The following is a 57,671-nucleotide window of genomic DNA, read 5'->3' on the forward strand; positions in this document are numbered from 1 at the left end:
AATTGACTACTATCTCTCGATAACATCGGTGAATTAGTAGTTTTATTAAGTTCTGGAGTTATTTGACTGAGAATTTCCTGAAATTCTTTTTCATTCTCTGGATAAGATATATATTTGTTAAGTACAGTATCAGCTTCGCTTAATTTGTCTGCTTTATAAAAAGCTTTTCCTAATAAAAAATCAGTATCTTTAGGTTTAGATGTATATAGAGCTGCTTGTCGTAATGAAGCTACTGCCTTAAGGTAAAGGTCTGTTTGTTCAACATTATTATAATACTCTCCCCAACACAAGTAAGTGATGCCTTCATAATAATAGATATGTAGAAAACCTTTATATTGTTTAATTAAGGTAAATATATTAAGTGCTTCTTTATATTCATTTTTACTTAAAAGTTCTCTTCCTTTAGAGATTAATTGGTTTACGATCTCTTTCATATTCTAATCTATTATTAGTTAATTGTTTAAATCATATTATGGTCGCCGTTTAGAAATAGTCTTACCTGTTATAAACCGGCATTTTCATCAACTAAAAATGCCACGGCTCTAGCTATTTATTCCGGCTGTCCTAGTCTTTTTTTTGTGGGATACTATTAACGATTTTAACAAGCACGTCTTCGGGTACTGTTCCTACCATTTCGGTTGCAATATACCCTGGAGCTATACAGTTAACGGTGGTATTTTTAGGAGCAGTTTCACGAGCAATGGCCTTAGTAAAGCCGATAATTCCGGCTTTAGCAGCGTCGTAATTGCTGAAAAAATTAGCAACTACCGTAAGACCCTTATTTTTTAATTCTAAAGCGGTAGCTTTACCTATTCCTCTAGTACCGCCTGTTACAATTGCAAGTTCTGACATTATTTCTCCATACCTATATTTTGACTTTTATTAAATTTAACCGGTGTGGTTATACTTGGTTTAAGCTGTGACACCGATTTAGTTAACGGTTTAACAACTTTCCTATCACTGCGTATTGAGATAGATTCTCTAGGGTGATTTTTTCATATTCTGCATCTATCTTTTTATCCATCTTTTTTTTGTCTTCAATTTTATTAGTTTTAGCAGTTAATGCCATTATAGCAGCAAGTGTTTCTTTTCTACTTTTTGGAATGACTCTTTTATTTTCTTTTTTAGTGCCGCAACAACCTATTGTTGCACCGCCTGCATAAATACTACCTGATTGCTGAGCAATATGACAGTTTTTAAGTAATTGTTTATCGATGTCTTTTATACCGGTATATTTTTTTGATACTGCTTGAGATATTTTATTGTGTTCATTAAGCCCTTCTCTATCTTTACCGCTAGCACACATTGTTAATATTTCTTCCTGAGGTAAATTTATTAAACTAGTGGTTTTAGTTTCTTGTTTATTTTGTCTTATTTGCGCTGTTAAATTACTTAAGACATCTGATATATTTAGATTAATATTTTCTTTATCAAAAGATATAAAAGGAAGTTTTGTCTTGAAGGATACTCTAAAAGGAATATCTGCTTGCTCAATATTTTTCTTTTTTAATATTTCTTTTTCCTGATCCGTTAAATTTGCATTGTTAATTATTTCTGCTGCATTTCCTTTAGGTTTATTTATCCTAAAAAAACGTTCAAATTTGCTTCTAGGTTTAATATGTGCTTTTAATTCATCAATTCCTTTTTCAGTCGGTAAATTTTCTGCTATTTTGTTTAAAGTATCACTCACTCCTGCAAAGTTATTTGTTACTCCTATCCTATAAGCCTAAATAAATTAAAAGGAGTATTAGTATTTTACCCACCGACATTTTCCATAGATTTTTTTGTCTGATCAACAATTGTGGGATCATTGCCAGCTCCTATAGGACCTGAGTTTAATGTATTAGTATGAAGAGTAACGCCGTCTTCAAGCCATTCTTGGGCTTGGCGTGCATTTAAGTCGGTAATTTTTTGTCTAGAATCTATATCATTTGAAATCAAGGCTAATGTACCTGCATGTTTATATGTAAGAAATGTTTCAAAATTTTTACCGTCTTTATTGGTTATTGCCCCAATTTTCTCAAAGGCGTTTTTCATGCCAACAATTTGTCGTAACTGGGTTGGGATAACATGCCTACCGTTTTAAATTGTATCAGTATACTGATCAACTTATCATTGATGACTTTTGACAAAGTTACTATCATCATTGAAATTTTGAAAATCTTTAGCAACATTTAATTTTTTATGAGTATTTTTAATACCACTTTTCCCTAGCAATTCAAACAACACTTTCAATTTCAGCTTGCATATTTTTGAGATATTTTCTTGTGATTTTTCCATATTCAAAGCATTAAAACTATTAATAAATTTTACTGCTTCTTTATTTAATTTCAGCACAAGCTCAGGTTTATTTTCGCCCTTTGCTATGTCTATCGCTCCTCTGATAGCATTTAAATATTACATTTCAAAAGCTTTAGTGCCTAAAACAATTTTTTCATTGGGATTGTTACGACCGTTACGTATTAATATTGGAGTTTCACCGTTTTTCCCTTCAATTTTAGCTCTATTTGTTTCTAAAGGAACGCCTACTCCGGGTGTGGTTAAAAATTCTTTTGTATGATTTAATAAAAACTCCTTATCGTTGTTATCAAATTGTTTTTTTAATGATGAAAGCATTATAAAATTCTATATGTAGTTGTACATCTCTTGTTATTTTAATTAAAAATTATTATATAAAAATAGTCTAGTTAAAAATATTTAACTTTATTAATTAAAATATGTTATTTATATGAATATTGATAAATTTACTGCACATGCTAAATCAGTGATAGCTAGTAGCCAATCACTTGCTGCTAAAAATGATCATCAGCAAATATTACCTTTGCATTTATTATCTAGCCTTTTAAGTGAAGAAACAGGTATAATTCAAACCCTTATTAATAATACCGGCGGTAATATAAACTTACTAAAAGATCAAGTTCAGCTAGAACTAAATAAAATCCCAAAAATTCAGGTTGAGGGAGGGGGACAAGTTTATTCTTCTGCTGAAGCTCTTAAAGTTCTAGAAAAAGCTAGTAGTATTGCTAAAGACAGTGGGGATAGCTTTGTAACCATAGAGCGTATATTTGAAGCATTAACTTATGATAATACTATAGCCGGTAAAATTTTAACGAATAATGTAATTAATAATAAAAAAATAGCAGCAGCTATTTTACAGCTTCGTAAAGGCAAAAAAGCAGATACCGAATCGGCAGAAAATAGTTACGATGCTCTAAAGAAATACGGCAGAGACGTAATAGAGCTTGCCGAAAGCGGTAAGCTTGACCCGATAATCGGGCGTGATGAAGAAATAAGAAGAACGGTGCAGGTACTATCACGACGTATGAAAAATAATCCTGTATTGATCGGCGAACCTGGAGTTGGTAAAACTGCTATAATAGAGGGGCTTGCACAACGAATATTTACTAAGGATGTACCTGAATCGCTTATTAATTGCCGTATTATTGAGTTGGATATAGGAGCTTTAATAGCGGGAGCTAAATATCGAGGTGAATTTGAAGAGCGTCTTAAAGCAGTGCTTAACGAAATCAAAGAATCAAGCGGTGAAATTATTTTATTTATCGATGAATTGCATCTATTAGTCGGTACAGGAAAAACCGACGGTGCTATGGATGCCTCGAATTTACTAAAGCCGATGCTTGCTCGTGGTGAGCTGCATTGTATCGGTGCTACTACTCTAGATGAATATCGTAAATATATTGAGAAAGATGCGGCGCTTGCTCGTCGTTTTCAGCCTGTTTACGTGAGTGAGCCGACGGTTGAGGATACTATATCAATACTTAGAGGAATTAAAGAAAAATATGAGCTGCATCATGCAGTGCGAATTTCCGATAGTGCAATAGTTGCAGCAGCGACGTTATCAAACCGTTATATTACCGATCGTTATTTACCTGATAAAGCTATTGATTTGATTGATGAAGCTTGTAGCCGTATGAAAATAGAGCTATCAAGTAAACCAGAAGAGCTTGATGAGCTGGACCGTCGTATTATTCAGATAAAAATAGAGCTTGCAGCACTTAAAAAAGAAAATGATGAGCATTCTAAGAAGAAAATAGAGCATTTAACTACAGAATTAGAAAAATTAGAGTCTAAATCCTATGATATGGGAGCTAAATGGCAAGCTGAAAAGTCTAAACTACAGCAAACACAAAAGCTCAAAGAAGAACTAGACCGTAGCCGAAACGAGCTTGAACGTGCTGAACGTGATGCTAATCTCGCTAAAGCTAGTGAGCTAAAATACGGAATTATACCTGAGATTATGAAAAAGATTCAGGAAGCCGAAAGTATGGATAATAAAGGACTGTTAAAAGAAATTGTATCGGAAAGCGATATAGCAAGTGTTATCTCTCGTATTACTGGTATTCCAATTGATACGATGCTATCAAGTGAACGTGAGCGTCTGCTTGTGATGGAGCAGAAATTACGAGAATCGGTAATAGGGCAGGATGAGGCAATTAAAGGTGTTAGTGATGCGGTAAGAAGATCACGTGCAGGGATTCAAGATATTAACCGCCCGCTTGGTTCGTTCTTATTCTTAGGACCGACCGGAGTCGGTAAAACCGAGCTTACCAAAGCTTTAGCTGGTTTTCTTTTTGATGACCGTAGTGCAATACTTCGTATAGATATGTCGGAATATATGGAGAAGCACGCTATTTCTCGCCTGATAGGAGCTCCTCCCGGCTATATCGGATATGATCAAGGCGGGGTGTTGACGGAGGCAGTAAGACGCCGTCCTTATCAGGTAATATTATTTGATGAGGTTGAAAAAGCCCATCCCGACATATTTAATATTATGCTGCAAATACTTGATGAGGGAAGATTAACAGATAGTCAAGGTATAACGGTTGATTTTAAGAATACTATAATAGTTTTAACGTCTAATTTAGGTGCTGAGATACTCGTTAATCAGAAAGAGGACGAAGATACATATAAAGTAAAGGATGAGGTTATGGAATATGTAAAAGCAGTATTTAAACCTGAGTTTTTAAACAGACTAGACGAGATTATATTATTCCATCGCCTAAATCGTAATAATATTCATGATATAGTTAAGATACAGCTTGAAAGCTTAAAGAAAATTTTACTAGCACAAAATATTATTCTTGCATTTGATGAATCTGCCTTAAATTATTTAGTCGAAAAAGGTTATGATCCAAGTTTTGGAGCAAGACCCTTGAAACGCCTTATCCAGAGGGAAATACAAAATAATTTAGCCAAAATGATTTTAGCAGGCGAAATAAGTAGCGGTAAAACGGTTAAAATAAATGCAAAGGATAAAGAATTGAAGGTAACAATGAGTTGATTAATTTTTTCTAAATAACGCATTATCGCATAATCCACTATTCTTGTTAAAGGCACTGTCTAATAATTATTGATTTTGTCATTGCAGGCTATTAAAAGATTTGTTGCATGGCTCAAAAACGCGTTTGATGTCATTCCCACGGAAGCGGGAATGACACAAAACGAGCAATGCAACAAGACCACAACGAAAAGGAGTATGGTCATCTAGAAATAGTATTAATAACATTCAATTTCAGCTAATGTTATACTTTCAGTACCTGATAATTTATAATAATCACTACTAGTAGAGTTAGGAATTTGTAAGTCAAATAATAGTGCTTTTTCTTCTTTATACGGATCAACTAAGTAAGAATTTGTAATATCTGTAACTATTGGCGATAAATAGGTTGTTGTTTCAATAAGCTTATCAATAGCATTCTGTACGTCTTTTAATATTTTATCGACTAGTTTTTTATCTTTATAAAAAGTATTTACGGCCCCTATTAAGGTTGTTGATATCTCATATATAATAACACCGTTTTTAATTATATTGGTTATATTAGAGTCTAATTTTGCTGTTTTAGAAAAAATTAAAGAAATAACAGTAGGGTATTTATTAAATATATTAGGTAGTTCTAAAAAAGTATTTGCAGCTGAATAGGCAGAATTGGCTGCTTCTGAAAAACAATTAAATGCTTTGTATATGTTTTCATAATTGCTATTACTCATAAACTTACCTCTTTTTTATATATGTAATTGCCATGTTTCATGGTAATTACATATCATAGTACTAAATTAAGAAGTGTCAATATTAAAAAATTATATTTCTTCTTAGAGGATATCAGTAAATAAATTTTAATTACTAATATCCTCTAAACTCCACCTAGCTTTTGGACAGAAATTCAAAGGAGTAAATAACTTATTATTATAACGCTCAAGTCCTGCATATGCAATCATTGCAGCATTATCGGTGCATAAGTGGATAGGTGGATAAATAAGCCGATAACCATATGTTTTAGCACAACTACTTAATATTTCTTGTAAATATTTATTAGCAGCGACACCGCCGGCAATAACTATATTCTTCTTATCAAAATTATTTGTTATTTGTTCATATGCTCTAATAGCATCTTGTACCTTACTACTTAGAATTTCTCCTATAGTAAATTGAAAACTTGCCGCTATATCATTGATTACAGTGTTATTAATTTCCTTTAAATTCATTATTAAAGTACGCACGGCAGTTTTAAGCCCTGAAAAGGACATATTGCAATTACCGCTGTTAATTATAGGTTTTGGAAATTTATATTTATGAGGATTGCCAAGTTTTGCTCTTTTCTCAATTTTAGGTCCTCCGGGAAAAGCTAAGTTTAGCATTTTGGCTACCTTGTCAAAGGCTTCGCCTACGGCATCATCTATAGTAGATCCTAGTATTTTATATTTTCCGAGACCTAAAACTGCTACAAATTGGCAATGTCCGCCCGAAGCTAACAAGAGTAAATAAGGATAAGGAACATTATCGGTTAGTCTTGCGGTTAAGGCATGACCTTCTAAATGATTAATTGCAATAAAGGGTTTTTTTAAAGCACTGCTTAGCGATCTTGCAAACATTGAGCCAACTATAACACCGCCGATTAAACCTGGACCGGAAGTTGCGGCAATTGTACTAATGTCCGTTAATTTAGTGTTGCTTTCTTTTAAAACATTTTTTAATGCTTTATCTAGATGCGATAAGTGAGAACGTGCAGCAATTTCAGGTACTACCCCTCCAAAAACTGCATGTTCTGTATTTTGTGAAATGATTATATTAGATAAGATTTCGCGATTTTCGGTGATTATAGAAACAGCTGTATCATCACAGCTTGATTCTATACCTAAAATTTTTATCATTCAAATTGAAACTAATTAGAGGCGTTGTTAAGTAAAAAATGATAGTTTACGTCATTGTGAGAAGGTGTTGCCCACGTGGATGCAGATGTCATTCCCGCGTAAGCGGGAATGACATAACGGGATCCATGCGACAACACCAACACCCACTTGCAATCACCATATCTATCTTTTATTTAATAATGCCTAATTAGATACCTTTGAGGTATTTAATTGATTATACAGCTTATAAATAGATTGTTCGGCATTAATAATTTTGTTATTAACTATTTTTAATAGTTTTTCGGAAGGTTTTTCTGTTATTTGTGTTGCAGAACTTACTTGCTCCGCTAAATTTTTAAGTGATTCTTGTATTTCTACAAAAGATTTTTTAAATTGTTCTTTAATAGTAATAGATGATTCTTCAAGCTCTTTAATTTTTAAGCATAGATTTTCTAATAAATGATCTATTTTAGTTTGCATTAAAGTCAATTTTTGCTTTTGTTTTTCACTAAGATAGCTTAAAGTTTCTTGCATTTTTGCCTGTATACGTACTTTTGTAGTACGTTCAAGTTCTGAAGCTAAACCGATTTTACTCATTAAAAATATTATCCATTTGTGAACGTCAAAATGATACCATTTTGCACCGTTACGATAATCTGAAGGAAAAGCGTGATGGTAATTATGCCAATTTTCACCGAGTAAGAATAATGCCATCCACCAAATATCTCCGGCAGTGCCTTTGTAATATTTTTTACTACCGGCAAAGTGGCATAAAGAATTAACGCAGAAGGTTGCTTGCTGCTGTAGGAATCTACCGAGCCCCATAAATAAAAATCCTGCATATGCCGATTGTATAGTACCGCCGACTAAGTAACCGATAAATAAAGGCACGACAATATTCATAAAGGCTGCTATTTGCCAATAATATTTTAGCTGCCATTTTAATAAATTGTTTTTCCCGTGCTTAGCCCAAGTAATGCGATCAATAGACTTATAGCTACCGCTTCCGACTAGCATCCATCCTATATGAGACCACATAAAACCTAAAAATTTATTATCAAATTTTAAAGGAGTATGCGGATCTTGGTCTTGATCCGTATATCTATGATGTTTATAATGGTTCGATGCCCAAGATAAAGCTGGTCCTTGTAATGTTCCTGCAGACAGCATAATTAAGACAAATTCAGCATATTTATTTATTTTATAGGCATTATGAGACCATAACCTATGCAAACCGATCCCAACGGTAATATTATTAATATAATAACTAGCAATTATAAAAATAACTTCAGTTAGCCCTATTCCATAATCAAACGAATATTTAACTACAAGAGATATAATAAAAATAGGATAAAATATTAAAGCAAATAAAGCGGGCTTATTTAGTTTACTTAACATAAAATTTACAGTTTTTAGTTATAAAATATATAAATCGGTAACGAATAAAATCTTAATTATATTATACATAAATATTAATGGATATTAATAATATACTTAATGCATTAATACAAAGAAAATTTTGACAATAAAATCCTAGTTATCCTTATTTAGACAATAACCGATAAAACGAAAGGTTGTAATAATTAAATTGTCTTTCCCTAAGGCCTCTCTAAATTTATATGAACATCTATGAGACGTTCATTAAAGTTCTCTTCACTTTCCCATAAATATTTTATTATTTCTTGACGCGAAAATACTTCATTTGGAACCTGAAAAAAAGTCGTAAAATTTTAAACTCAGTAGGACCTAGATGAATATTCAGTCCGTCTTTGTACACTTTTTCAGTATTTAAGTCAATATTTAGATTCTTAAATTTAATAATATTATCTTGTACAACTGACTTGGAACGTCTCAATAAGCTCTTTAAACTACTATTTGCTCAGATAAGAAGGGCTTATAACGTTATCGTCTATTTCTGTTAAATTTAATTGTTTGTTTGATAATCAAAATATTATAGGCGTTTTAGAAAATTTATTAATTTTTCTAACGTTATTTATTGTTATTAAAGGATTTTCTTGTAATTCTGCACTAATAATCATGATAGCAAGCGGCTGACTAAAAAATAAGTTAATGCTTTTTCTAGAGTTGAAGCCCTCATTATATTAAATCCCGCTCTCTCTATATCATTACTTAAAGAAATATTAACACTTTTTTTATTTTTTTCTTCTATAATTAAAACTTCAGGTAATAGCTTATCAAACACTGAATTAATCTTCATTAATATTTAGTAAATAATTAAAAATTTTTGTAATAATTTTCTAATTTATTAGGGTTTATAGCAAACTTTTTATAAAAAGAAACAAAGAAATAATAATTTTTTAAAGATAATACTTGAATTTAATCGTTTTAGTTGCTATAAATAGCTTTAAAGTTTGTTTGTTGGAGATTCTTATATATCATGAGCTTTTATGAATCAGTTTTTATTATACGCCAAGACGTATCATTAAACGATATAGATAAAATCGTTGATGATTTCGCTGAAATTGTTAAAGATAATAATGGCACTATCATCAAAAAAGAATATTGGGGGTTAAGAACTTTAGCTTACAAAATCGGTAATAACAAAAAAGGACATTATTATTTTTTAGGTCTAGATATTACTGGTAATGTAAAAGAAGAACTAGAAAGAAAAATGAAGCTTAACGAAAATATCATTAGATTTTTTACAATTCAAGCAGATTCAATTAGTAGTGAACCTTCACCGATATTAAAAAATCAGAGTACAGAGAATACTCCGGTAATTAACGTAACGATTAATAATTAAATTTGTAAGAATTAAGGTTAAAGAATGTTAAAAAGTAATAATGCTAGTGAAACAGCTGCTCGCAAGGTAGGAGATAAAACTGCTAAAAAAGTATTTTTTAGAAGACGTAAAGGATGCCCTCTTTCTGTGCCTAATGCACCTGTTATTGATTATAAAAATCCTGAGCTTTTAATAAAATTTGTCTCTGAAGGCGGTAGAATGTTACCAAGCAGGATCACAAATGTTTGTGCAAAGAAACAAAGAAAGCTAAGTAATGCTATTAAAATTGCAAGAATTTTAGCGTTATTACCTTTTGTATTTCAAGCTAAATAAAGGCATAATACATGGAAATTATATTAATAAAACCCGTAAGAAAATTAGGTAAAATTGGCGACATACTCAAAGTAGCAGACGGGTTTGGTCGTAATTATCTTTTACCGCAAAAGTTAGCTATTAGAGCTACTGAGCCTAATAAAGAGCTAATAGTTAAACAAAAACATGAATTTGAAGCCAAAGATAAGCAAATAAGAGAAGAAGTAGAAAAAATTAATGCTCTTATTAAAGATCAAAAATTAGTTTTTATCCGTCAGACATCAGATGACGGTAAACTTTTCGGTTCGGTTACTAATAAAGAAATAGCCGATAAATTATCTGAAAATGTATCTTATAATATTTCTCATTCAAATATTATTCTTGATAAACAAATTAAATCTACTGGAATTTATACAGTTGAAATAAGACTTCATGCAGAGCTTAATACTATAGTTACGGTTATTGTTGCAAGATCAGAATCAGAAGCACAAGATTATTTACGCGAACAAAAGACTGAAACTTCAGAAGATTTAGCTGAGTCAGCATAAATTTTCTTTATCATCTAATTGTGTGGTTTTTTGTTACCATTGCAAAAGCAGAGTATTGTTGTATGGATTGAGAAACTTGCTCGATGTCATTCCCGCGTAGGCTGGCATCCAGCATAAAGCGAGATAAATCGAGCTTTTAATTTCAAAAATTTGCTGTATTTATACTTTTTTTCTGGATTCCTACTTTCGCAAGGAATGACATAAGAGCCATGCAACAACGTCCCACCTACGCGGAAATGACATACTACTACGTTTGACCACAATATCTAAACACTTTACAATACTAACATTTTTCAACCATGCTATATGAAAAATTTGAGTATAATATCAATAATCTAATAGGTAATTTTGGCTTATCTAAAATATCGATTGCAGTATCTGGTGGGAGCGATTCAGTAGCACTTCTTTATCTTGCTAATATTTGGGCAGAAAAAAATAATATAGAATTATTTGTTATATCGGTTGATCATAACTTACGGGAACAGTCGAAGCAAGAGACCCATTATATCCAAAATATCAGTAATAGTCTAAATCGCAAGCATTATAGTTTATCTTTTGACCATCAAAATAATTTTTCCAATTTACAAGAAAGAGCAAGAGAAGGACGCTATGATTTGATGACAAATCTATGTCTAGAACTCGATATATTAGTACTTTTAACTGCTCACCATGAAGATGATTACGTAGAAAATTTTTGTTTAAGATTAGAGCGTAATAGCGGTATATTTGGACTTAGTAGCAGTAATATCAATTGGTATAATAATATACAAATAATTAGACCGCTATATAATATTCCAAAAAGTGAATTAGTAGAATATTTAGTCAGTCATAATATAAAATGGTTTGAAGATGAGTCAAATTCATCTGATAAATATAGACGAAATGTTATTAGGCAAAAATTAGCTAAAGGCGCAGATTATATTAGACATCGTTCCAAACCAGCTTATAGAGAGGAATTTAAAGGAGACACGGAACGCAGCACCGCAGCGTACACAAGCGTAGGTGAGGAGGTATTGTTGCGTGGACCGGTAAAACTCACTGTGTCACCCCGTGGCTTGACAGAGGTAAAATTGATCCACGCAACAATGCCACGTGAGGATACGAGTACCGGAACGGCGTCTAAATTACCTCTAGAAGCGAAGTTTGGAACGATGTCTAAAGCCGCAATAATCTCACAACAACTTAAAACCAACAAACTTATAGAAAACGAGTTTAAGCCTGAATTAATATCGGCAATAGCTGAAGCTGTCAAGATTTTTGAATATGGCTTTGCTTTTCTTGATTTAGTTAAATTTGATAAGTTTTCAAATGAGGTGAAAGTACAAATAATTAATTTTTTACTGATGATAATTAGTGGACAATCTAGAGCAGCTCGTTTTTATTCGGTGGAACCTATTTTGAAATTAATTACTCAAGATGTAAACTTTAAGAATACACTTCATGGTTGTATAATTAAGCGTATACAAAACGAGTTACTTATATACAGGGAATTTGGCAAAAAATTACCTGAGAGTAAAATATTACTAGATAAGTCGGTTATTTGGGATAATAGATTTTGTATCACAAAAAATCAAGAAACTCCAAATTGTTTTGTAACTCATCTATCGTTAGAAGATTATAAAATAATAAAGAAACAATTAGATTTAGAACCTTTGAAAAATCTATCCTGCAAAAACCACAATGCAGTTTTATTGACCTTACCTATCATTAAAATACTTGAAAAAGTTATAGCAATACCACATATATCATATTATGATAACGACATGTGGAACTTTGAAGTATCTTTTGCTCCAAATTTTGTATCTCGTTTCACCCATTTTTGCTAACACCGGTATTTAAGAGGTAACTAATAATTAAAATTTATTTACAGACCTCTTATACCAATAAAAATTTTTATTAGGTTTTATATCGATGAATAATCAAGGTAGAAGTATTTTAGCTTGGGCAGCACTTTTTATTTTTGTAATATTACTTTTTAATGTGTTCCAATCTGATGGTTTACTTGGCGGAACAAATAATATAACTTTCTCGGATTTTTTAACACGAGTTGATGAAAAGACCGTTAATTCGGTAAAAATTCAGGGTAGAGTAATTGAAGGCACTTCAAATGACGGCTCTACTTTTAACACTTATGCTCCTGATTATCCTGATTTAGTAAATCGTCTTATTAGCAATGACGTTAATATTGAAGTAGTACCTCTTGAAACAAGAATGAATACCTTTTTAGGCTTTTTAATTTCTTGGTTTCCTATGCTTTTATTGATAGGTGTTTGGGTTTTTTTCATGCGTCAAATGCATGGGGGCGGAAAAGCTATGGGGTTTGGAAAATCTAAAGCTAGGTTGCTATCAGATAAAGGACCAAAAATTACCTTTAAAGATGTAGCAGGTATCGATGAAGCAAAAGAAGAATTAACTGAAATAGTAGATTTTTTAAGAGATCCAAGCAAATTCCAAAAGCTTGGAGGAAAAATACCGAAAGGCTGCTTACTTATAGGTCCTCCCGGAACCGGTAAGACACTTCTTGCTAAAGCAATTGCAGGTGAGGCTAATGTTCCGTTTTTTAGCATATCCGGCTCTGATTTTGTTGAAATGTTTGTAGGTGTCGGTGCAAGCCGTGTGCGTGACATGTTTGAACAGGGTAAACGTAATGCTCCTTGTATTATCTTTATCGATGAAATTGATGCGGTAGGTCGCCATAGAGGTATCGGTATGGGTGGCGGTAATGATGAACGTGAGCAAACCTTAAACCAAATGTTAGTCGAAATGGATGGATTTGAAGCAAACGAGGGAGTTGTGATCATTGCAGCTACAAACCGTCCTGACGTTCTTGATCGTGCATTACTGCGTCCCGGTAGGTTTGATCGTCAAATTGCCGTTGCAAACCCTGATATAAACGGTCGTGAGCAAATTCTAAAAGTACATTTAAATAAAATTAAATATAATAGTACGGTACTAGCACGAATTATTGCTCGTGGTACCCCGGGCTTTTCTGGTGCTGAACTTGCTAACTTAGTTAATGAAGCTGCTCTTATTGCTGCAAGGCTTGGTAAGAAAGAAGTAGATATGCACGACATGGAAGAGGCAAAAGATAAGGTGCTGATGGGAGTTGCACGTCGCTCTATTGCAATGTCGGAGAAAGAAAAAAGGTTGACTGCATATCATGAAGGCGGACATGCATTAGTAGGACTTTATTGTCCTGCAGCATCACCTATTCATAAGGCTACGATTATACCGCGTGGTAATGCTCTTGGGATGGTGCAAAGACTTCCTGAAACTGATGAATATTCTCAGAATCGTGAACAGATGGAATCATCTATAGCAGTTTATATGGCAGGAAGAGTAGCGGAGGAAATTATTTTCGGTAGAAATAAAGTTACCTCAGGAGCTTCGTCGGATATAAAAGGTGCAACTAATATTGCAAGAGCGATGGTTACAAAAGCAGGTTTAAGTGATTTAATAGGACCGATATTTCACGGTTCAAGTGGTGACGATATGTATGGTAGACAACCTAATAATGAAACCTCGGAAGCTACTGCAGAGTTAATTGATGCTGAAGTTAAAAGAATTATTACACAAGGATATGAATTTGCAAAAGATATTTTAACAAAACATATAGATCAACTTCATACCTTAGCAAATGCTTTAATTGAATATGAGACATTGTCCGGTCAGCAAATTAAAAATTTACTTAGTGGTAGAGCTTTAGATTCAGAAGAGGAGAATAAATTTCCTTTTAATGATTCATCTACTATAAAAATAGATAAAGAAAAATCACCTGAGAAAACAAAAACAACTAAAGCTAAAAAAGAAAATTCCGCTTCCTAAGTTTAATAGTATAATTTATAGATTTATTTTGTGGTATCGGTGGTTTTAGAAAAGCCTTGGAAATAAAGGGTCTTGAATGTGTTTTTTCTTCTGATATAGACAAAGACGTACAAGAAGCATATAAAAGAAATTTCGGTGATAAGCCATACGGTGATATTACGGAAATATCAGAAACCAAAATCCCTAAACATGATATTTTATGTGCCGGTTTTCCTTGCCAATCTTTTAGTATTTTAGGTAAGAGGCTTGGTATAGGAGATGTAGACTTTTGTATGAAATAATTAGAATATTACAAACCATATATATTATTACTTAATAATATATATAAGAATGTTAAAAATATTCTGAATATTAATAATGGCAGTGTAATTGAAACTATAGACCAAAAATTAGATGAGATTGGCTATAAAGTATATAGAAATGTGTTAAATGCTGCATTATTTATTTGGAGTACCGCAAACAAAGAGAAAGAGTTTATTTTGTTTGTTTACAAAAAGATTTTAGCAGTGAATATACACTCAAATATGTAAAACCGGAAGAGTATTATGAAAGGATTTTTTTTAATGATATTTTAGAACAGGATGTTGATAAAAACTTATATATTAATAGGGATGATGTTATTTTAGATAAAGCACCGGTTGAAAAGCAATTAAAAGCCAATTAGGATTGGTCAAGTTAATAAAGGCGGTCAAGGTGAAAGGATTTACAGCCCTTTCGGTCATTCACTTTATCAGCTTTTGGTTGCGGTATCGGTGCTAGAACCGATCTTTATTATATAAATGATAAGATAAGAAGACTAGCAATCAATGAATGTAAATATTTAATGGGTTTCCCTCAAGATCATTATGTTGCAGATGGATTAAAGGGTTATAGGCAATTCAGTAATTCCACAAATAATAGCAAATATATATGACTCAATAAGAGCAGTTTAATGGATAATGGAATATACTCGATCAACTTCAAAAATTGGCTACGTCGTTCTACAAGTACTGCGGTACTCACGTATTAAGTATACGCTGCGTTCCTCGTCTTGTGAACTCCTGGCTCTTTTTGAAGTTGATCTTCGTATATGGATTGCTAACTATAAATATCGTCATTGTGGGTAGGCATTGTTGCGTGGACCAGTAAATGCTCTTGATGTCATTCCCGCAGAAGCAGGAATGACATCGGCATCCACGCTGGCAATACCTTGTGAGTAACTGTAAGTAGCATGGCAACCTAGAGACATTAATGTCATCCACGTAACAGGTATGAAAGATTGTGAATTAGCTAATTATTTTGTATGGTTCTAAAAACAAATTTTAAGAGAGTATTTAAATGGCAGAGTTAAGGTTACCGCCAAATTCAGTAGTAAAAAAAGGTAGAGAGCATAAAGAACAAGAGGCAATGCTTAAACCTAGAAAGATAAAAATTTATAGGTATGACCCTGATCTTGATGAGAATCCTACTATCGATAGTTTTGAGATAGATTTAAGCAAAACCGGACCGATGGTTTTAGATGCTTTAATTAAAATCAAAAACGAAATCGATTCTACTTTAACTTTTAGGCGTTCTTGTCGGGAAGGAATTTGCGGTAGTTGTGCAATGAATATTGATGGTACAAATACTTTAGCATGCATAAAACCAATAGAAGATATATCAGGCGATATCAAAATCTATCCGCTTCCTCATATGAAAGTAGTGAAAGATTTAGTACCTGATATGTCGCATTTTTATGCACAATACGAATCTATAGAACCTTGGCTCAAAACCGATAGCCCTACCCCTTCAAACTCTGAAAGGTTACAGTCGATTAAAGACCGAGAAAAGCTTGACGGTTTATATGAGTGTATATTATGTGCTTGCTGTTCTACTTCTTGTCCTAGCTATTGGTGGAACGGTGATAAATATTTGGGTCCTGCGATTTTACTACAAGCATATAGATGGATTGCCGATTCAAGGGATGATAATACCGGTGAACGTCTTGAAGCTTTAGAAGACCCATTTAAGCTTTACCGTTGTCATACGATTATGAACTGTACTAAGACCTGCCCGAAAGGCTTAAATCCTGCTAAAGCTATCGGTAAAATAAAAAGTTTAATTGCAGAACGTCACGGTGTGTGATTCTTAATTAATTATTTTTAAAAATGATAAAATAATGAAAAAAGCAATTATTTTCTGTTGGCTATTTCTTAGTTCGATATCTTGTGCTTTTGCTGTTGATTGTAATAATGCCATGACACAAGGTGACATGAATTATTGTGTCGTTGCAGAATATAAGAAAGTTGATAAGAAACTAAATCAAATATACCAAGAAATATTAAAACATATTTCAGACAAACAAGAACAAGTTAATTTACTTAAAAAATCCCAAAATTAAATCTTTTTAGAAATGTCCACAAAACCTAAATTAATTCATAATTTGTAATACTTTAAATAATTCTCCCATTTGTTTCGGTGATATTAGTCTTTCTACCTGTCTTTCTATTATTTGTGCCTGCTCAGACATCGTTCCAAACTCTACTTCTAGAGGTAATTTATACGTCGTCGATCCGATACTCGCATCCTCACGTACTAAAGTGTACGCTGCGGTGCTGCGTTTCGTGTCTCCTTTAAATTCCTCTCTATAAGCGAATTTGGAACGATGTTTATCATTAAGCTTGTCTTGCAATGTTTGTTTGCGTAATAAGATTCCGTTTTCTATTAAAAAATCTCGTTGCGATATTGTATCTATTACGTTTATTTTGCTGTTTTTAGCTACTGTCTTTAATGCATAAAAATCCACATGTGCTGATAAATCAGCTTCTCCAAGATTTTCAAGGATGGGGCAATATTTATGGTTTTTAACCGCTTGTAATGTTTGATTATATTGATATCTAGTTCTACCATTTGGAGCTATATCATAGCCGTAATCTATTATTAAGCCACTGCCGCTTAGTTTTTTTAGATGCTGCGCTATAAATTTTATAATTTCTATCGATTTATAAGATTCTTCAAGTACTGCTCCGTCTTTTGCTTCAATATGAGTACGCAGCAGATATTCTTGTAATTGCTTATTAACGCTTATTTTATCGTATTTAATTCTTTCGTATACCGGCTGCACTACAAATATTCTTTCATACCATAATTCCTTGACTTTAATATATTGCTTTATCGGTATAGCATCAAAGAATTCGTTAGCTATTATTATAGTAGGTTTTTTGGGGATATCTTCTACAAATGATTGATGACTAATCGGTAAATTAATATCTTGTAAATTAGCCTTTTGATGAGCAATAAAATTTTTATTAATTTCTATTAGTGCAATTGATAAAGCTTTATAAAATTCCGGTACTAATTTTGCAGTACGTAGTAAATCACGCATTAATAGACCTCGACCAGGACCAAGCTCTACTAAACTAAGACTTTTTGGGCAGCCAATTCTTTGCCACTCTCTGATACACCATAAGCCGATAATTTCACCGAATAGCTGTGAAATTTCAGGAGCCGTAACAAAGTCACCTTCGCTAGCCAATGATTTTACTTGCTTATAATAGGAAGTAGGATTTAAGTTTAAGACCTCCTGCATGAGGACATCGCAAGTAATATAACTGTTTTGATCAATTAATTGTCTTATTTTGGATTCGATTGACATATTAAATAACTTCCTAAAAGTAACATAGGTACAGATAAAATTTGTCCCATAGTTAAGCTATCTAAAATAAACCCGATTTGTATGTCGGGTTCTCTAAATATTTCAATAGTGATTCGGAAAAGACCGTAAAATGCTAAAAATATTCCTGAGTTTAAACCGCAATTTTTAAGAGTTTTGTGCTTAAATGTTGCATATGCTAAGATACTGAATAATACTAAACCTTCAAAAAAAGCTTCATATAATTGACTAGGATGTCTTGGCATCAAATCGCTATTCGGAAAAATCATACCAAAAGAAGAATTTGTAATACGTCCGTATAGTTCGCCGTTAATAAAATTAGCGATTCTACCTAAAAATAATCCGACAGGTACTACAGAGGCTATTATATCCGTGAGACTTAAAAAATTAATTTTATATTTTCGGCAAAACAAATAAGCAGCAATAATCACCCCTAAAGCTCCGCCATGGAAAGACATCCCGCCTTCATAAGTTTTTAAGATATCTATTGGATTTGAAAAATATCTAGAAGGGTTATATAATAAAACAAACCCTAGTCTGCCTCCGACTATTACGCCTATAACGGCATAAGTAATGAAATCTTCTAGATTTTTTTTGGTAATTTGAGACTTAAATTTTTCTATAATTTTATTTGCATAGAACCAGCCTAGCAAAATTCCTATTACATATGAAAGAGAATACCAAGAGATAGCAAGTGGACCTATAGAGAAAATAATTGGATTGATATTAGGAAATGTCATAGATAAATAAGTTATTTAATTCATTTAACGTCTGAGTTAATTCAGTTTTTTATTATTTTTATGTGTTGCCGCAGCTGCTTCGTGGCTTCGCAATGACAGTATCTATATTTGCTTAGCAATACCAAATTCTTTTGAGTTAAAATTATTGATAAAAATAAAATTCTTAGTAATAATAAAAAAGATTTATATTTATAATAGTAATGATAGGTAAAATATGCAATATTTAATGGGTCTATATCATACCTTAAGTACTGAGTTAGTATTATTGTTTGTTATGTTAGTATCTCTTATACCGGTGATATTTCTAATTAAAAGATTAATTTTTATTCCTATAAAAAATTATTTAACTAGACATCATTATGATGATTATGAAAGGATAAAAAAATATCCTATATTTCGTTATTTATTACATACTTTATTAGCACTTTACTTTATATGTTGGGGAAATATTTTTCATCATACTTCTTTTAAAGCGCATGTATTACTGGGAATCAAAGATACTATAGTAATCTTATATACTGGTATATCTGTGACGATGTTATTATTAACGCTTATAGATGCTTTTGCAGATCTGTATCACAATAGAATCAAAGCCGTTACAAAAAATGCACCGCTTAGCTTATATTTTCAAATATTAAAAATTATTGTCATAGTTATTGCAGCAATGGTAACTATTTCATATATATTAAATATTTCGCTTAGTACATTCTTAACAAGCTTAGGTGCAGCCGCAGCTCTTTTAACATTTGTTTTCAAAGATACCGTTTTAGGATTAATTGCAAGCTTGCAACTAACTACTCAAGAAATTATTAATATTGGAGACTGGGTACGTATAGGCGAAATTGAAGGAACAGTTGAAAAAATTACTATTTCCGTAGTAACAATTAGGAATTTTGACCAATCTATTTCCACAGTTCCTACTTACAGCATTTTAAATTCTAACGTAACTAATTATAGAGGAATTAGTGAATCAAGAGCAAGAAGGGTAAAGAGAGTATTTAATATTAATATGGCAACTATTAACTTCTGTGATGCTACTATTTTAAAAGCACTAAAAAAATCTCCTTATATATCAAAGGATGTAATAGATAAAATCACTCTTAATAAAGAAGAGAAAGATTTAACCAACATTAAACTATTCAAATTATATATTCAGGAATATCTAAAAAATAATCCGGCAGTTTATACCGAAGGGTTTACTTTTCTAGTAAGACAGCTTGAACCTACGATTAATGGGTTGCCTATAGAAATATATATCTTTGTTAAAGAAGTAAATTTAGTAGGTTATGAAAATATACAGGACAATATTTCTGAACATTTCATTTCTATACTTCCTGAATTTAAATTAAAAATATTTCAGAATGTAGGAGTGGTATAATATATCCGAAGTAAAATGAAAAGTAGTAAAAATAAAAAAATAAATTAAATTTGTATCCAAGATGGAAGTTGTCTTTCATCTTGGATACTCACTACTTTTGAAAGCAAAGTAGTATATATACTACTTGATTATTTTCTCTAAATGCTTTAAAACTTAAAGCTTTAAAAATATTAAAATTTAAGACCTAGGAATGAATAATAATATAATTAATTTAATAGCCGCTATTATACTGTCTTTAAGTATAATTTTCGGTTGGCAGTATTTTGTTGTAAAACCTGAACAAAAAAAACAGCAACAACAAATAGCAGTGCAGAAAGCAGAAAATTTAAAGAAACAACAGTTAAAAGCTTTAGTCGAACCTGTAACTGGTATTGTTGTTCAAGAAGAAAGTCAAGTACAGCGTATTAAAATAGAATCTGAATCACTCACCGGTTCTATTTCATTAAAAGGACTTAGATTTGATGATTTAATATTAAAGAAATATAAACAAGATTTATATAAAAATAGTCCTGAAGTGAGATTATTTTCACCGGCTAATACAGAAAATGCATATTTTGCTGAAATTGGTTTAGTTAGTAATTTATCTAGTGTAAAACTCCCTAACAACGATACTATATGGAATAGTGATAGTGAAATATTAAGCCCTGAAAAACCTGTTCATTTATTTTGGGTTAATGAAGACGGAGTTAAATTTTTAGTTACTATTACTGTCGATAAAAACTATTTATTTACCATAGAGCAAACCATCGTTAATAATAGTGATAAAGAACTTCCTGTGCAATCTTACGGTTTAATAAATCGTAAATATATTGCCGTAGAGAAAGCGGTGAATATATTACATCAAGGACCTATCGGGTGTATAGACGAGAATCTTAAAGAATATTCTTATGATGATATTAAAGATAAGAAAAGTGAAAAATTTGCAGCAAGTAAGGTTGACTGGATAGGAATTACCGATAAATATTGGTTATCTTCCTTGATTCCGGATAAATCAAGTAATTACAGCTCGAATTTTAATTATGCTCTTAAGCAAGGGACTGAAAGATATCAGGTAGATTTTATTTCACCGGTACAAATAATAAAGCCCGGCGAAAATTTTTCAATTAAAAGCAGAATTTTTGCCGGAGCAAAAAAAGTAGACTTGCTTGATAAATATGAAAAGCAATATGATATTAAATTATTTGATAGAGCTATTGATTTCGGCTGGTTCTATATAATTACCAAACCAGTTTTCTACGCCATGAATTTTTTCTATGGTTATGTCGGTAATTTCGGTGTTAGTATATTAATTGTTACGGTTATAATTAAACTATTAATGTTTACTTTAGCCAATAGGTCTTATCGTTCGATGAAAAAAATGAAAAATTTACAGCCGGAAATCGATAGGATAAAAAATTTATACAGTGATGATAAAGCACGTTTAAATCAAGAAATTATGGCTTTATATAAAAAAGAAAAAGTAAATCCGGTAGCTGGTTGTTTACCTATACTTGTTCAAATTCCGGTATTTTTCTCCATCTATAAAGTATTGTATGTAACTATTGAAATGCGGCAAGCACCGTTTTACGGCTGGATTAAAGACTTATCTGCACCTGACCCTACTACTATTTTTAATTTATTCGGCTTATTACCGTTCTCGCCGCCGTCATTTTTAATGATTGGAGCATGGCCTATTTTAATGGCTATTACTATGTTCTTACAGCAAAAAATGAGTCCTGAACCTGCGGATCCGATGCAAGCTCAAGTAATGAAATTTATGCCGCTAATTTTTTTATTTATGTTTAGTAGTTTTCCTGTGGGACTTTTAATATATTGGTCTTGGAATAATATTCTATCCATCATTCAACAATATTATATTAATAAATTTAATTAATGAGAATAGATAAAAATTTACCTAATTATCTAACTATTGCTCGAATAATGGTAATTCCGGTTATTATACTGGTATTTTATATAAATAATTCACTTGCACGTAAACTTGGGGCATTATTATTTGCTTTAGCTAGTATTACGGATTTTTTTGACGGTTATATTGCAAGAAAATATAATTTAGTTACAAGTTTCGGTAAGATGTTTGACCCTATAGCAGATAAGCTACTTGTAGGTTGCGTTATTATCATGCTACTAAAAAAAGATAATGTAGATGAGATACCTTGCTTATTAATTTTAGCACGAGAATTTTTAGTTAGCGGTCTTCGGGAATTTTTAGCTCTAGTAAAGGTTAGTGTGCCTGTATCAAGGCTCGCTAAGGTAAAAACGTTTTTACAAATGTTTGCTTTATCGATATTGATACTAGGCTCAAAAGGTTCAGGAATTATTTATTTAGATATAGTAGGGGAAATAATTTTATGGATTGCCGCTTTTTTAACAATCATTACAGGTTATTCTTATTTTAAAGCCTATAAGAAATATTTTTAAATAGGAGAATTTTATGATACATCTGCCAGGTGCATCGCTTGTCCTCGTTAACGACAAATATACTTATTGGGGAAAAACAATAGAAGATACTATTGAGATTTTGCAAGAATTACATAACATAAAACAAATTGTTTTTCTTGATCATAGAGAATGTGGAGCTTATAAAATACTTATAGGTCAGGAACAGCTAAATACCAAGGAAAAAGAAACGGCAGCACATGCAGCAATTTTAAACAAGGCCCGTGATATAATAAAAGAAAAATTCCCCCAATTAAAAGTTTATACTTTTTTAATAGGTCTTGATGGTGTAGTAGAGCAGATTTATGAAATACCTAGCTAAAAGCGGAGTTGTTATATGGATAGGTTTATCTGTCATTGCGAGGAAATTGCGTAGCAATTGACGAAGCAATCTCAGGAGTTTGTTATTATTTCATGAGATTGCCGCACAGCCTACGGCTATTCGCAATGACGATTTCTGACCCGCACAATAGGCTAAGAAAAGTAATTTATTTTGTATCTTTGCTCTTATTATCATTAGAATCAGCAGTATTATTCTTTTGGTCGTTTTCTGCCGGTAGTTTAGAGATAGATAGTTTTTGTTTATATTTTTGTTGCTCTGCTAAAAAATTTTGAGCCTCTTTGGAAAGGCTGTTATATAGTTCACGTTTCTTCTTATTAATCTTGACTATTGCTACTCTATATTTTTGTATTTCTTCCCGTACTTCCGGTTTTATAGTACCGGCGTAAGCAGAAAAATCATCTATAATTTTTTGTGTTGTAACATCGTTAGTTTTTGCTGCATCTTTTTTTGAGCCGTCAGAAGTTATACTATTGGCAAAGCAGCTTGTACTAAGTAAAATAGTTATTCCAAATATTATTTTTTTTATCATATAAACCTTAAGCCTTATTCTTGATAAGTAGAGCATTTTTAAGTCTAATAGTCAATAGACTTCTTTTGGAACTCTACTTCTAGGGGTAATTTGGAGGAAACACGGAACGCAGCACCGCAGGGTATAAAAAAGTACGTGAGGATACAAGTACCGTATTGACGTACAAATTACCCCTAGAAGTAGAGTTCCAAAAGAAGTCTATTATATAATAGAAATTATATGTATTTTCTATTTGTATTTTGTTGTTTGGTGAGTATAAATATACTAATAGTTGGGAAAAATATACAATATTATAATAATAACGCTCAAGAGTTTTATAGCAGAACAATCAATGCAGATTTGTCTGATAGCTATAAAGCATTTACTAGCTATTTACCTGAACAAGCTCATATTTTAGATGCAGGTTGCGGAGTTGGTCGTGATACAAAATATTTTTTAAGTCAAGGATATCAAGTTACTGCTTTTGACGGTTCAACCGAAATGGTTAAATTAGCTACAAAAGAAACCGGAATAGATGTACTGCACTCCACTTTTCAAGATATCGATTTTAAGGAGTCGTTTGATGGTGTTTGAGCTCAAGCAACTCTCCTTTATGTACCTTATAATGAAACAATCAATGTGTATAAAAAATTCATGCTGCATTAAAGCCGGAAGGCATTTTTTATGCTTCTTACCGATACGGTTCAGATATTATACAACGTGATGATCATGATTTTTACAATATGCATGAAGATACAGTAAAACCTTATTTTAACAGGATTTTTGAAATAGTTAAAATATGGACGGAAAAGAGTAAGAGATTCTTTCCAAGTAAAGAGGCATTACATTATGGTTAAATTTTTTTGTTAAAAAAAGTAAAACAATATGATTAGATTAGTTTACTTATTTCTTACTTTAATAATCAGTTTTAAAATATATGCAAAGGAATATAAAGGCTTAACATATAATCGTTATGAAAAAGATAAGCATGTGATTCATGTGTTAACTATTGATCCTAAGAATTTTGGGTTAGAACTAGTTAAAGCTCATAATCAGGTTATAGGCAGAGAAACAGTAAATGTTATGGCACACCGCACTAATGCAGCTGCTGCTATTAATGCCGGATTCTTTGAAATCGCAGGTAGTGATGACGGGCAGACCAAGCCTTACTTTAATGATTAACGGCAAGCTATTTAGTCTTAGAAAACAACTATAAAGTTTGTTAATTATAGATCAGGGCAATATTCAAATTACCAAGGCTAGTGCAAAAATTTTAGTAGAAATAGGCGATAAATCTGTTATTCCAAATCAAGTTAATTATTTTTCAAACCTAAAAGATATTACTTTCTATAATGATGTTTGAGCGTCTACCACATTAACGCCGTATACTAACAAAGAAATTTTGATTGATCAGAATAGGTCTAATTTTATTGTTACGGCAATAAGCAAGCATGGTGATAATCAAATTCCACAGAAAGCTTTATATTGTCCTTTCCACAAGAAACAAGTTTGCCGGCAGTAAATATAAATGATTCTGTAAAGTTAAATTTGGAATTTGTCGATAAAGACGGTAAGCTTATAAATTTAAGTAACACTGCTTCAATAGTAACCGGTATTCCCTTATTGGTTCAAGACGGTAAAAATGTTGTAGATAATCCAAAGCGAAATGATCCGGCTCATGCTCCTACTGCCTTAGGAGTGCGTAATGACGGCACTATAGTTATAGTTGAGCATATTTATAAGCAACATGTAAAAGACCTTAAGCTTGTGCAAGTAAGATCAATATTACGGGAAGAGAAAAAAATAAATGTTGATAAATTAACAATCCCTGAAGCTTTAAAAATTTTAGAAAAACACCTTGTTAATGATACTGTGATGTGATAGGATTAACTAAAACAGAACTTGCAGATTATATGTTAAAATAAGCCTTGGATATGAATCAGCAATCAATTTAGACGGTGGCGGTTTTTCTCATTATTCATGGGCAGAAAAATTATAAATAATGTAACAGGTGATGAAGATGAAGTTTTAGGCGAACATCTCGTGCGTCCCGTATCCGGTGCAAAAAGTAAATTTACGTTGCCTTAACATGGAACAATGTCATTCCTGCGAAGGCAGGAATTCAGTAACTAAAAGATACAAATATATTTATTTTTTATATTAAAAGCTCGGATAATTTCGCTTTTTTCTAGATTCCCGCTTTCGCGGGAATGACATACTCAAATTTTAGCTAGAATGATATTTGAGATTTAGAAAACTCTAAGATTTTATATTTTCCTGCTCCATTGCTTTTTTACGCATTTCTAAATATTCTTCTTTAGTCATTATTTTTTTGGGAGCTACATAATCTAAAAATATTTTTCCGTTTAGATGATCGATTTCATGCTGGATAACTCTTGCTAAAAATCCTTCTGTGATACCTTGAATTTGATTTCCATTTGTATCATATGCGTGATAATGAATTTTCTTAAATCTTGCTACCGGTCCTGTAGCATTTTCAACAGAAAAGCATCCCTCGTAATCTTCATGTTTATCAATACCTATCGGTTTATATGAGGGGTTAATCCAAATAGTTTTAGGCATTGTATCCTTAAGGTCAGGACGCCATTTTTTTAACTCTGCATCTTCGTGTACTGCAAATATTATTATACATTTTGATATGCCTATTTGCGGTGCAGCAAGTCCTGCACAATTTTCTTCTTGATCATATTTCTTTTCTAAAATAGATATATCACGTAAATCTTCTGAAGATAACGGAAAGTTTAAAGTTTTTGCCTTTATTCTAATAGTTTTATCCTCTGAACTATTTAAGGTTTGAATGTTCAAAGTTACATATTGCGGTAATGAAATATTGTTTTCATTTTTCATATTACTTTTACAACCTGTTATAAAAATTATAGCAGTTAATAATAGAGCTGTTTTTAATTTATATTTTATTATAATAATTTATAAATAGAAAATTATATATAGAAGCTAAAATCAAGTAAATAAATTGTCATATTTCTTTTACGCATCCTATAGTTAATAATTTTATTTAATTTCTTTTGAGAAAAATCAATAGGTTTGACTTTTCTAACATATTCTAGTACAATACTTATCTTTAAAATAAGAAAAATTTAATTTATGAGTACTCCCAAAAGTGACAATTATCTCTCGGAACTAAGAAAGGTAATTTGGCCTATAGAAAGATATGAAAATAAGAAGTTTCTTCCTATGGCGTTTATGATGTTCTGTATTTTATTAAACTACTCAACGCTTCGTTCAATTAAAGACGGGTTTGTAGTAACGGATATAGGGGCAGAAGCAATAAGTTTCTTAAAAACATATATAGTACTACCTTCTGCCGTAATCGCTATGGTAATTTATGTTAAGCTCTGCGATATTTTAAAGCAAGAAAATGTGTTTTATATTATTACTTCATTTTTCTTAGGGTATTTTGCATTATTTGCGTTTGTTCTTTACCCCTACCCTGATTTAGTTCATCCTGATCCTGAAACCATAGAATCTTGGAGTTTAGCTTATCCTAATTTCAAATGGTTTATAAGAATAGTTGGGAAATGGAGTTTTGCATCTTTTTATACTATGGCAGAGCTTTGGGGAACAATGATGCTTAGTTTATTATTTTGGCAATTTGCTAACCAAATTACTAAAACCGATGAAGCTAAACGTTTTTACTCAATGTTTGGTTTACTTGCTAATTTAGCATTGCCTGTAACATCCGTAATTATTGGATATTGCTTGCATGAAAAAACTCAAATAGTTGCAGAACATCTAAAATTTGTGCCTTTATTTGTTATAATGATAACAAGTAGCTTTTTGGTAATATTAACATATAGATGGATGAATAAAAACGTTCTAACCGATCCTAGACTTTATGATCCAACATTAGTAAAAGAAAAGAAAGCTAAAGCTAAAATGTCATTAATAGACAGTTTTAAAATGATCTTTACTTCTAAGTATGTAGGTTATATTGCATTGTTACTTATTGCTTACGGTGTTTCAGTAAATTTAGTTGAAGGTGTTTGGAAATCCAAAGTAAAAGAATTATATCCGACGAAAGAGGCTTATACTATATATATGGGTAAGTTCCAATTTTATCAGGGTTGGGTTGCAATTGCTTTCATGCTTATAGGTAGTAATCTTTTAAGAAAAGTATCATGGCTAACTGCAGCTATGATAACTCCATTAATGATGTTAATTACCGGTGCAGCGTTTTTTGCATTTATCTTTTTTGATAGTGTTATTGCTATGCATTTAACAGGTATTCTTGCTTCAGGTCCTTTAGCACTTGCTGTTATGATCGGTATGATTCAAAATGTTTTAAGTAAAAGTGTAAAATATTCTTTATTTGATGCCACTAAAAACATGGCGTATATTCCGCTTGATAAGGATTTACGAGTAAAAGGGCAAGCTGCTGTTGAAGTTATCGGAGGAAGATTTGGTAAATCAGGCGGTGCTATTATTCAATCTACATTCTTTATTTTATTTCCTGCATTTGGTTTTGTAGAGGCAACTCCTTATTTTGCTTCTATATTCTTTGTAATAGTAATATTATGGGTATATGCCGTTAAAGGTTTAAATAAAGAGTATAAAGTTTTGGTAAATAAAACCGAAAACTTGCTTTTTTTATAGTCGGAGAGTTTATAATATGACAAATACAAGATCCAAAATTAAAACTCCAAGATCGCCATATGTAAAAAAATATAATAGTTGGCGAGTAAGGATTTTGTATTCTATTATTATAGGTTACGCAACTTTTTATTTTTGTCGTCAGAATTTTAATATAGCAACTCCTGCTATAAGAGAATATTTTGGGGTTACTAAAACACAAATTGGCTGGATATTAACTGCTTCATCTATTATGTATGGAGTTAGTAAAGCTTGTAACGGGTTTATTAGCGATAAAGTTAATGCTCGGATATTTATGGTTTTGGGTCTTTTATTTGTCGGGATCATTACTATGCTAATAGGTTTTTCAGATTCTTTATGGCTTATAGGAATTTTATGGATAGCCAGTAACTGGTTTCAATCTATGGGCTGGCCTCCTGCAACAAAGATGCTTACTCACTGGTTCGCTTCAAAAGAACTTGGAACTAAATGGGCTATGGGTGCAACTTCTAATCAAATAGGTGGTGCCCTTGCTATGATAAGCTGTGGTTATTTAATCGATAAATTTGATTGGAGAGCTGCTTTTTTTGTTCCAGGTGTAGTTGCTTGTGTAGTATCGCTTTTTTTATATAATAGGCTTCGTAATTCTCCAAAAGAAGTAGGTTTATCTACCGTAGAGGCATATAAAGAATATCCGCCTGAAGCTATAGGAGATTATGAGAAGCTATTAACTCCACAATTACTTAAAATGGTCTTTTGTAATAAGCTAATATGGTATGTTTGTTTAGCAAACATGTTTGTTTATATAATACGTTCCGGAGTAATTTATTGGGCTCCAACATTTTTAAAAGATTTACGTAATATAAGTCTTACAAATGCAGGCTTACAAATCGGTTTATATGAAATGATAGGTATCCCAGGGGCATTAATAGCAGGTGTTTTATCTGATAAACTATTTCAAGGTCGTCGAGGTCCTGTTGCATCCATATGTATGGTATTGCTTAGCTTATTGTTAGTCTTGTTTTGGAAATTTCCTATTCACAGTGAATTATTAAGTATAGTAATTCTTTCTTTAATAGGCTTTTTTGTTTCAGGACCTCAGCTCCTTGTAGGTATAGCAGCTGCTGATTTTAGTACCCGTCAGGCTGTCGGTACGGCTAATGGATTATCAGGGTTATTTGGTTATTTAGGAGCGGCTGTTGCTGGAGTCGGCGTAGGATGGATTAGCGATAATTATGGTTGGGATGGGGTATTTATATTTTTCAGTATTTCTGCTCTTTTAGGAGGAGGATTATTTGCTTTAATATGGAATCGTTCAGCTAAAAAATAAATTTAATAGTTATAATAAATAGGTTACAAAATGACAATACAATATACTTTTTCAATGATTAAGCCTGATGCTATCAAACGGAATAAAATAGGACAAGTTAATACTTACTTAGAAAATGCCGGTTTAAAAATAGTGGCCCAGAAAATGAAATTTTTAACTAAATATGAAGCTGAATGTTTTTATGATGAGCATAGAGCAAGACCGTTTTTTAATAGCTTAGTTGAATATATTACTTCAGGAGCGGTAGTACTTCAAGTGCTTAAGGGGGAGGATGCTATAACTTTAAACCGCACAGTTATGGGGGCAACTAATCCTGCTGAAGCTGAGGCAGGCACTATTAGAAAAGATTTAGGCGAATCAATTGAGGCTAATAGTATTCATGGTTCAGATAGTGAAAATAGTGCGAAAAGAGAAATCGAATTTTTCTTTAATAAATCTGAAATTATAGAATAATTAATGCTAAAATATGACGTAATAGTTATAGGCGGTGGACATGCAGGCGTGGAAGCAGCCGCCGCTTCTGCACGTCTTGGAGTTCCTACTCTCTTAATTACGTTAAAACCGGAAAATTTAGGCGAAATGTCTTGCAATCCAGCAATCGGTGGAATTGCAAAAGGCACATTAGTTAAAGAAATCGATGCACTTGATGGGTTAATGGGTTATGTTATAGACCAAGCCGGTATACATTATAAAATGCTGAATGAGACTAGAGGACCAGCCGTTTGGGGACCTAGAGCTCAAGCTGATCGAAAGCTTTATAAAAAAGCGATGTATCAAATATTAACAAATTATCCTAATCTAGATATATTATATGGAAAAGTGGAAGATATAGAAATTAAATCTTCTAAAATTGAAGCAGTTATTTTAAATAACGGTAGCAAAATTCTTTGTCAAAAAATTATATTAACTACAGGTACTTTCCTATCAGGACTTATTCATATTGGACAAAAAAAAATTCCTGCCGGTAGAGTAGATGAAGAGCCTTCATATGGATTATCAAATACATTAAAACAAATAGGTTTTAAACTGGCTCGTTTAAAAACAGGTACACCGCCTCGCATTGATGGACGTACTATTGATTATAGTAAAACAATTTTACAACCCGGTGATAAAATTCCTCGTCCTTTTTCTGAATTAACAAATATTGTTAATGTTTCTCAGATAAATTGTTTTATCACAAAAACAACCTCAGAAACTCATGATATTATACGTGAGAATCTTGATAAATCGGCAATGTATTCAGGGCAAATAGAAGGAATAGGACCGCGATATTGTCCTTCTATTGAAGATAAAATAGTTAGATTTAGTACAAAATCAGAACATCGTATATTTTTAGAACCTGAAGGGTTAGATGATTATACGATTTATCCAAACGGTATTTCTACTTCTTTGCCTGAAGATGTGCAACATAAATTAATCAAAACAATACCAGGATTAGAAAATGTAAAGGTTTTACGTCCAGGTTATGCTATAGAATATGATTATGTTGATCCACGTGAAATAAGTGTTACGCTAGAGACAAAAAAAATAGCTGGATTGTATTTTGCCGGGCAAATTAACGGTACTACAGGATATGAGGAGGCCGCAGGGCAAGGTATAATAGCCGGTATAAATGCTGCTTTAGCAGTAAAAGATCAAGCACCGTTTATATTAACAAGAGCAAACAGTTATATTGGAGTAATGATTGACGATTTAACAACATTTGGTACTATAGAACCTTATCGTATGTTTACTTCTCGCTCAGAATATAGATTATCTTTAAGAGCAGATAACTCTGATTTACGTTTAACGGAATTAGGGATGAACATTGGAGTCATATCAGAAAAACGTAAAAAAATATTCACAAAAAAATGTGAAGACATAGAAAAAATAAAATCATTATTAAATACCTTGTCTTTAACTACTAGTAAACTTGCTAAAATGGGTATACAGGTTGCACAGGATGGTAAATATAAAACAGTATTAGACTTATTTAAAATACCTAATTTCAATGTTGAACAAGCTATTAAAATTTTTCCTATGCTTAAAGAAATACAGAATAATAACATTTTGCAATTACTCTATATTGAAGCAAAATATGCTTCATATTTAACTAGACAACACGCAGATATTAATTTATTTCAAAGTGAAGAGGCGCAGTTAATACCTAAAAATATTGACTATTTTAAAATACCAAGTATATCATTAGAGATACAGGAAAAACTTTCTTCCCATAAACCTACTACTATTGGTGTAGCACGTCGAATTCCAGGGATTACACCTGCAGCAATTACGGCTATTATAATTTATTTAAAAACTAAATATAGTGATGGAAGTTCCACGTGAAATAATTGAAAAGTTAGAAATTTTTCAAAAGTTAGTTAAAAAATGGAATAAATCAATCAATCTTGTATCGGATAATACTATACATAATTTTTGGCAACGTCATATATTAGACTCATTACAATTAATACAATATATTGATAATAAAGAAATACATTTGGTTGATATAGGAAGCGGTTCCGGTTTGCCTGGTATAGTGTTATCTATAGCGGGGGTAGCGCAAGTAAGTTTAATAGAAGCTGATTTACGTAAATGTATATTTTTAGAAAAAGCATCAAAGATATCAAATAATAACATACAAATAATCAATCAAAGAATAGAAAAAGTAGAAATAGATTGTAGTATATTAACTTGTAGAGCTTTCTCTAACTTAAATACAATATTTAATTGCATAAAAAATATTTCAGTACGAGAAAAATTTTTGTTATTAAAAGGAAAAAATTATTTAACTGAAATAGTAGAAGCTAAAGAGAGATGGTTATTTGGTTATTTAATACATCAAAGTATTACTTGTGAAGAAGGGAAAATTCTAGAAGTTAGTAATTTAACAAAAATGATATGAAAGTAAAAGTAATTGCTATTGTTAATCAAAAAGGAGGGGTAGCTAAAACTACAACTACTGTAAATTTAGCTACAGCTTTTGCTGCTGTAAATAAAAAAATTTTAGTTATAGATCTTGATCCTCAAGGGAATAGTAGTACCGGTTTTGGAATTAATCAGCAACAACGCAAAAATACTATATACCAAGTATTAACAAATTTAATAGAATTGAAAGATGCAATAATTTCTACAGATATACCAAATTTAGAAATAATTACTTCAAACACTAATCTATCTGCGGCTGAATTAGACTTAACAAAATTAAAGGACCGAGAATATATTTTAATGAAGCTATTGGAAGAAATAAAAATATTATATGATTATATAATTATTGATTGCCCTCCTTCATTAAATTTATTAACAGTAAACGCTTTAGTTGCAAGCGATGAAGTACTGATTCCAATGCAATGTGATTTTTATTCTTTAGAAGGATTAAGTCATTTGTTAAAAACAATTGAAATTGTAGAGAAAAAATTAAACCCTAAGATAAAGATTGCAGGTATATTATTTACAATGTATGATAAACGTAATCGTTTAACTGAACAAGTAGAAGATGATGTTAGAAAATGCTTAGGAGAATTAGTATTTAAAACCGTTATTCCAAGAAATATTAAATTATCTGAAGCTCCTTCATATGGAAAACCGGCTATTATATATGATTATAAATGTTCGGGAGCAGTTGCATATATAGAACTTACAAAAGAAATCTTAGAAAGATATGGCGAAAAATAAAGGACTAGGAAGAGGATTATCTTCATTACTTGGAGAAGAAGTTATTTCTATAGAATCAGAAATAGTACAAATAATAAATATTGATAGAATAAGACCAAATGAGAATCAACCTAGAAAAAACTTTGAATATGATAAAATAAAAGAATTAGCAGATTCTATATTGAATAATGGTTTATTACAGCCTATTATTGTTGATAATAATTTCCAAATTATAGCAGGAGAGCGACGCTGGCGTGCATGTAAATTAGCAAAAGTTTTAGAGATACCGGTAATTATAAAAAATTTAGATGCTAGAGAGAGTATAGAAATAGCATTAATTGAGAACATACAAAGAACTGATTTAACAGTGATGGAAGAAGCTCGTGGCTTTAAATATTTAATAGAAAATTTTAATTATACGGCAGAAAAATTAGCTGAAAGGCTTGGTAAAAGTCGTAGTCATATAGCTAATTTATTAAGGCTTAATAATTTACCGCAGTCTATTCAAGATAAAGTAAATGAAAATATACTAAGTATGGGGCAAGCTCGGTGTTTAATAAATCATGAACATGCAGAAGTAATAGCCGATCATATTATAAATAATGATTTAAATGTACGTCAAACAGAAGAACTAGTAAGACAATGGTATAAAAATGAGTATACAAAGTCCCCTAACAATAATAACAAAATAGGAAAGCGTTTTGTAAAGGACAACGCTACGGATAATGATCTAGAATTATTAGTAAAAGCTTTATCAGAAAAATTTGGTATAAAAATAACAATAGAAAATTATCAATTAGGCGGAAAATTAATATTTCATTATAAAGATTTGGAAGAATTAGACTTGATATTATTAAAATTAAATTAAAATGCATATGGAAAAATTATCAATAAGCTAAAATTATAAGTATAAAAGTATACACAATCCTTAAGCTGCTAAAATTAAAGTATATATACAGCATTTTATTTCTTAAGATAAATATCTAAACGAGAAAAACAATGATAGAAATTACAATGTCTGATTTTGAATTATATGCTCATAGAGCAATAAATTCATACAATACAGTTAGTAAATATATATATCGGTGTAAAATAATAATATAAGGAAATAAGTAATTTATGTCATATCAATATGTTTATGAAATGGTTGGTTTAAGCAAAATTATAAATGGTAAACGAATTTTAAAAGAAACAAATTTATCATTTTTACCAAAAGCTAAAATCGGTATAATAGGTCCAAATGGAGCAGGCAAATCGACTTTATTAAAAATAATGGCAGGTATTGATAAAGAGTTTGAAGGTAAAGCAACAGCTAAAATTGGTATAAAAGTAGGATATTTACCTCAAGAACCGTATCTTGATGCTAGTAAAAATGTTTTTGATAATATCATAGAAGGTCTTCATGAAAAGAAAAAACTTATTGATGAATTTAATTATATAAGTAACAAATTTGCTGCTGAAATCACTGATGAAGAAATGCAAAAGCTTTTTGATAAACAAGCAGAATTGCAAGAAAAAATAGACAATTGTGATGGATGGAATCTAGAACGTGAAATAGAGATCGCAATGCTTGCTTTACGTTGCCCACCAAAAGAAGCAGATATTACAAAAATTTCCGGTGGAGAAAAAAGAAGAGTGGCTTTATGTAAATTGCTTTTAGAGAAACCTGATATGTTGTTACTTGATGAACCTACAAATCATTTGGATGCAGAATCAGTTTCTTGGCTTGAGGATTATTTAAAGCATTATGAAGGTACTGTAATATTAATTACCCATGATCGTTATTTTTTAGATAATGTTACAGAGTGGATATTAGAAATAGATCGTGGAAATTGTATACCGTGGGAATCAAATTATAGTTCTTGGCTTGAGCAGAAGCAAAAAAAATTAGCTTTAGAAAGTAAAGAAGACGATGATAGAAAAAAACAATTGAATCGTGAACTTGAATGGATTCGTCAAACTCCAAAAGCTAGACAATCAAAAAATAAAGCACGTATTACAGCATATCAAGAGTTATTAAATAAACAACAAGAACAAAAAACCGATCCTACTCAAATAATTATACCTAACGGACCTCGTTTAGGTGATCTTGTTATTGAAGCAGAACATATAGCTAAAAAATTTAATAATAAAATATTATTATCAGATTTTAGTTTTAAAGTTCCACGTGGAGCTATTGTAGGAATTATTGGACCGAATGGAGCAGGTAAGTCTACTTTGTTTAATATTATTACAGGTAAAATAATGCCAGATAATGGTTCTATTAAAATTGGTCAAACGGTAAAATTAGGTTATGTCGATCAATCACGGGATCATTTAGATGATAATAAGACTATATGGGAAGAAATTTCAGAAGGTCTAGATGAATTACAACTTGGTAATAGAATAATTAAAAGTAGAGCTTATTGTGCAGCTTTTAATTTTAGAGGCGGTGATCAACAAAAAAAAGTTGGACAACTTTCAGGTGGAGAACGTAACAGAGTACATTTGGCAAAATTACTAAAAGAAGGAGCAAATGTTATATTATTAGATGAGCCGTCTAATGATTTAGATATTGATACGTTAAGAGCACTTGAAGATGCTATTTTAGATTTTGCAGGTTGTGTATTAGTGATTAGTCATGATAGGTGGTTTTTAGATAGAATAACCACTCATATTATATCATATGATAAAGAAAATAATGCTACATGGTTTGAAGGAAATTATCAAGATTATCATGAATATATGCTAAGTACTAAAGGTGAAAGTATTTTAAATCCAAAATATAAACATAAGAAATTAATATAAATATGTCTTTAACGCAAATATTATTAATTTTGTTTGTAGGAATATTGGTAACAAAACCGCATGATATTTTTATAATTATTAAAGAATTAAAAAAAATAAAAGCGTATTTAATTAATATTAAGTCGTCTATTGTAAAAAATATAGATGAACCGTTAGAAACAGAGCAGGTAAATTTTTATTTAAAAAAAATTATTAACCTAGAAGGTTATTATCATGGTAGTTATGATTTAACGACAATAAAAGAAAAATATTATACACTAATAATTAATAATGAATTAATAGAAAATGAATCAGTACCTGATATAACAGAGAAACACTAATCCGTGCCTCGCTCAATTAATTAAATCTAAGAATTATGCAGAAAATAGTAAAACTTAACAATATCAAAATAGGAAATGATTTACCGTTTGTTTTAATTACAGGGCCTTGTCAGATTGAAGGAAAAGATCATGCGTTGTTTATGGCAGAAAAACTTGTTAAATTAACTAGCAAGCTTGAGATTCCATTTATTTATAAATCTTCTTTTGATAAAGCTAATAGAACTTCCGTACATGGGATTAGAGGACTTGGTATTGAGAAAGGTTTAGAAATTTTATCAAAAGTAAAATCTGAATTCGATTGCCCTATTGTTACTGATGTTCATTCAGAGAGTCAATGTACCGAAACAGCCAAAGTAGCAGATATTTTACAAATTCCGGCATTTTTATGTAGACAAACCGACTTGCTTCAAGCTGCAGCAAAAACAGGTAAAATAGTAAAAGTAAAAAAAGGACAGTTTCTAGCTCCGTGGGATATGAAAAATGTACAAACAAAACTAGAAGCTTTTGGAGTAAAGGATATATTATTTACAGAGCGAGGAGCATGTTTTGGCTATAATAACTTGGTATCTGATATGCGTAGTCTTGCAATAATGGCAGAGTTAAATGTACCTATAGTTTTTGATGCCACACATTCCGTTCAGCAACCGGGGGGGCTAGGAAGTAGTACCGGTGGAGAAAGAAAATATGTAGAGTTACTTGCAAAGGCAGCAACTTCTGTAGGTATTGCCGGTATGTATATGGAAGTACATCAAGACCCCGATAACGCTCCAAGCGACGGTCCATGTATGATGAAGTTGGATAATCTAGAGTCCATTCTTGTCAAACTAAAAAAATATGATAAAATTACAAAAGAAAAATAACTTCAAATTTTACCTAAAATATATATAAATATCCCCTATTAATTCAATTTTAAAATAGAAGTAATAATTTTTTACAATATAAAAAAATAGAACTTTCTTATCATTAGAATTTCACCAATTCGCCTTTAAATCTTTATTGTAAATTTACTTATTTAGTTTTTAAATAGTATTAATATTTATTTATTCAACTTATAGATCAGAAATGTTTTTATTTGTATAAATGCAAATAATTTATAGGTGTAATTATTATGTGGAATCAAATAAAAGCAGTTGGCAGTACACTGCTTGGTAGTCCTAAATAGGAACGAGGTTTAAAAAATATAAATGATTTTTTGACGGAGTATTTTAATAATATTTTGGAACAAAAAAACACTCCAGACTTAACTGTTCTTGAAGAATGTAATATATTAATGAAATTACGTAATATTAAGTAAGGATATATTAACTCCAAACACAAGCTTCATATCTCTAAGTATGAATATAAAGATATTATAGCTTGGCTCTCTAATAACACTCGTTCTATATTTAATTAAACATTAGTAAAACCAAATAGCGGGCTTGCGGAGTTTATCAATGTAACCGCTTTGGATTTTAGTAACTACCACTTTATAACAGAAGATATACCATATATAGCAAATTATTTAAGGAATAATAAGACTATTGAGCAAGTCTTTTTGGACAATTGCGGTATAAATGATAAGCAAATAAAAATTTTAGCTGAGGTGTTTAGACTTAATAAAACAATAACTAAACTTTCTTTAGTAAATAATAAAGCTATATTAGATATAAAATTAAAACCTTATCAAATAACCGATAATGTATAATCTAATAAAGAACAAAAAAAATATTATAAAGAAGCATTAGAATGGCTTGATAAACTTACGGGATCGCAAGCTGAGCATATTATTATATCTATAAATGAAATAAAAGCCAATGCTCATTATTATTTAGGTATAATCTATGAAAATAGTAAATCGGAATTAGATTGGTTTAGAGTAATAAGAGAATATATTAATGCTCTGGAAATTGATAAAGATTTTAACTTTCTCTATGGCCATGATACAATTCCGTACATTTTTAGCAATATTTGTAAAAAATAGGTGGATTATTTTTAAATTTAGGGAGATTCTATAAGGACGAAAATAAAAGCGAAATAGTAATTAAATTGCTTCTTGAAGCAATAAAATATTTCAAGGTAAGTTTAAGTATAGACCCGATAGAAGAGTGTAGTTTTATTCTTAGAGAAATTTTTAACATCCCTAAGAATAAAAAAGAAGTAGAGAATTATCTATCTTTAAAAAAAGATCTTTTATATCTTTAGGGGAATTTTTATTTAAATTTAATACCGCTAGCTGCTTTTGAATATTTAAAGGCTGCAAGTATAGCTAGGCCCTCAGGCAGAACAAAAATTATTGTTAAAAGTTGATAAAGTTTATAGTACGAAGATGGAGGAAAATACTACTTTTATATGCTCAATGCTTAACAAAGGTAAGATGAAAGATCTGAGTATAGTTACTAAAGAGGCTGACAAAATTTTTAAGTGATACACAGACTATAATAAATGATTTTGTTTCACTGTCGGAGCCGCAGGCCAAGGAGTGGCCAGAAGTACAACAAAATCAAAATGAGCAATTGACTAATGATCAACAAGAAGTAAACAAACAAAATGATACGCAGCCTCAAAAACAAGAAAAAGCTTTAATTCAGCCGCAGCAAAAGCATCCACAACAACCGCCGCCAACGAAAAGTACCCAGCTTCACACTATAGAAAATATACAAGAATCGGATTACTAGTATAGTGAAGATGATATAAAAAATATATTAGAAGCAAATATAGACAAAAATAAATTCTCTATAGTTACCCTATGTTGATTTAACAAACCCTGAACAAGTAAGAGATGCACTTAGAGAGAGTGCATGAGGATTTGAAGAACAAAGGTAAAGTTGTACTTATGCCGATTAATATAGGACATGGGCATTGGGTAAGTATGATGATTAGTAAAGATAATGATACAAATAAGATAATATTTACTTATAATGATCTTTTGGGCAGATCGTTAAATGATCGTCCTGACTTAGTAAAACTTATTATCGAGGTTTGCTCTGATGAAATAATGGATTTAAAAACTCAACAACAAGAAGAAGGAAATACTTCGGACTGCGGAGTTTTGGTATGTGATGATTTAATAAGACAATCTCAAGGCCTTAAAATTCTCTCTACGGAGCAATGTAAAGGACAAGGACTAAATTTAAGAAAATCTCAAGCTGAAACATTAAAACAAAGTTTAATAGCTCAACAAAGCCCAAGAACAACATGTTTATATTAACATAGATAGTAATGCTTCAGATAACGAAGAAGATAAAGATAATAACGTTAATAGTAATGAAGTAGAGCGTCCTCCTTATGATAAATAATGACGAAGTTGAGGTAGGTGGAGCAACTATGCAACTTAATGATTAACATTAAAAGTTTGACGTTGCGATGTCATTGCTGCTGTTGCAGGGATGACATCGGCATTCTAATAACAATGCCCACTTGCAATACTTGCATTTACACTGAGAAAGAATTACCGCAGCCGCATTTTGCTTTAGCTTGCGGATTACTAACGTTGAAATATGAACTGCCTAGCTCTTCTGTAAAATCAAGAGTGCAATCTAGCATAAATTTTTGAGAGATAGGATCAATAATAATTGTAGCATTATGTTTAGTAATGACATAATCATCTTGCTCTATATTATCTTTTGAGACTAGTTCGTAATTATATATAAGTCCTGAGCAACCGCCGCTATCAACCGAAACTCGCAGTACTAAATTTTTATCTTTTTCTAGCTTTACTAACTCGCAAACCCGTTCAAAAGCTCTATCCGTAATTGTTATCATCACTTAAAATTACCTTGTAAAAGTCTCATAAATTATATAGTATATCTTGATATTTTTCAAGTGGGCTTTGTTGTGTGGATACCAAATCGTCATTGCGAGCAGCCGTAGGCTGCGTTGCAATCTCATGAAATAATAACAAACTCCTAAGATCGCTTTGTCAATTGCTATGCAATTTCCTCGCAATGACGAAAAGTTAGAACCACACAACAACGTCTTTCAAAATAAAGGATAACGATGCTTGCTTCATACGCTTCTGATCCTCTTAAAAGTAGGGGAAGATTATATAAGGAAATCCCGACCTCTTATAGAAACGAGTTTGAACGTGATCGTGATCGCATTATACATACTAATGCATTTAGGCGTTTGCAATATAAAACTCAAGTTTTTATTAATCACGAGGGAGATCATTACAGAAATAGGCTAACTCATTCTTTAGAGGTTTCGACTGTTGCACGTTCGGTCGCTAATACTTTAAATTTATCAAATGATTTAGCTGAGACAATAGCACTTGCTCATGATCTTGGGCATACGCCTTTCGGTCATGCGGGAGAGCAGGCTTTAAATAAATGTATGAGAGAGTATAACGGCTTTTCTCATAATGCTCAATCTTTAAAGATACTAACATTACTTGAAAAAAGATATGCGGCTTATAATGGAGTAAATTTAACATGGGAAGTTTTAGAAGGAATAGTAAAACATAACGGTCCTATACTAGGCGAGATAAATGAATATATAGCAGAGTATAATAAGCAAAATGATTTAGAACTTAGTACCTATGCATCAGCAGAGGCTCAAATAGCAGCTCTTGCCGATGATATTAGCTATATTTCGCATGATTTGGAAGATAGTATCGGTGCTAAAATTATCGATTTTAATAGTCTTGCTGAACTTAAATATATTGATCAACATGTTTTTGAACTCAAGTCAAAATTTAAAAATATTAGTTCCTCATGTCTGATTTATGAGGTAGTACGTAAGCTAATACATGAGTTAATTACCGATTTATTATGGCAGACAAAAGAAAATTTAAATAAAGAAAAAATTACTAACATAGATGAGATACGTAACTTGAATTATCAGATAGTGGATTTTACGGAAAAAACTAATGAAAATATTAAAGAAACTAAGAAGTTTCTTCATGAGCGAGTTTATAAAAGTAATAAAATTACGGCCATCAGCCTTAAATGTACTAAAATCTTACAAGGTCTGTTTAAGGTTTATATGGATGATATTAATTTATTGCCGGTTAATTGGAAAATGCTAATAGACTCTAATGAAACATATAGTAAAGCTAGAGTTGTTGCTGATTATATAGCAGGGATGACTGACCGTTTTGCCATTCAGGAATATAATCAGCTCTGCTCGACTTCCTACATAACTTGCTTCTAAGGGTAATTTGTGCGTCGCTCCGGTACTCGCATCCTCACGTACTAAAGTGTACGCTGCGGTGCTGCGTTCTGTGTCTCCTACAAATTCCTCCTTATTAACGAGCGTTTGTAAGAATTCTATTCGCTGAATTTTAATAACATTTAATAATTATGAATATATTTAATCAATTGAAACAAGATATAATTGTAGCAAGTAGGCAATTATATAATAATCAAGAAATAGCAAATACTGCTACTATTGAAACACCGAAAGATAGTTTTAACGGTGATTTGTCAAGTAATATTGCAATGATTATTGCAGCTAAAGAAAGTATTTCTCCTCGGGAAGTGGCTTTAAAATTTAAAGAAGTTCTTATAACATTACCTTATATTGCAAGTATAGAAATAGCAGGACCTGGCTTTATTAATTTTACTATAAAAGCTGATAGTTGGCAGGCATCAATAAAGGATATTTTACAGCATGAAGAAAAGTTTTTTGAAATTGATATAGATAAAAGCAGAAATATTAACATCGAGTATGTTTCGGCAAATCCCACCGGTCCAATGCATATAGGGCATGCTAGGGGTGCGGTATATGGTGATGTGCTAGCAAGGATTTTGCAAAAGGTAGGTTACTCCGTTACAAAAGAATATTATGTTAATGATGCAGGCTCACAAATAAATGCTTTAGTTAGTACGGTATTATTACGTTATAAAGAGGCTTTAGGTGAGCAAATTACTATCCCTGCCGGGTTATATCCGGGAGAGTATTTAATTCCGCTTGGGCAAATTTTAGCGAAAGAATACGGCAATAAATTATTAACGATGAATGATGCTGAAAGGTTCAAAATAATCAAAAGTTTTGCCGTAGAAAAAATGCTTGATTTAAATAGAAAAGATTTGGCAGATTTAGGGATTAAACATGATATATTTTTCTCTGAACAATCATTGCATGATAAAGGTGAGATAGAGGAAACAGTTAAACTACTGGAGCGTATGGGGCTAATTTATGAAGGTACGTTACCTGCCCCTAAAGGTAAAATTCACGAAGAGTGGGATAATAGAGTTCAAAAATTATTTAAATCTACTAAGTACGGTGATAGTCAAGATCGTCCTATAGAAAAAGCTGATGGAAGTTGGTCTTATTTTGCTTCTGATCTTGCATATGCTAAGGATAAAATAGAGCGGGGAGCGAATCACTTAATTTATGTACTTGGTGCCGATCATAGTGGATATGTTAAAAGAATTGAGGCAATAGTTAAAGCTTTAGGTAAGGAGCAGGTTAAAGTGGACGTTAAAATCTGTCAATTGGTCAATTTCGTTGAAAACGGTGTGCCGGTTAAAATGTCAAAACGTCTTGGGAGCTTTGCTAGTGTGCAAGACGTAAATCATGAGGTGGGGAAAGATATCATAAGATTTATGATGTTGACTAGACAAAATGATAAGCCACTTGATTTTGATTTGGTAAAAGTGAAAGAACAATCAAGAGAAAATCCTATCTTTTATGTACAATATGCACATGTGAGAACGATATCTATTTTATCAAAAGCTAGAGAATTAATGCCTGAATCTTATACTAACTTTGAAGTAGGTAAGTATAATTTATCTTTATTATCCTCTGAAGAAGAAATTGAGATTATAAAACTTTTGGCTAGCTGGACGAAAACATTAGAAGCAGCTGCAAAATATTTTGAACCGCATCGCATCGCATTTTATTTAATAAATTTAGCCTCAAAATTTCATTCTATGTGGAATTTCGGTAAAGAAAATAGCGATTATAGATTTGTGATTGAGAGCAATAAAGAATTAACTCTAGCACGCCTTGCTCTTGCAAGTGCCATACAGAAAGTTATAGCTAGTGGTCTCGAAGTGATAGGTGTAGAACCAATGAACAAAATGTAGTGAGGTTTTCATCGTCATTGTAAGGAGGTATTGCTCGTGTGGATACCGAGTCGTCATTGCGAGCAGCCGTAGGCTGCGTGGCAATCTCATGCAATAATACTCCTGAGATTGCTTCGTCAAAATTTTCAATTTTTCCTCGCAATGACGTTTTTCTATTATCAAATTACTAAATATGATCAATAATATTTTTATTAAAATATTTCTAGTATTTTTAGTATGTATATCCGCTATTTATTTTGGTTATCAATATTATCAGAATAGCAAGCCGGTAATTATTATTTATCCTGATGAGCTGCCTACAAAAATAAAACCGTCTATAATAGAAAATAACCAAATAGCAGCAGTACATAGTACGATATATGAAAATCTTATTGCTAAAGATACAAATATTAAAACCGTAAAATTGCTTCCTGACCCTGAGAAACCTATGCGTATAGATTCTCGTAATCAAGCTCAAAGCGATGAATCTTTTGATGAAATATCTAACCTTATTGCATTAATAGAGCCAAATAATAACTCCAAAAATGAAACGGATTTAAATATAATAAAGCTTGAAAAAGGAAGTAAAGATAAGGTTAGTAATGCTAAAAATTGTAAAAATAATGAAAGTTATAAAGTACAACTAGGTTCGGTAAAATCTGAAGCAGAAGCAATGAAAGAAGGGGAAAGAATAAAAAAGAAATTCCCGAAAATTCTTAAAAATGTTGTTATCACAACCAAAAAAGTTAAATATGACGACGGCAAATTTTTCTATTTAATCTTAGCCGGTGATTATGGTAGTCTTAGTCAAGCTAAAGCGGTTTGTAAGAAATTAGCTTATAATAAGCAGAGTTGTGTATTGAAGTGATGTTTGTATACTCTTATGTCATTCCTGCGAAAGCAGAAATCCATCATAAAGCCAGATAAATCGAGCTTTTAATTTTAAAAATTTGCTGTGTTTATACTTTTTCTCTGGATTCCTGCTTTTGCAGGAATGGAATGACATAGAGAACCACGCAACAACGACTGCTCGCAATGACGATAAATAAAAACTAAATAACTTATGAAAGAAGCTAAAATAGAAAATATTGACTTTGGTAATGCATTATCAGAGCGTTATCTTACTTATGCGTTATCAACAATTATGTCACGTTCGCTTCCTGACGTACGTGACGGACTCAAGCCTGTACATCGTAGGTTATTATACGCAATGCTACAGTTAAGGCTTGAGCCGAATTCCTGCTATAAGAAATGTGCAAGGGTGGTCGGTGACGTAATAGGTAAATACCACCCGCACGGTGATGTGGCAGTGTATGATACCTTGGTACGTCTTGCTCAGCATTTTTTGTTGCGTTATCCTTTAATTGATGGGCAGGGTAATTTCGGCTCTATCGACGGTGATAATGCGGCAGCTATGCGTTATACCGAATCACGTATGACGGACATATGTACGTTATTAATGGAGGACATCGATAAAGATACGGTAGATTTTCGCCCTACTTATGATGATTCCGATTTAGAACCGGTAATAATGCCGGCAAGTTTTCCGAATTTACTAGCTAATGGTTCTGAAGGGATAGCAGTCGGTATGGCGACCAATATACCGCCGCATAATTTACATGAGCTTTGTGATGCTCTAATACATTTAATCGACCATCCGAAAGCTGAAATTAACGATATAATGAACTTTATCAAAGGTCCTGATTTCCCGACCGGCGGTATAATTATTGATAAAGCTGAAGTTATTAATGCTGCATATACTACTGGACGCGGTAGTCTTAGAGTGAGAAGCAGATGGGAAAAAGAGGAGCTGAGTTACGGTACATATCAGATAGTCGTAACCGAGATACCTTATCAGGTTCAGAAATCAAAACTTATAGAACAAATAGCAATATTACTAAAGGATAAAAAAATTCCCCTTGTTAGCAATATTAGAGATGAATCAACAGACATTATAAGGTTGGTTATAGAGCCAAGAGATCGGGGATGTGATCCGCAAATAGTTATGGAATCTCTATTCAAGCTAACGAATTTAGAAAGCCGCATTCAGTTAAATATGAATGTGATCGGCAGTAATAACGTGCCGAGAGTAATGAATATTTTAGAGATTTTACAAGAGTTTCTAGATCATAGACAAAATATTGTTACTCGCAGATCAACTTATCTTTTAAACAAAATCAAGCATCGTTTAGAAATTCTAAAAGGGCTTAGGATAGCTTATCTAAATCTTGATGAGATAATTAAAATTATTCGTGAAGAAGATGAGCCAAAAGCGATAATGATGGAGTGGTTTAAACTAACCGAAATACAAGTAGAAGCGATATTAAATACCCGTCTTCGCTCGCTTCGCAAGCTTGAAGAGCAGGAAATTATTAATGAGCATAGTAATTTGCAGAAGCAACAAGCTATATTAGAAGAAATTCTAAATAACCCTAAAGAACTATGGAAAATAGTTAAAAAAGAAATCAAAACAGTACAAACGAAATTTGGATTAAATACGGTAATAGGAGCAAGGCGTACAAGCTTTGAGGAAGTAACGCTTACGAATCAAGTAGTTGATATAACGGCTTTCATTACTAAAGAGCCGATTACTATTATCTGCTCAAAAATGGGGTGGGTTCGTTCGTTAAAAGGTCATAACACCGATTTATCGACTATCAAATATAAAGAAGGTGATGCAGAGAAATTTATTTTAGAAGCTTACACGACTGATAAAATATTAATAGTTAGTTCAGAAGGCAGATTTTTTACTTTGCTTGCCGATAATATTTCCAAAGGTAAAGGAACAGGGGAATCTATAAAGCTACTTGTGGATATAGGTAATAACGATATTACGAATATTTTAGTCTATAAACCTGATCAGCTTTTATTACTCGCAAGTAGTGTAGGTAAGGGGTTTTTAGTTAATTCAAATGAAGTAATGGCTCAAACAAAAACAGGAAAGCAAATTATGAATGTACTGGATGGTCATGTATGTATAGCTTGTTTACCTGTAAACGGGGATAGTATTGCTTGTATCGGTGAAAGTCGTAAATTACTGGTATTTAATATAGATGAAATACCTGAAATGAAAAAAGGGCAAGGTGTAACGCTGCAAAAATTTAAGAATGCTAAGCTTCTAGATATTAAAATATTCAATAAAGAAGACGGCTTAGGTTGGAATAACAATGGAAAAGTAAAACTTGAGAAAAACATTGTTGCATTTTTAGGCAAAAGAGGTAGTACCGGTAAATTACCTCCTATGGGCTTCCCAAAAAATAATAGATTTTCATCATAATTATAATAAAGATTGAGTAAAAAAATAGCATACTTTATGTGGTTTGATACAAGCGAATTATTTATAAGTTTGCTTGTACCGTTCTATTATTAAAAGTTTTTATAGGCTTTTAAACTCATCTTACCTATTTAAATTAATAGATGTTACTATCTCCTACTCCTATAACATCAACCTGATCATCCTGATAACCTTCCTCTAATTGATAATATGTAAAATCTTCATTATTATTACCGAAAAGGTTATAAACACCAGTTAATAGAGTATTACTGTCTTTGAAAAATTGAATTATAGTAGAACAATCCTCTCTAATTGTATCTATTAAAGGTTTTTCGATAGTGGCAGCCATAAGTGCTGGTACCTTTATTGCATCAAATTTGCTTATAACGTGGTTGGGGCTTGAAATTTTTTTAAGGTAAAACCTATACTCATTAAATGAGGGATTGCAGTAATATATTTATCTATAATGTTACTTGTTTCCATCATGTTTTTAAATACATTTAATATAGGAGAGAAAAGATTTTCATTGTCCTCTGATGCTGGTTTTCGATGTTCTGAGTACATCTATCTTTAGAGAATTATCCTGTTGCATATTAAAAAACTTCAATGTTGCCTCAAAATACCCGTCTTTTGTATAGACTTTCTGAATATTTAAAGCATGTAGTAATATTGTAAATATTTTTTTAAGTTGGAACTAGAAACAAAATTATATGCATCTTTAAATAATAATTTAGAAGCGGTTGCATATCTTGTAACTGCTTTTAATTCATTTACAAAGGAATATCCTGAGCTTGTAAATTGAGCATGATTCATAGTGTTACTCAAAATAATAAAAATCATATATCACATGATTACCATATATTATGGTTGGATCACAATATATGGTAATCATAGACAATCAATATCTAAAAATAAAAAAAGTAAAATATATAATTTTATTTAATCAAAAGGCAGTATAGCATAAATTTTTCAAGGTTCGCCGGTACTTGAAGTACAAAAGCTAAGCATAATTTGACAAGAATGAGAGAGCTGTAAGCTAATAGAATGGTTTAAAGATTTAACAGAAGAGAAAACAAGATTATTACAACGACGGAACTATAAAGTTTATTGATAGTTCAATTAAAAAATGGAATAATCAAGGCATAAGATTGCTCTAAGCCTTGATTATAATAGTGATGGCAATTAATTTATAAATAATTAAAACTTAAGTTTTGTACCTATAAGACCAACAGTACCTCGTATTGTTTTACTAGGTGCTTCAGGGTAATATACAGGTTTACCTTTAGCTTGGAAATGAGAAATTTCAGCATATGGTAATAAACCAGGCATGATCTTATATTCAGTAGCGAGGCTTACAGCATCAACGGTGTTTTTATATCTTGAAGTTTTAAGATATTCAAGACTTGTTTTTATAGGTCCTTGTCCATAAGCAACTGCTCCATTGTAATAATAGGTATCACGACCGACTTTATAATATTCCTTAGCGGTTAAGCTTTTACCTAAATTACCGTAAGAAGCGCCACAAGAGAAATTACCGTAAGTAAATACAGCTCCAAGATTATATGCTTTTAAATTAGAAAGCTTATAGGTATTAAGCACTTGAATTGTAGTACCGTCCATTTTAGCATGAATAAGACGACGAGCAGGTTTACCGTATTCTCCGGTGACAGATAATTTTAAGCCTGCATCTTCGCTAATTTCATGTTCATAAGTTAAGCCGGCAGAAAAAGCATCCCTAATATTCTGATTAATAGTCATGATTTCGTTATTCTCTAATTTAACCGTCTTTATTCCGGTTTTAGAAACACTAACTCCGCTTCTGCCTGAGCTTTCAAGTGTTAAATTATTTATATCTCTATTACCGCCTGTATTAGCAGTATCTGGAGTATAAGAAACTCCGGCTTGGAAGCCTTTCATTTTAGGCGTGAAAAAATTCAATCTTCTAGCTTTCTCAGCTTTATCATTGATTTGATTAAAAGAATTAGAGTATGACTCAAGATAAAAGCTAGCACTAGTATCAAAATCCGGTTTTAAACGGTTATATCGCATATATTGACCGTCAAGTAGAGCATATCTATACCATCCTCCGGTACCTGCAGTTACTTGACCGCCGGTAATACGCAACTTAGTGCTTGCGTCAGCAGGAGAGCCGAGTTCTACTTTACCGTAACTAGTTTCAATAAAGATATGTGATCCATTATAACTTGTAGAGGTTTTTGCTCTTGTAGTAGGCTGAAGCACTATTTTAGCACCTGCTATTACATCATTGATAGTTTTAGCAATAGTGGCCGCAAACGCTGCTTCCGTGTAAAAACCTAGCTTTTTCCTGTTATCAGTTACATTTTTATCAAATAAAATTAAATGATCCTGTTTAATATAACCGCTTTCAAATAAATATAATCCTTCTAATTTTATTTCAGTATCAGAATTAGAAATAACAGGTGTTGGATTTTCTTCGGCAAGACCAGCCGATGCAAGGCAAATAATACTTGCAGCTAATAATTTTTTCACTTTAATAAAGCTCCTATAAACTTAAATAATAAAATACTATAAATTTTTGGTATTAATAAATATAAATCAACTACACTAGAACATAATAATACTTTTCAGAATTAACAATAAAAAACTATTTTAATTTGTAATAATTTTAAGTATATATATGTTGTATTATTATCACTATCATTATTCAAGTAGTCTCAGACTTATAGCTTTAAAGAAAAATTTTGTATTGTAAATAATTATGAGTTATAATCATTAGTTTATTAATTAAATCAAGTTTTGATTATGGCTATAATGTCAGATAAGTGGATAAAAGAAGCTGTTATAAATCAAAGTATGATAAGACCCTTTGCGGAAAAGCAGGTAAGAGTGCATAATAAAGAAAAGATTATTTCTTACGGCTTATCTTCTTACGGCTATGATGCTAGAGTATCTAATGAATTTAAAATATTCACCAATATAAATTCTACTACGGTTGATCCCAAAAATTTCAGTGAATATAATTTAGTTGATAGAGAAGTAGATGTGTGTATTATTCCACCTAATAGCTTTGCCCTTGGCAGAACTATAGAATATTTTAAAATACCGCGTGATGTATTAGTTATTTGTGTCGGCAAGTCCACTTATGCAAGATGCGGTATAATAGTAAATGTGACTCCGTTAGAACCGGAGTGGGAAGGACATGTAACTTTAGAGTTTTCTAATACTACTCCATTACCTGCTAAAATATATGCAAATGAAGGAGCTTGTCAGTTTTTATTTTTAAAGAGTGATCAAATTTGTGATACTTCATATGCCGATCGCCAAGGAAAATATATGAAACAAGTAGGCGTAACTTTACCACTGACATAACTTTTTTATGTAGAAAATTATATTAAATTTTTAATAAGGATTTTTATGAGTACAATAAACACCGATACTAATGAGACAATGCCGCATATTTCTGTTAATGCACAATATATAAAAGATTTATCTCTTGAGAACCCTTCTGCCCCGTCTTCTCTTGCGGCTTTGGATCAACGCCCTCAAATTGATTTATCTCTAGATATAAATGTTACTAATTTATCGGAAGAAAATTTCTATGAAGTAGAGTTAAATATCGAGGCAATTGCAAGAAATGAGAAATATAAATTATTTCAGATAGAATTAAAATATGCTGGAGTATTTAATTTAATTAATATTGATTCTGAACAACATCCGGTTTTATTATCCGTTCATTGTCCGGCAATGATATTCCCATTTGCCAGAAAAATTATAGCTAGCTGTACTCAAGATGCAGGATTCCAGCCTTTAATGATTGATCCTATAGATTTTGGTGCCTTATATCATAAGAAAATGTCGGAGCATCAAAACTAAGAAAATCATTTAATTATTTAATAAATTTCGTTTTAAACGCCATGGTTTTTAAATTACAGATAGAGCTTAATAGTAAAAATTTTATCAATTTGATTAAATATTCTTTACTTATGTTATTAATGAATGTATAAAGCACTACATAAAAAATTATAATTTAGTTAACAATTAAATTATAGCACAATATAAAAATTGAATTTTATGGAGAAAAATAATGAGAGTTTTGTTAATTGAAGGCGAGCCGGAAATGGCTAACTTAATTGAGCTAACTTTAGCTTCAGAAGGGATAGTTTGCGATAAAGCTTCAGTTGGTGTGGAAGGGTTAAGACTTGGTAAAGTTGGTGGTTATGATCTAGTAATCTTAGATCTTATGTTACCGGATATTAATGGTTTTGAGATATTACTAAGATTGCGTGCTGCAAAAATAAAAACCCCAATCTTAATTTTATCTAGCTTAACGGATACGGATCAAAAGATTACTGGTTTCTCTTCCGGAGCTGATGATTATCTAACCAAGCCGTTTGTAAGAGAGGAATTAATTGCTAGAATTAAAGCTATAGTTAGACGTTCTAAAGGTCATGCAGCATCGGTATTTAGGTTTGATAAGGTTAGCATAAACCTAGATACTAGAAGTGTAGAAGTTGACGGCAAAAAAGTACATTTGACGAACAAAGAATATGCTATTTTAGAGCTATTAATACTCCGAAGAGGGACTATCTTAACTAAAGAAATGTTCTTAAATCACTTATATAGTAGTGTTGATGAACCGGAAATGAAAATTATTGACGTATTTATTTGTAAACTTCGTAAAAAGTTAAGTGATGCTGCCGGCGGTAGAGATTATATCGACACAGTGTGGGGACGTGGTTATATGCTAAAAGAATATGATGAGTTACAACAAAAAGAAATTTTAGCACAAGGAGCATAATTAATGCCTTTATCTACTTCTTTACTTGGTAAAAAAAGTACTTATAAAGATAGTTATGATGTGACTTTATTATTTAAAATTTCACGTATAAATAATCGAAACGAACTTGGAATAAATAGTAATAATCTTCCGTTTTATGGTGTAGATGTTTGGAATACATATGAACTATCTTGTCTTGATAAGAACGGTAAGCCATGGGTTGGAGTAGGCACTTTTTATATACCGACGGATTCTGAAAATATAGTAGAATCAAAATCATTTAAATTATATCTAAATTCTTTTAATAACTTTGTTGTTGAATCAGTAAAAGAACTAGAAAAAATTATCTTGCAGGATCTAAGTAATGTTACACACGCTAAAGTAACAGGACGTATATTTCCTATAAATACAAAAGTAGAATTTGGTGTTCCAAGTGGTAAAAATATCGATGATTTAGATATAGTATGCAATAATTACGGTGCACCAGATAATAGTTTAATTGAATATGAAGATGTTTTGGTAGAAGAAGAGATTAATTCTAATTTACTCAAATCAAATTGCCTAGTAACCGGTCAACCGGATTGGGGTACAATCGTTATAAAATATAAAGGGAAAAAGTTAAAACATGATTCTTTTCTGAAATATTTAATATCTTTTAGAAATTGTAATGAGTTTGCAGAGCAGTGTGCTGAGCGTATTTTTACAGATATTAAAAAGGCTATAAGTCCTGATTTTCTTTCTATTTATATAGTATATACTAGGCGTGGAGGAATTGATATTTGTCCCTATCGTTCTACCGATAAAAGTTATACTTTACCTAGCAATAAACGATTTATTAGGCAATAATCACTTTTCTAATCCATAAAAAATCCGTTTGTGAGAAAAGTATTGTCAGTGTGGATTGAAAAACGTATCCGTTGTCATTCCGTGGCTTGACCACGGAATCTAGCTTAAGATACTAATAATATTAGTATCTTAGATTTTTTTTGTGGACCCAGTGGGTCAAGCCACAGGGTGACATAGTGAATTTTACCAGTCCATCCAGCAATGTTCCGACTATATAGGAATGACATAAACGAGCTACGCAATAACGCTGATCAAGGGGCGGGGTAACAATCAAAAAAATAATTCACGTAAGCAAGCTTTTCGCAGGATAGCAGTTAGTATAATTTTATGATTCTTTTGTAGGATTTTGTCGAGGCTTTAAGCTTTCTACTATTTTATTCAGGTCTATTTGACTACAGATCCCCAGTAATACGGGATCACGAGGATGAATAGAATTCATATTCCAATGGCTACGGGTTCTAATAGCATCTATAGTAATTTTAGTAGTACCTATTAATTTAATTATTTGATGGTCTTGGATATTCGGATAATTAGACAACAACCAATATATAGCATCCGGTTTATCTTGACGTCTTGCTATAGGAGTGTATCTAGCACGTTGTTTTTTCTGATTTTTCATCAATTCATCAGCAGGGCTATATGAAATTTGTAAATTAGCATTAGGATCTTTACTGCAACGCTCAATTTCCTCTAAAGTTAACTGACCGTTTGCAATTGGATTTAAACCTTTTATAGATTGTGCTACTTCACCGTCAGCCATACCTTTTATTTCAAATTCATGAATACCGCAAAAATCGGCAATTTGTTTAAAAGTTAAAGAAGTATTTTCAATTAACCACATAGCCGTGGCTTTTGGCAGAAGCGGTAATGTTTTTTGCGAATTCATGATGATTGTTTTTTGGCTTAATTTAAGAAGTTATAACAAATAGAGTTATTTAAGTCAATCTTCATTTAGAAACTTAACTATCTCCTCAACTACTTTCTTAGCATCGCCAAATAACATAAAAGTATTATCGTGATAAAATAGCGCATTTTTTATACCTGCATATCCTGATGCCATAGAGCGTTTAATAAACAAAATCGTACGTGCTTTTTCGACATCGAGTACCGGCATACCGTAAATTGGACTGTTCGGATCATTTTTAGCAGCAGGATTAGTTACGTCATTTGCCCCAATCACAAGCACTACGTCAGTGGTAGCGAAATCTCTATTAATTTCTTCAAGCTCAAGTACTTTCTCATAATCTATATTAGCTTCTGCAAGTAAAACATTCATATGCCCCGGCATTCTACCTGCTACCGGATGTATGGCAAAACGTACATTAATATCTGAACGTTCTAATATATCAACCATCTCTTTTATGATATACTGAGACTGGGCTACTGCCATACCGTAACCAGGAACAATTATCACCGATGATGTATTAAGTAGTAAATGTGCCGCATCTTCAGGGCAGCTTGTTTTTGCTATTTTATCGTCGTCTATATCCTTGTTAATTCCAGTAGGTGCAGGCAAAAACGCCCCAAAAATAACCTTAATTAATGAGCGATTCATCGCTTTGCACATTATATAGCTAAGTATAGCTCCGCTACTACCGACTAATGCTCCAGTAATAATAAGTAGGCTATTGTTAAGCGTAAAGCCTATACCTGCTGCTGCAAAACCTGAATAAGAATTTAGCATTGAGACTATAACAGGCATATCTGCACCGCCTACCGGTATTATTAGTAATACTCCGATTAACAGTGATAAAAAGACTATTAGATTAAATAAAAATATATTCTCTGAACGAATAAACGATATTACTAGAATAACCAATATTATTACCGTTAATAAGCATATATATTGCTGACCGTAGAATTTTAACGGGCTGCTTTTCATTAAGCCTTGTAGTTTTAGAAAAGCTATAATCGAACCGCTAAAAGTTAAAGCACCGATAGAGACGCCTACTGATATTTCTATTAATGCATTAATCGGTAAACTTCCTGCTATTCCTATAGAAAAATTTTCAGGAGCAAGTACTGTAGCATAAGCTACAAATACCGCAGCAAGACCGACAAAAGAGTGAAATCCCGCTACTAATTGAGGCATTGCCGTCATGGAAATTTTAAGTGCGATAATCCCGCCGATTACAGCACCTAATAATGTGGTTGCTATAATGGGTAATTTATGAGTAAAATCCGGTAGGAAAAAAGTAACGACGACTGCTATCGCCATCCCCAAAATACCTATGGTACTGCCTAAACGTGCTTGTTTCTGTGAGGATAAGAATTTGAGTGATAGAATAAAGCAAACAGCCGCAACTAAGTATAATAACTGGATAATTTGTAGTGGCATAGGTGAATTTATGTTTATATTATTAGCTATTTAGTGCCACCCCGCGGCTTGGACCGCGGTATCCAAAAAAATAAAAAAAACTGGATCCCGCGATCAAGTCGCGGGATGACAAATACGTTTCAAGAACCATGCAACAAGGCTAAAAAGTAAATCCTATACCTATAGAAACTATTAAAGGATTAAGTTTAACTTTAGAGGTCACAGTTTTATTACCTACTAAATTCGGTTTATACTCAAGTTTAGGATTTAAGAAAAATTGTCTTACGTCAATATTGATTAAAGTATCATCTTTAGCATAAAAATCTACACCTATTTGTCCTACGGCACCGTGTTCGTTTCTAATTTTAAGACCGGTAGCTTGTGTAAGCATATAAGAACCGTGATAACCTATACCTATATATGGTCTTATTCCACCGTAAGGAGCTATATGAAATTGTCCGGTAACTGTTGCAGGAATCATATAAATAGGTTTGTTTTTTCCTAGTTTGACATTATCAGCGCCATAATTATGAGCAACGGCTGTAAGGGATGTATATTTAGTGCGTAAAACATTAAAGCCAAGTGATAATTCAGCAGCTAAATAATTATTAAAGAATATAGTAGTGGACGCATCACCTCCATAACCGTTTTTTGCAACTTCTCCTACTGAAACAGGTTGAGGAGAGGTAGGAGTAGGTAATCCTTTTTGCTTAGCACTTGAAACAACACCTCCTAGACGCATCTTGAAAACTAAACTGCCTTCGTTTTCGTAATACGATGTACTATCATAGTCAGGAGCAGAGTCTACATCATCATACATGCTTTTAGCAAAACTATTAATACTTATGCTGGATACAAACAAAATTATCCCTAATTTTTTCACTATTCTTAACATATAATTATAACCTTTACTTGCTTAAAATTGATTACCGTATTATTATATGAAAATTTTTGTTTATATATTTATACCATTGTCATAAAAGATAGAATTCTTTTATGCTAAAAGTCAAGATATTTAAGTGAAATTATAGAAATTATTGGAGCATATTAATGAATGATGCATTAAAAACATATTTAACCGGTATAGGTTGGTTTTTACTTAGTTTAGTAAGTAGTAGTGCCAATGATGTAATGTCTAAATATCTTGGGACTCGTTTACATAGCTTTGAAGTAGCTTTTTTCCGCTTCTTTTTCAGTAGTATAGTTTTACTACCTTTTGTTGTTTATTATGGTAAAAATACTTTAAAAACAAGTCGTCCTTTTGTACATATATTAAGAGGGTTATTATTATTTTTCGGTATGACTTCTTGGACTTACGGTCTTACCATAGCTCCCGTTACTACTGCAACAGTCGTAAGTTTTTCTATTCCTTTATTTACTTTAATACTTGCCGTATTTTTTCTGAACGAAAATATTATTTGGCCAAGATGGGTAGTTACCGTAGTAGGATTTATAGGACTTGTTGTTACGCTTAAACCGCATGCCGAGGATTTTAACCCAGAAATTTTGTATTTTGTATTAGCGGCTATTTCATTTGCTATGCTTGATATTATTAATAAAAAATTTGTAATAAAAGAATCGATGATTAGCATGCTATTTTATTCGGCAATAGTAACTGCTATAGTGTCGTTACCTGTAGCATCGCAGTATTGGCTAACTCCTAGTAGTTTTGAATTAGCTTTATTGTTTGTACTCGGTAGTAGTGGAAGCTTAATATTATTCTTCCTGCTTAAAGCTTTTTCCATGGTAGATGCAACCGCTACCGCTCCTTATAGATATTTAGAGCTGGTGATTTCAGCAATAGCGGCATATTTCATATTTAACGAATTCCCCGATAAAAGCACACTTCATGGAGCAGTAATAATAATTCCTACCACCTTATTTATAATATATTCCGAAAAAAAAGCTATGAATAGAAAACATGAATCGCAGTAAACTAGTATTTTCAAGCGGTATCGCTAACACTTTTGAATGGTATGATTATGTATTATTCGGTTATTTTGCACCCATAATAGGAACAAAATTTTTCCCAAATGATGATGCTAATACTTCTTTACTGCAAACTTTTTTAGTATTTGCTATAGGTTATTTGGCAAGACCGTTGGGTGGCATATTTTTTGGTGTTATCGGTGATAGATTTGGACGCAAAGTAGCCTTAACTAGTGCGTTATTTTGCATGTCTGTCCCAACCGTATTAATAGGAATATTACCAACTTACCATACTATCGGTATAACTGCGACTATATTAATGATTTGTGTACGAATTCTACAAGGATTATCAATGGGAGGAGCTTTGACCGGCTCTATTTCCTTTGTTATTGAGCATACTAGCCATAAACACCAAGGCTTTACCGGTAGTATTTCAATGTCTAGTATATGCTCCGGTTTATTGCTTGGTTCTTTTGTTTCTTATATCGTTAAGAATATCCTAACAGCTTCACAATTTGATAGTTTTGGCTGGAGAATACCTTTTTTACTTGGTTTTTTTATTCTTTTTGCAGCATTTTATATTAAAAAAAATACACACGAAACACCGAATTTTAAAAATCTAAGAGATCAGAAAAAGATTTTACAATCACCGTTAAAAAAAGTCATTACCAATTATTGGTTTGATATATTAATCTCGATTTTTATCAATGCTCCCGGTTCGATAATATTCTATCTAACTACAATTTACTTGGTATCGTTTTTAAAAATTAGCCGCAACTTTACTGAAAATGAGGTAAATAGCCTTGCTAGTGTGTGTTACGTGATTATGATAGCCGTAACTTTATTAAGCGGTTATCTATCCGATATTATAGGTCGCAGGAAAATTTTTGTAATTAATCTGATAATAATTATTGTAACAACGCCGTTTTTACTTAATAATTTTGAGAATGGGGCCTTCACAAGTGTAATTATCTCACAATTGATACTTGCTATACTTGCTGCTAGCTATATTGGTCCTGAACCGGCATTACAAGCAGAATTGTATCCTACAAATATACGTAACACTGCTCTCTCTATTTCATATAACACTGCTACAGGTATTTTTGGTGGTACTACGCCTCTTGTCTTTGAATATTTAGTACACAAAACAGGGCATGTAACCTCAGCAGTTTATTATGTCATATTAAGCTGTATTTTTGCATTGATTGCCTTATCTTTTTACAAAAATAGAAGTTTAGATAAAATATGAAAAAATTACAAAACCTG

At 31.9% G+C, this 57,671-nt stretch carries 59 protein-coding genes and 7 pseudogenes (1 of these 66 running past the window's edge); 42 read left to right on the forward strand and 24 right to left on the reverse strand.

The window, feature by feature from the left end; genetic code table 11:
- The 6 genes and pseudogenes from AB4K15_RS02020 to AB4K15_RS02045 form a co-directional block, all read right to left on the reverse strand.
- Positions 1 to 26: the 5' end (the start) of a hypothetical protein gene (locus AB4K15_RS02020; RefSeq protein WP_032073762.1), read on the reverse strand. Its footprint begins 184 nt before the window's first position; only the first 26 of its 210 coding nucleotides appear in the window; the start codon lies at positions 24 to 26; the stop codon falls past the left edge of the window.
- Positions 27 to 460: 434 nt separating this feature from the next.
- A pseudogene (locus tag AB4K15_RS02025) lies at positions 461 to 852 on the reverse strand (SDR family oxidoreductase).
- A gap of 82 nt (positions 853 to 934) precedes the next feature.
- Positions 935 to 1,690 (reverse strand): hypothetical protein, encoded by a 756-nt coding sequence (locus AB4K15_RS02030; RefSeq protein ID WP_500224195.1) that lies wholly within the window; start codon positions 1,688 to 1,690, stop codon positions 935 to 937.
- A 65-nt stretch (positions 1,691 to 1,755) separates the two neighbouring features.
- Positions 1,756 to 2,037, reverse strand: coding sequence for a hypothetical protein (locus AB4K15_RS02035; RefSeq protein ID WP_500224199.1), 282 nt, complete (start codon positions 2,035 to 2,037; stop codon positions 1,756 to 1,758).
- Positions 2,038 to 2,112: 75 nt separating this feature from the next.
- Positions 2,113 to 2,337 carry a hypothetical protein gene (locus AB4K15_RS02040; protein ID WP_500224205.1) on the reverse strand — a complete coding sequence of 75 codons (225 nt, stop codon included), beginning with the start codon at positions 2,335 to 2,337 and terminating at the stop codon, positions 2,113 to 2,115.
- 60 nt (positions 2,338 to 2,397) lie between these two features.
- Positions 2,398 to 2,616, reverse strand: coding sequence for a hypothetical protein (locus tag AB4K15_RS02045; protein ID WP_500224206.1), 219 nt, complete (start codon positions 2,614 to 2,616; stop codon positions 2,398 to 2,400).
- A 112-nt stretch (positions 2,617 to 2,728) separates the two neighbouring features.
- On the opposite strand from AB4K15_RS02045, the gene clpB reads away from it, so the two are divergent.
- Positions 2,729 to 5,302, forward strand: a complete 2,574-nt coding sequence (clpB, locus tag AB4K15_RS02050; RefSeq protein ID WP_032073763.1) for an ATP-dependent chaperone ClpB — start codon at positions 2,729 to 2,731, stop codon at positions 5,300 to 5,302.
- 215 nt (positions 5,303 to 5,517) lie between these two features.
- Here clpB and AB4K15_RS02055 read toward each other — a convergent pair whose 3' ends face one another.
- From AB4K15_RS02055 to AB4K15_RS02075, 5 genes are all read right to left on the reverse strand, one after another.
- Positions 5,518 to 6,009: a DUF5424 family protein gene (locus AB4K15_RS02055; protein WP_032073764.1), complete on the reverse strand. Its 492-nt coding sequence runs from the start codon at positions 6,007 to 6,009 to the stop codon at positions 5,518 to 5,520.
- 126 nt (positions 6,010 to 6,135) lie between these two features.
- Positions 6,136 to 7,170, reverse strand: coding sequence for a tRNA (adenosine(37)-N6)-threonylcarbamoyltransferase complex transferase subunit TsaD (gene tsaD / locus AB4K15_RS02060; protein ID WP_032073765.1), 1,035 nt, complete (start codon positions 7,168 to 7,170; stop codon positions 6,136 to 6,138).
- A gap of 183 nt (positions 7,171 to 7,353) precedes the next feature.
- Positions 7,354 to 8,547 (reverse strand): fatty acid desaturase, encoded by a 1,194-nt coding sequence (locus tag AB4K15_RS02065; RefSeq protein WP_032073766.1) that lies wholly within the window; start codon positions 8,545 to 8,547, stop codon positions 7,354 to 7,356.
- 200 nt (positions 8,548 to 8,747) lie between these two features.
- On the reverse strand, positions 8,748 to 8,828 hold the full coding sequence (locus AB4K15_RS02070; protein WP_500224309.1) for a hypothetical protein: 81 nt from the start codon (positions 8,826 to 8,828) through the stop codon (positions 8,748 to 8,750).
- Positions 8,829 to 9,184: 356 nt separating this feature from the next.
- Complete coding sequence (locus AB4K15_RS02075; protein ID WP_037259689.1) at positions 9,185 to 9,367, reverse strand: hypothetical protein; 183 nt, start codon at positions 9,365 to 9,367, stop codon at positions 9,185 to 9,187.
- A 180-nt stretch (positions 9,368 to 9,547) separates the two neighbouring features.
- Between AB4K15_RS02075 and rpsF the strand changes: the two genes are divergently transcribed.
- The 9 genes and pseudogenes from rpsF to AB4K15_RS02120 all read left to right on the forward strand — a co-directional run.
- Positions 9,548 to 9,913: a 30S ribosomal protein S6 gene (rpsF, locus tag AB4K15_RS02080; RefSeq protein WP_032073767.1), complete on the forward strand. Its 366-nt coding sequence runs from the start codon at positions 9,548 to 9,550 to the stop codon at positions 9,911 to 9,913.
- A 24-nt stretch (positions 9,914 to 9,937) separates the two neighbouring features.
- Positions 9,938 to 10,225: a 30S ribosomal protein S18 gene (gene rpsR / locus AB4K15_RS02085; protein ID WP_032073768.1), complete on the forward strand. Its 288-nt coding sequence runs from the start codon at positions 9,938 to 9,940 to the stop codon at positions 10,223 to 10,225.
- An 11-nt stretch (positions 10,226 to 10,236) separates the two neighbouring features.
- Entirely contained in the window at positions 10,237 to 10,752 is a 516-nt protein-coding gene (gene rplI / locus AB4K15_RS02090; protein WP_032073769.1) for a 50S ribosomal protein L9, read from the forward strand.
- A 299-nt stretch (positions 10,753 to 11,051) separates the two neighbouring features.
- Complete coding sequence (gene tilS / locus AB4K15_RS02095) at positions 11,052 to 12,578, forward strand: tRNA lysidine(34) synthetase TilS (RefSeq protein WP_032073770.1); 1,527 nt, start codon at positions 11,052 to 11,054, stop codon at positions 12,576 to 12,578.
- Between the two features lie 85 nt (positions 12,579 to 12,663).
- Positions 12,664 to 14,577 carry an ATP-dependent zinc metalloprotease FtsH gene (gene ftsH, locus AB4K15_RS02100; protein ID WP_032073771.1) on the forward strand — a complete coding sequence of 638 codons (1,914 nt, stop codon included), beginning with the start codon at positions 12,664 to 12,666 and terminating at the stop codon, positions 14,575 to 14,577.
- 56 nt (positions 14,578 to 14,633) lie between these two features.
- Positions 14,634 to 15,107: pseudogene (locus tag AB4K15_RS02105) on the forward strand (DNA cytosine methyltransferase).
- The gene (locus AB4K15_RS02110) at positions 15,023 to 15,241 is read left to right on the forward strand and encodes a site-specific DNA methylase (protein ID WP_500224317.1); all 219 of its coding nucleotides are present in this window, start codon (positions 15,023 to 15,025) and stop codon (positions 15,239 to 15,241) included. The pseudogene AB4K15_RS02105 and the gene AB4K15_RS02110 overlap by 85 nt, the downstream one beginning before the upstream one ends.
- A 653-nt stretch (positions 15,242 to 15,894) precedes the next feature.
- Positions 15,895 to 16,680 (forward strand): succinate dehydrogenase iron-sulfur subunit, encoded by a 786-nt coding sequence (locus AB4K15_RS02115; protein ID WP_032073772.1) that lies wholly within the window; start codon positions 15,895 to 15,897, stop codon positions 16,678 to 16,680.
- A 34-nt stretch (positions 16,681 to 16,714) separates the two neighbouring features.
- Positions 16,715 to 16,933, forward strand: a pseudogene (locus AB4K15_RS02120) (lysozyme inhibitor LprI family protein); the annotation flags it as partial.
- Between the two features lie 33 nt (positions 16,934 to 16,966).
- On the opposite strand, the gene AB4K15_RS02125 reads toward AB4K15_RS02120, so the two are convergent.
- Positions 16,967 to 18,190: a class I SAM-dependent methyltransferase gene (locus AB4K15_RS02125; protein WP_500224215.1), complete on the reverse strand. Its 1,224-nt coding sequence runs from the start codon at positions 18,188 to 18,190 to the stop codon at positions 16,967 to 16,969.
- Positions 18,169 to 18,948 (reverse strand): prolipoprotein diacylglyceryl transferase, encoded by a 780-nt coding sequence (gene lgt, locus AB4K15_RS02130; RefSeq protein WP_032073774.1) that lies wholly within the window; start codon positions 18,946 to 18,948, stop codon positions 18,169 to 18,171. Before lgt ends, AB4K15_RS02125 begins: the two co-directional genes overlap by 22 nt.
- 214 nt (positions 18,949 to 19,162) lie before the next feature.
- On the opposite strand from lgt, the gene AB4K15_RS02135 reads away from it, so the two are divergent.
- The 4 genes and pseudogenes from AB4K15_RS02135 to AB4K15_RS02150 form a co-directional block, all read left to right on the forward strand.
- Positions 19,163 to 20,326 carry a mechanosensitive ion channel family protein gene (locus AB4K15_RS02135; RefSeq protein ID WP_500224218.1) on the forward strand — a complete coding sequence of 388 codons (1,164 nt, stop codon included), beginning with the start codon at positions 19,163 to 19,165 and terminating at the stop codon, positions 20,324 to 20,326.
- A gap of 190 nt (positions 20,327 to 20,516) precedes the next feature.
- Entirely contained in the window at positions 20,517 to 22,199 is a 1,683-nt protein-coding gene (yidC, locus tag AB4K15_RS02140) for a membrane protein insertase YidC (RefSeq protein ID WP_032073776.1), read from the forward strand.
- Positions 22,199 to 22,744, forward strand: coding sequence for a CDP-diacylglycerol--glycerol-3-phosphate 3-phosphatidyltransferase (gene pgsA / locus AB4K15_RS02145; RefSeq protein WP_032073777.1), 546 nt, complete (start codon positions 22,199 to 22,201; stop codon positions 22,742 to 22,744). Before yidC ends, pgsA begins: the two co-directional genes overlap by 1 nt.
- Positions 22,745 to 22,760: 16 nt before the next feature.
- A pseudogene (locus tag AB4K15_RS02150) lies at positions 22,761 to 23,084 on the forward strand (carbonic anhydrase); the annotation flags it as partial.
- 166 nt (positions 23,085 to 23,250) lie between these two features.
- Here the strand turns inward: AB4K15_RS02150 and AB4K15_RS02155 are convergent.
- Positions 23,251 to 23,634: a hypothetical protein gene (locus AB4K15_RS02155; RefSeq protein WP_032073778.1), complete on the reverse strand. Its 384-nt coding sequence runs from the start codon at positions 23,632 to 23,634 to the stop codon at positions 23,251 to 23,253.
- An 89-nt stretch (positions 23,635 to 23,723) separates the two neighbouring features.
- Here AB4K15_RS02155 and AB4K15_RS02160 point away from each other — a divergent pair.
- From AB4K15_RS02160 to AB4K15_RS02180, 5 genes and pseudogenes are all read left to right on the forward strand, one after another.
- Positions 23,724 to 23,837, forward strand: a pseudogene (locus AB4K15_RS02160) (palindromic element RPE1 domain-containing protein); the annotation flags it as partial.
- A gap of 16 nt (positions 23,838 to 23,853) precedes the next feature.
- A complete protein-coding gene (locus tag AB4K15_RS02165) occupies positions 23,854 to 24,207 on the forward strand; it encodes a class I SAM-dependent methyltransferase (protein WP_084698773.1) in 354 nt (117 codons plus the stop codon).
- Positions 24,208 to 24,498: 291 nt separating this feature from the next.
- Positions 24,499 to 24,795, forward strand: a complete 297-nt coding sequence (locus tag AB4K15_RS02170; RefSeq protein WP_500224223.1) for a hypothetical protein — start codon at positions 24,499 to 24,501, stop codon at positions 24,793 to 24,795.
- A 37-nt stretch (positions 24,796 to 24,832) separates the two neighbouring features.
- Positions 24,833 to 24,976 (forward strand): hypothetical protein, encoded by a 144-nt coding sequence (locus tag AB4K15_RS02175; RefSeq protein WP_500224225.1) that lies wholly within the window; start codon positions 24,833 to 24,835, stop codon positions 24,974 to 24,976.
- A gap of 122 nt (positions 24,977 to 25,098) precedes the next feature.
- Positions 25,099 to 25,494 (forward strand): phosphodiester glycosidase family protein, encoded by a 396-nt coding sequence (locus AB4K15_RS02180; protein ID WP_500224228.1) that lies wholly within the window; start codon positions 25,099 to 25,101, stop codon positions 25,492 to 25,494.
- A 378-nt stretch (positions 25,495 to 25,872) separates the two neighbouring features.
- On the opposite strand, the gene AB4K15_RS02185 is transcribed toward AB4K15_RS02180, so the two are convergent.
- Positions 25,873 to 26,550, reverse strand: coding sequence for a peptide deformylase (locus AB4K15_RS02185; RefSeq protein WP_032073779.1), 678 nt, complete (start codon positions 26,548 to 26,550; stop codon positions 25,873 to 25,875).
- 186 nt (positions 26,551 to 26,736) lie between these two features.
- On the opposite strand from AB4K15_RS02185, the gene tlc1 reads away from it, so the two are divergent.
- The 13 genes and pseudogenes from tlc1 to AB4K15_RS02250 all read left to right on the forward strand — a co-directional run bounded on the left by tlc1 (position 26,737) and on the right by AB4K15_RS02250 (position 39,478).
- Positions 26,737 to 28,245, forward strand: coding sequence for an ATP/ADP exchange transporter Tlc1 (tlc1, locus tag AB4K15_RS02190; protein ID WP_032073780.1), 1,509 nt, complete (start codon positions 26,737 to 26,739; stop codon positions 28,243 to 28,245).
- Positions 28,246 to 28,261: 16 nt separating this feature from the next.
- Positions 28,262 to 29,551, forward strand: a complete 1,290-nt coding sequence (locus AB4K15_RS02195) for an MFS transporter (protein WP_032073781.1) — start codon at positions 28,262 to 28,264, stop codon at positions 29,549 to 29,551.
- 30 nt (positions 29,552 to 29,581) lie between these two features.
- Entirely contained in the window at positions 29,582 to 30,004 is a 423-nt protein-coding gene (ndk, locus tag AB4K15_RS02200) for a nucleoside-diphosphate kinase (RefSeq protein WP_010420526.1), read from the forward strand.
- 3 nt (positions 30,005 to 30,007) lie between these two features.
- Entirely contained in the window at positions 30,008 to 31,876 is a 1,869-nt protein-coding gene (mnmG, locus tag AB4K15_RS02205) for a tRNA uridine-5-carboxymethylaminomethyl(34) synthesis enzyme MnmG (RefSeq protein WP_500224236.1), read from the forward strand.
- Complete coding sequence (rsmG, locus tag AB4K15_RS02210) at positions 31,860 to 32,435, forward strand: 16S rRNA (guanine(527)-N(7))-methyltransferase RsmG (protein ID WP_004996817.1); 576 nt, start codon at positions 31,860 to 31,862, stop codon at positions 32,433 to 32,435. Before mnmG ends, rsmG begins: the two co-directional genes overlap by 17 nt.
- Complete coding sequence (locus tag AB4K15_RS02215) at positions 32,432 to 33,205, forward strand: AAA family ATPase (protein ID WP_032073783.1); 774 nt, start codon at positions 32,432 to 32,434, stop codon at positions 33,203 to 33,205. The genes rsmG and AB4K15_RS02215 overlap by 4 nt, the downstream gene beginning before the upstream one ends.
- Positions 33,192 to 34,052: a ParB/RepB/Spo0J family partition protein gene (locus AB4K15_RS02220; RefSeq protein ID WP_032073784.1), complete on the forward strand. Its 861-nt coding sequence runs from the start codon at positions 33,192 to 33,194 to the stop codon at positions 34,050 to 34,052. Before AB4K15_RS02215 ends, AB4K15_RS02220 begins: the two co-directional genes overlap by 14 nt.
- Positions 34,053 to 34,303: 251 nt before the next feature.
- Positions 34,304 to 35,971 (forward strand): energy-dependent translational throttle protein EttA, encoded by a 1,668-nt coding sequence (ettA, locus tag AB4K15_RS02225; protein WP_032073785.1) that lies wholly within the window; start codon positions 34,304 to 34,306, stop codon positions 35,969 to 35,971.
- 2 nt (positions 35,972 to 35,973) lie between these two features.
- A complete protein-coding gene (locus AB4K15_RS02230) occupies positions 35,974 to 36,291 on the forward strand; it encodes a DUF2672 domain-containing protein (RefSeq protein WP_032073786.1) in 318 nt (105 codons plus the stop codon).
- A 35-nt stretch (positions 36,292 to 36,326) separates the two neighbouring features.
- Positions 36,327 to 37,151, forward strand: coding sequence for a 3-deoxy-8-phosphooctulonate synthase (gene kdsA, locus AB4K15_RS02235; RefSeq protein WP_032073787.1), 825 nt, complete (start codon positions 36,327 to 36,329; stop codon positions 37,149 to 37,151).
- A gap of 674 nt (positions 37,152 to 37,825) precedes the next feature.
- Positions 37,826 to 37,975 carry a hypothetical protein gene (locus AB4K15_RS02240; protein WP_500224246.1) on the forward strand — a complete coding sequence of 50 codons (150 nt, stop codon included), beginning with the start codon at positions 37,826 to 37,828 and terminating at the stop codon, positions 37,973 to 37,975.
- Positions 37,976 to 38,316: 341 nt separating this feature from the next.
- A pseudogene (locus AB4K15_RS02245) lies at positions 38,317 to 38,813 on the forward strand (hypothetical protein); the annotation flags it as partial.
- A 263-nt stretch (positions 38,814 to 39,076) separates the two neighbouring features.
- Positions 39,077 to 39,478: a C48 family peptidase gene (locus AB4K15_RS02250; RefSeq protein WP_500224248.1), complete on the forward strand. Its 402-nt coding sequence runs from the start codon at positions 39,077 to 39,079 to the stop codon at positions 39,476 to 39,478.
- Between the two features lie 224 nt (positions 39,479 to 39,702).
- Here AB4K15_RS02250 and AB4K15_RS02255 read toward each other — a convergent pair whose 3' ends face one another.
- Positions 39,703 to 40,035: a HesB/IscA family protein gene (locus AB4K15_RS02255; RefSeq protein WP_032073789.1), complete on the reverse strand. Its 333-nt coding sequence runs from the start codon at positions 40,033 to 40,035 to the stop codon at positions 39,703 to 39,705.
- A gap of 22 nt (positions 40,036 to 40,057) precedes the next feature.
- Positions 40,058 to 40,171 carry a multidrug transporter gene (locus tag AB4K15_RS02260; protein ID WP_084698774.1) on the reverse strand — a complete coding sequence of 38 codons (114 nt, stop codon included), beginning with the start codon at positions 40,169 to 40,171 and terminating at the stop codon, positions 40,058 to 40,060.
- Between the two features lie 95 nt (positions 40,172 to 40,266).
- Here AB4K15_RS02260 and AB4K15_RS02265 point away from each other — a divergent pair, with 95 nt between their 5' ends.
- Complete coding sequence (locus tag AB4K15_RS02265) at positions 40,267 to 41,421, forward strand: deoxyguanosinetriphosphate triphosphohydrolase (RefSeq protein WP_032073790.1); 1,155 nt, start codon at positions 40,267 to 40,269, stop codon at positions 41,419 to 41,421.
- Here the strand turns inward: AB4K15_RS02265 and AB4K15_RS02270 are convergent.
- Positions 41,335 to 41,541 (reverse strand): annotated as a pseudogene (locus AB4K15_RS02270) (palindromic element RPE1 domain-containing protein); the annotation flags it as partial. The gene AB4K15_RS02265 and the pseudogene AB4K15_RS02270 overlap by 87 nt on opposite strands.
- 29 nt (positions 41,542 to 41,570) lie before the next feature.
- Between AB4K15_RS02270 and argS the strand changes: the two are divergent.
- The 3 genes from argS to parC all read left to right on the forward strand — a co-directional run bounded on the left by argS (position 41,571) and on the right by parC (position 46,557).
- Positions 41,571 to 43,301 (forward strand): arginine--tRNA ligase, encoded by a 1,731-nt coding sequence (argS, locus tag AB4K15_RS02275; protein WP_500224256.1) that lies wholly within the window; start codon positions 41,571 to 41,573, stop codon positions 43,299 to 43,301.
- 172 nt (positions 43,302 to 43,473) lie between these two features.
- The gene (locus tag AB4K15_RS02280; protein WP_032073792.1) at positions 43,474 to 44,148 is read left to right on the forward strand and encodes an SPOR domain-containing protein; all 675 of its coding nucleotides are present in this window, start codon (positions 43,474 to 43,476) and stop codon (positions 44,146 to 44,148) included.
- 195 nt (positions 44,149 to 44,343) lie between these two features.
- On the forward strand, positions 44,344 to 46,557 hold the full coding sequence (gene parC / locus AB4K15_RS02285) for a DNA topoisomerase IV subunit A (protein WP_032073793.1): 2,214 nt from the start codon (positions 44,344 to 44,346) through the stop codon (positions 46,555 to 46,557).
- Between the two features lie 133 nt (positions 46,558 to 46,690).
- Here parC and AB4K15_RS02290 read toward each other — a convergent pair whose 3' ends face one another.
- The 3 genes from AB4K15_RS02290 to AB4K15_RS02300 all read right to left on the reverse strand — a co-directional run bounded on the left by AB4K15_RS02290 (position 46,691) and on the right by AB4K15_RS02300 (position 49,065).
- The gene (locus tag AB4K15_RS02290) at positions 46,691 to 46,903 is read right to left on the reverse strand and encodes a hypothetical protein (protein ID WP_392505927.1); all 213 of its coding nucleotides are present in this window, start codon (positions 46,901 to 46,903) and stop codon (positions 46,691 to 46,693) included.
- A 302-nt stretch (positions 46,904 to 47,205) separates the two neighbouring features.
- The gene (locus AB4K15_RS02295; protein WP_500225678.1) at positions 47,206 to 47,367 is read right to left on the reverse strand and encodes a hypothetical protein; all 162 of its coding nucleotides are present in this window, start codon (positions 47,365 to 47,367) and stop codon (positions 47,206 to 47,208) included.
- 384 nt (positions 47,368 to 47,751) lie between these two features.
- Positions 47,752 to 49,065 carry a porin gene (locus AB4K15_RS02300; RefSeq protein ID WP_500224267.1) on the reverse strand — a complete coding sequence of 438 codons (1,314 nt, stop codon included), beginning with the start codon at positions 49,063 to 49,065 and terminating at the stop codon, positions 47,752 to 47,754.
- Positions 49,066 to 49,338: 273 nt separating this feature from the next.
- Between AB4K15_RS02300 and dcd the strand changes: the two genes are divergently transcribed.
- From dcd to queF, 4 genes are all read left to right on the forward strand, one after another.
- The gene (gene dcd / locus AB4K15_RS02305; RefSeq protein ID WP_010420471.1) at positions 49,339 to 49,905 is read left to right on the forward strand and encodes a dCTP deaminase; all 567 of its coding nucleotides are present in this window, start codon (positions 49,339 to 49,341) and stop codon (positions 49,903 to 49,905) included.
- A 45-nt stretch (positions 49,906 to 49,950) separates the two neighbouring features.
- Positions 49,951 to 50,409, forward strand: coding sequence for a protein-export chaperone SecB (secB, locus tag AB4K15_RS02310; RefSeq protein WP_032073797.1), 459 nt, complete (start codon positions 49,951 to 49,953; stop codon positions 50,407 to 50,409).
- A 211-nt stretch (positions 50,410 to 50,620) separates the two neighbouring features.
- Positions 50,621 to 51,334, forward strand: a complete 714-nt coding sequence (ctrA, locus tag AB4K15_RS02315; protein WP_014365198.1) for a response regulator transcription factor CtrA — start codon at positions 50,621 to 50,623, stop codon at positions 51,332 to 51,334.
- A 3-nt stretch (positions 51,335 to 51,337) separates the two neighbouring features.
- A complete protein-coding gene (gene queF, locus AB4K15_RS02320) occupies positions 51,338 to 52,159 on the forward strand; it encodes an NADPH-dependent 7-cyano-7-deazaguanine reductase QueF (RefSeq protein WP_032073799.1) in 822 nt (273 codons plus the stop codon).
- A 325-nt stretch (positions 52,160 to 52,484) separates the two neighbouring features.
- Here queF and AB4K15_RS02325 read toward each other — a convergent pair whose 3' ends face one another.
- The 3 genes from AB4K15_RS02325 to AB4K15_RS02335 form a co-directional block, all read right to left on the reverse strand.
- Positions 52,485 to 53,045, reverse strand: a complete 561-nt coding sequence (locus AB4K15_RS02325) for a cell cycle transcriptional regulator TrcR (RefSeq protein ID WP_032073800.1) — start codon at positions 53,043 to 53,045, stop codon at positions 52,485 to 52,487.
- A gap of 54 nt (positions 53,046 to 53,099) precedes the next feature.
- Positions 53,100 to 54,497, reverse strand: coding sequence for an NAD(P)(+) transhydrogenase (Re/Si-specific) subunit beta (locus tag AB4K15_RS02330; RefSeq protein ID WP_032073801.1), 1,398 nt, complete (start codon positions 54,495 to 54,497; stop codon positions 53,100 to 53,102).
- Between the two features lie 139 nt (positions 54,498 to 54,636).
- Complete coding sequence (locus tag AB4K15_RS02335) at positions 54,637 to 55,371, reverse strand: OmpW/AlkL family protein (protein WP_032073802.1); 735 nt, start codon at positions 55,369 to 55,371, stop codon at positions 54,637 to 54,639.
- Between the two features lie 155 nt (positions 55,372 to 55,526).
- Here AB4K15_RS02335 and AB4K15_RS02340 point away from each other — a divergent pair, with 155 nt between their 5' ends.
- Both AB4K15_RS02340 and AB4K15_RS02345 read left to right on the forward strand, forming a co-directional pair.
- A complete protein-coding gene (locus tag AB4K15_RS02340) occupies positions 55,527 to 56,411 on the forward strand; it encodes a DMT family transporter (protein WP_017443411.1) in 885 nt (294 codons plus the stop codon).
- The gene (locus tag AB4K15_RS02345) at positions 56,398 to 57,654 is read left to right on the forward strand and encodes an MFS transporter (protein ID WP_032073803.1); all 1,257 of its coding nucleotides are present in this window, start codon (positions 56,398 to 56,400) and stop codon (positions 57,652 to 57,654) included. The genes AB4K15_RS02340 and AB4K15_RS02345 overlap by 14 nt, the downstream gene beginning before the upstream one ends.
- The last annotated feature ends 17 nt before the right edge of the window (positions 57,655 to 57,671 follow it).

It is taken from the genome of Rickettsia aeschlimannii (genome assembly GCF_047973405.1).
Classification (GTDB): Bacteria; Pseudomonadota; Alphaproteobacteria; order Rickettsiales; family Rickettsiaceae; genus Rickettsia; species Rickettsia rickettsii.

Bases quoted from the DNA above. Each gene is read 5' to 3' on its own strand.
- AB4K15_RS02035 (WP_500224199.1), bottom strand. From the start codon at position 2,037: ATGAAAAACGCCTTTGAGAAAATTGGGGCAATAACCAATAAAGACGGT.
- AB4K15_RS02045 (WP_500224206.1), bottom strand. From the start codon at position 2,616: ATGCTTTCATCATTAAAAAAACAATTTGATAACAACGATAAGGAGTTT.
- clpB (WP_032073763.1), top strand. From the start codon at position 2,729: ATGAATATTGATAAATTTACTGCACATGCTAAATCAGTGATAGCTAGT.
- AB4K15_RS02055 (WP_032073764.1), bottom strand. From the start codon at position 6,009: ATGAGTAATAGCAATTATGAAAACATATACAAAGCATTTAATTGTTTT.
- tsaD (WP_032073765.1), bottom strand. From the start codon at position 7,170: ATGATAAAAATTTTAGGTATAGAATCAAGCTGTGATGATACAGCTGTT.
- AB4K15_RS02065 (WP_032073766.1), bottom strand. From the start codon at position 8,547: ATGTTAAGTAAACTAAATAAGCCCGCTTTATTTGCTTTAATATTTTAT.
- AB4K15_RS02075 (WP_037259689.1), bottom strand. From the start codon at position 9,367: ATGAAGATTAATTCAGTGTTTGATAAGCTATTACCTGAAGTTTTAATT.
- rpsF (WP_032073767.1), top strand. From the start codon at position 9,548: ATGAGCTTTTATGAATCAGTTTTTATTATACGCCAAGACGTATCATTA.
- rpsR (WP_032073768.1), top strand. From the start codon at position 9,938: ATGTTAAAAAGTAATAATGCTAGTGAAACAGCTGCTCGCAAGGTAGGA.
- rplI (WP_032073769.1), top strand. From the start codon at position 10,237: ATGGAAATTATATTAATAAAACCCGTAAGAAAATTAGGTAAAATTGGC.
- tilS (WP_032073770.1), top strand. From the start codon at position 11,052: ATGCTATATGAAAAATTTGAGTATAATATCAATAATCTAATAGGTAAT.
- ftsH (WP_032073771.1), top strand. From the start codon at position 12,664: ATGAATAATCAAGGTAGAAGTATTTTAGCTTGGGCAGCACTTTTTATT.
- AB4K15_RS02115 (WP_032073772.1), top strand. From the start codon at position 15,895: ATGGCAGAGTTAAGGTTACCGCCAAATTCAGTAGTAAAAAAAGGTAGA.
- AB4K15_RS02125 (WP_500224215.1), bottom strand. From the start codon at position 18,190: ATGTCAATCGAATCCAAAATAAGACAATTAATTGATCAAAACAGTTAT.
- lgt (WP_032073774.1), bottom strand. From the start codon at position 18,948: ATGACATTTCCTAATATCAATCCAATTATTTTCTCTATAGGTCCACTT.
- AB4K15_RS02135 (WP_500224218.1), top strand. From the start codon at position 19,163: ATGCAATATTTAATGGGTCTATATCATACCTTAAGTACTGAGTTAGTA.
- yidC (WP_032073776.1), top strand. From the start codon at position 20,517: ATGAATAATAATATAATTAATTTAATAGCCGCTATTATACTGTCTTTA.
- pgsA (WP_032073777.1), top strand. From the start codon at position 22,199: ATGAGAATAGATAAAAATTTACCTAATTATCTAACTATTGCTCGAATA.
- AB4K15_RS02155 (WP_032073778.1), bottom strand. From the start codon at position 23,634: ATGATAAAAAAAATAATATTTGGAATAACTATTTTACTTAGTACAAGC.
- AB4K15_RS02165 (WP_084698773.1), top strand. From the start codon at position 23,854: ATGTATTTTCTATTTGTATTTTGTTGTTTGGTGAGTATAAATATACTA.
- AB4K15_RS02170 (WP_500224223.1), top strand. From the start codon at position 24,499: ATGATTAGATTAGTTTACTTATTTCTTACTTTAATAATCAGTTTTAAA.
- tlc1 (WP_032073780.1), top strand. From the start codon at position 26,737: ATGAGTACTCCCAAAAGTGACAATTATCTCTCGGAACTAAGAAAGGTA.
- AB4K15_RS02195 (WP_032073781.1), top strand. From the start codon at position 28,262: ATGACAAATACAAGATCCAAAATTAAAACTCCAAGATCGCCATATGTA.
- ndk (WP_010420526.1), top strand. From the start codon at position 29,582: ATGACAATACAATATACTTTTTCAATGATTAAGCCTGATGCTATCAAA.
- mnmG (WP_500224236.1), top strand. From the start codon at position 30,008: ATGCTAAAATATGACGTAATAGTTATAGGCGGTGGACATGCAGGCGTG.
- rsmG (WP_004996817.1), top strand. From the start codon at position 31,860: ATGGAAGTTCCACGTGAAATAATTGAAAAGTTAGAAATTTTTCAAAAG.
- AB4K15_RS02215 (WP_032073783.1), top strand. From the start codon at position 32,432: ATGAAAGTAAAAGTAATTGCTATTGTTAATCAAAAAGGAGGGGTAGCT.
- AB4K15_RS02220 (WP_032073784.1), top strand. From the start codon at position 33,192: ATGGCGAAAAATAAAGGACTAGGAAGAGGATTATCTTCATTACTTGGA.
- ettA (WP_032073785.1), top strand. From the start codon at position 34,304: ATGTCATATCAATATGTTTATGAAATGGTTGGTTTAAGCAAAATTATA.
- AB4K15_RS02230 (WP_032073786.1), top strand. From the start codon at position 35,974: ATGTCTTTAACGCAAATATTATTAATTTTGTTTGTAGGAATATTGGTA.
- kdsA (WP_032073787.1), top strand. From the start codon at position 36,327: ATGCAGAAAATAGTAAAACTTAACAATATCAAAATAGGAAATGATTTA.
- AB4K15_RS02265 (WP_032073790.1), top strand. From the start codon at position 40,267: ATGCTTGCTTCATACGCTTCTGATCCTCTTAAAAGTAGGGGAAGATTA.
- argS (WP_500224256.1), top strand. From the start codon at position 41,571: ATGAATATATTTAATCAATTGAAACAAGATATAATTGTAGCAAGTAGG.
- AB4K15_RS02280 (WP_032073792.1), top strand. From the start codon at position 43,474: ATGATCAATAATATTTTTATTAAAATATTTCTAGTATTTTTAGTATGT.
- parC (WP_032073793.1), top strand. From the start codon at position 44,344: ATGAAAGAAGCTAAAATAGAAAATATTGACTTTGGTAATGCATTATCA.
- AB4K15_RS02290 (WP_392505927.1), bottom strand. From the start codon at position 46,903: ATGGCTGCCACTATCGAAAAACCTTTAATAGATACAATTAGAGAGGAT.
- AB4K15_RS02295 (WP_500225678.1), bottom strand. From the start codon at position 47,367: ATGAATCATGCTCAATTTACAAGCTCAGGATATTCCTTTGTAAATGAA.
- dcd (WP_010420471.1), top strand. From the start codon at position 49,339: ATGGCTATAATGTCAGATAAGTGGATAAAAGAAGCTGTTATAAATCAA.
- secB (WP_032073797.1), top strand. From the start codon at position 49,951: ATGAGTACAATAAACACCGATACTAATGAGACAATGCCGCATATTTCT.
- ctrA (WP_014365198.1), top strand. From the start codon at position 50,621: ATGAGAGTTTTGTTAATTGAAGGCGAGCCGGAAATGGCTAACTTAATT.
- queF (WP_032073799.1), top strand. From the start codon at position 51,338: ATGCCTTTATCTACTTCTTTACTTGGTAAAAAAAGTACTTATAAAGAT.
- AB4K15_RS02325 (WP_032073800.1), bottom strand. From the start codon at position 53,045: ATGAATTCGCAAAAAACATTACCGCTTCTGCCAAAAGCCACGGCTATG.
- AB4K15_RS02330 (WP_032073801.1), bottom strand. From the start codon at position 54,497: ATGCCACTACAAATTATCCAGTTATTATACTTAGTTGCGGCTGTTTGC.
- AB4K15_RS02335 (WP_032073802.1), bottom strand. From the start codon at position 55,371: ATGTTAAGAATAGTGAAAAAATTAGGGATAATTTTGTTTGTATCCAGC.
- AB4K15_RS02340 (WP_017443411.1), top strand. From the start codon at position 55,527: ATGAATGATGCATTAAAAACATATTTAACCGGTATAGGTTGGTTTTTA.
- AB4K15_RS02345 (WP_032073803.1), top strand. From the start codon at position 56,398: ATGAATCGCAGTAAACTAGTATTTTCAAGCGGTATCGCTAACACTTTT.